Source organism: Gracilimonas mengyeensis (assembly GCF_900182705.1).
Lineage (GTDB): Bacteria > Bacteroidota > Rhodothermia > Balneolales > Balneolaceae > Gracilimonas > Gracilimonas mengyeensis.
The window spans coordinates 115,343-162,485 of sequence record NZ_FXTP01000014.1; the positions used below are offsets into that span (position 1 = coordinate 115,343).

36 protein-coding genes and 1 riboswitch (1 of these 37 only partly in view) are annotated in these 47,143 nt (G+C 43.7%); of the genes, 10 read left to right on the plus strand and 26 right to left on the minus strand.

From position 1 onward, the window contains the following. A protein-coding gene (locus FN815_RS15340) for a VOC family protein (protein WP_142455532.1) crosses the window boundary here: on the plus strand, positions 1–340 show its 3' portion. The gene continues 44 nt to the left of window position 1, outside the view; only the last 340 of its 384 coding nucleotides appear in the window; the start codon falls outside the window, past its left edge; its stop codon occupies positions 338–340. A 63-nt stretch (positions 341–403) separates the two neighbouring features. Beyond that, a complete protein-coding gene (locus FN815_RS15345) occupies positions 404–1,885 on the plus strand; it encodes a phytoene desaturase family protein (protein WP_142455533.1) in 1,482 nt (493 codons plus the stop codon). 48 nt (positions 1,886–1,933) lie between these two features. Here FN815_RS15345 and FN815_RS15350 read toward each other — a convergent pair whose 3' ends face one another. Further along, positions 1,934–2,431 (minus strand): metallophosphoesterase family protein, encoded by a 498-nt coding sequence (locus tag FN815_RS15350; RefSeq protein ID WP_142455534.1) that lies wholly within the window; start codon positions 2,429–2,431, stop codon positions 1,934–1,936. Between the two features lie 104 nt (positions 2,432–2,535). Here FN815_RS15350 and FN815_RS15355 point away from each other — a divergent pair, with 104 nt between their 5' ends. The 3 genes from FN815_RS15355 to FN815_RS15365 all read left to right on the plus strand — a co-directional run bounded on the left by FN815_RS15355 (position 2,536) and on the right by FN815_RS15365 (position 6,128). After that, entirely contained in the window at positions 2,536–3,555 is a 1,020-nt protein-coding gene (locus FN815_RS15355; RefSeq protein WP_142455535.1) for a glycosyltransferase family 2 protein, read from the plus strand. A gap of 313 nt (positions 3,556–3,868) precedes the next feature. Further along, positions 3,869–4,954: a 3-oxoacyl-ACP synthase III family protein gene (locus FN815_RS15360; protein WP_142455536.1), complete on the plus strand. Its 1,086-nt coding sequence runs from the start codon at positions 3,869–3,871 to the stop codon at positions 4,952–4,954. 118 nt (positions 4,955–5,072) lie between these two features. Next, entirely contained in the window at positions 5,073–6,128 is a 1,056-nt protein-coding gene (locus FN815_RS15365) for a glycoside hydrolase family 43 protein (RefSeq protein WP_142455537.1), read from the plus strand. 77 nt (positions 6,129–6,205) lie between these two features. Here the strand turns inward: FN815_RS15365 and FN815_RS15370 are convergent, their stop codons facing one another. The 10 genes from FN815_RS15370 to FN815_RS15415 all read right to left on the minus strand — a co-directional run bounded on the left by FN815_RS15370 (position 6,206) and on the right by FN815_RS15415 (position 18,793). Beyond that, positions 6,206–7,207: a glycoside hydrolase family 43 protein gene (locus tag FN815_RS15370; RefSeq protein WP_142455538.1), complete on the minus strand. Its 1,002-nt coding sequence runs from the start codon at positions 7,205–7,207 to the stop codon at positions 6,206–6,208. Between the two features lie 484 nt (positions 7,208–7,691). Continuing rightward, the gene (locus FN815_RS15375) at positions 7,692–8,789 is read right to left on the minus strand and encodes an AI-2E family transporter (protein WP_142455539.1); all 1,098 of its coding nucleotides are present in this window, start codon (positions 8,787–8,789) and stop codon (positions 7,692–7,694) included. A 110-nt stretch (positions 8,790–8,899) separates the two neighbouring features. Next, positions 8,900–10,072: a PorV/PorQ family protein gene (locus FN815_RS15380; protein ID WP_142455540.1), complete on the minus strand. Its 1,173-nt coding sequence runs from the start codon at positions 10,070–10,072 to the stop codon at positions 8,900–8,902. Positions 10,073–10,232: 160 nt separating this feature from the next. Continuing rightward, the gene (locus tag FN815_RS15385) at positions 10,233–11,333 is read right to left on the minus strand and encodes a PorV/PorQ family protein (RefSeq protein ID WP_185957323.1); all 1,101 of its coding nucleotides are present in this window, start codon (positions 11,331–11,333) and stop codon (positions 10,233–10,235) included. Between the two features lie 177 nt (positions 11,334–11,510). Further along, the gene (locus FN815_RS15390) at positions 11,511–12,680 is read right to left on the minus strand and encodes a PorV/PorQ family protein (protein ID WP_142455542.1); all 1,170 of its coding nucleotides are present in this window, start codon (positions 12,678–12,680) and stop codon (positions 11,511–11,513) included. Between the two features lie 7 nt (positions 12,681–12,687). Continuing rightward, positions 12,688–13,863, minus strand: coding sequence for a PorV/PorQ family protein (locus FN815_RS15395; RefSeq protein WP_142455543.1), 1,176 nt, complete (start codon positions 13,861–13,863; stop codon positions 12,688–12,690). Between the two features lie 175 nt (positions 13,864–14,038). After that, a complete protein-coding gene (locus FN815_RS15400) occupies positions 14,039–15,214 on the minus strand; it encodes a PorV/PorQ family protein (RefSeq protein ID WP_142455544.1) in 1,176 nt (391 codons plus the stop codon). 148 nt (positions 15,215–15,362) lie between these two features. Next, entirely contained in the window at positions 15,363–16,382 is a 1,020-nt protein-coding gene (locus tag FN815_RS15405) for a PorV/PorQ family protein (protein ID WP_142455545.1), read from the minus strand. 399 nt (positions 16,383–16,781) lie between these two features. Further along, a complete protein-coding gene (locus tag FN815_RS15410) occupies positions 16,782–17,537 on the minus strand; it encodes a transposase (RefSeq protein ID WP_142455546.1) in 756 nt (251 codons plus the stop codon). Between the two features lie 62 nt (positions 17,538–17,599). After that, the gene (locus FN815_RS15415) at positions 17,600–18,793 is read right to left on the minus strand and encodes a phosphoglycerate kinase (protein WP_142455547.1); all 1,194 of its coding nucleotides are present in this window, start codon (positions 18,791–18,793) and stop codon (positions 17,600–17,602) included. A 329-nt stretch (positions 18,794–19,122) separates the two neighbouring features. On the opposite strand from FN815_RS15415, the gene FN815_RS15420 reads away from it, so the two are divergent. Together FN815_RS15420 and FN815_RS15425 are read left to right on the plus strand one after the other, a co-directional pair. Further along, positions 19,123–20,004, plus strand: coding sequence for an aldo/keto reductase (locus FN815_RS15420; protein ID WP_142455548.1), 882 nt, complete (start codon positions 19,123–19,125; stop codon positions 20,002–20,004). A gap of 120 nt (positions 20,005–20,124) precedes the next feature. Beyond that, positions 20,125–21,276: a ribonuclease D gene (locus FN815_RS15425; protein ID WP_142455549.1), complete on the plus strand. Its 1,152-nt coding sequence runs from the start codon at positions 20,125–20,127 to the stop codon at positions 21,274–21,276. Positions 21,277–21,599: 323 nt separating this feature from the next. Here FN815_RS15425 and FN815_RS15430 read toward each other — a convergent pair whose 3' ends face one another. The 10 genes from FN815_RS15430 to FN815_RS15475 all read right to left on the minus strand — a co-directional run bounded on the left by FN815_RS15430 (position 21,600) and on the right by FN815_RS15475 (position 31,736). Continuing rightward, positions 21,600–22,586, minus strand: a complete 987-nt coding sequence (locus FN815_RS15430; RefSeq protein ID WP_185957324.1) for a cation diffusion facilitator family transporter — start codon at positions 22,584–22,586, stop codon at positions 21,600–21,602. A gap of 59 nt (positions 22,587–22,645) precedes the next feature. Then, a complete protein-coding gene (locus tag FN815_RS15435; protein ID WP_142455551.1) occupies positions 22,646–23,260 on the minus strand; it encodes an inorganic pyrophosphatase in 615 nt (204 codons plus the stop codon). A 154-nt stretch (positions 23,261–23,414) separates the two neighbouring features. Then, a complete protein-coding gene (locus FN815_RS15440) occupies positions 23,415–24,206 on the minus strand; it encodes an ABC transporter permease (RefSeq protein WP_142455552.1) in 792 nt (263 codons plus the stop codon). Beyond that, the gene (locus FN815_RS15445; protein WP_142455553.1) at positions 24,203–24,913 is read right to left on the minus strand and encodes an ABC transporter ATP-binding protein; all 711 of its coding nucleotides are present in this window, start codon (positions 24,911–24,913) and stop codon (positions 24,203–24,205) included. The genes FN815_RS15440 and FN815_RS15445 overlap by 4 nt, the downstream gene beginning before the upstream one ends. Beyond that, positions 24,910–26,151, minus strand: a complete 1,242-nt coding sequence (locus tag FN815_RS15450) for a nitrous oxide reductase family maturation protein NosD (protein WP_142455554.1) — start codon at positions 26,149–26,151, stop codon at positions 24,910–24,912. Before FN815_RS15450 ends, FN815_RS15445 begins: the two co-directional genes overlap by 4 nt. A gap of 66 nt (positions 26,152–26,217) precedes the next feature. Then, positions 26,218–26,685: a nitrous oxide reductase accessory protein NosL gene (locus FN815_RS15455; RefSeq protein ID WP_142455555.1), complete on the minus strand. Its 468-nt coding sequence runs from the start codon at positions 26,683–26,685 to the stop codon at positions 26,218–26,220. A 48-nt stretch (positions 26,686–26,733) separates the two neighbouring features. Beyond that, a complete protein-coding gene (locus FN815_RS15460; protein ID WP_142455556.1) occupies positions 26,734–27,306 on the minus strand; it encodes a hypothetical protein in 573 nt (190 codons plus the stop codon). A gap of 74 nt (positions 27,307–27,380) precedes the next feature. After that, the gene (nosZ, locus tag FN815_RS15465) at positions 27,381–29,354 is read right to left on the minus strand and encodes a Sec-dependent nitrous-oxide reductase (protein ID WP_142455557.1); all 1,974 of its coding nucleotides are present in this window, start codon (positions 29,352–29,354) and stop codon (positions 27,381–27,383) included. A gap of 45 nt (positions 29,355–29,399) precedes the next feature. Continuing rightward, a complete protein-coding gene (locus tag FN815_RS15470) occupies positions 29,400–29,870 on the minus strand; it encodes a c-type cytochrome (RefSeq protein WP_142455558.1) in 471 nt (156 codons plus the stop codon). Positions 29,871–30,128: 258 nt separating this feature from the next. After that, positions 30,129–31,736, minus strand: a complete 1,608-nt coding sequence (locus tag FN815_RS15475; RefSeq protein ID WP_142455559.1) for a calcineurin-like phosphoesterase C-terminal domain-containing protein — start codon at positions 31,734–31,736, stop codon at positions 30,129–30,131. 449 nt (positions 31,737–32,185) lie between these two features. Between FN815_RS15475 and FN815_RS15480 the strand changes: the two genes are divergently transcribed. Next, entirely contained in the window at positions 32,186–32,578 is a 393-nt protein-coding gene (locus tag FN815_RS15480; RefSeq protein WP_142455560.1) for an endonuclease domain-containing protein, read from the plus strand. Positions 32,579–32,983: 405 nt separating this feature from the next. On the opposite strand, the gene FN815_RS15485 is transcribed toward FN815_RS15480, so the two are convergent. The 5 genes from FN815_RS15485 to FN815_RS15505 all read right to left on the minus strand — a co-directional run bounded on the left by FN815_RS15485 (position 32,984) and on the right by FN815_RS15505 (position 43,208). After that, positions 32,984–36,652: a vitamin B12-dependent ribonucleotide reductase gene (locus FN815_RS15485; protein ID WP_142455561.1), complete on the minus strand. Its 3,669-nt coding sequence runs from the start codon at positions 36,650–36,652 to the stop codon at positions 32,984–32,986. A gap of 626 nt (positions 36,653–37,278) precedes the next feature. Further along, positions 37,279–38,583, minus strand: coding sequence for a DUF5074 domain-containing protein (locus FN815_RS15490; RefSeq protein WP_185957325.1), 1,305 nt, complete (start codon positions 38,581–38,583; stop codon positions 37,279–37,281). Positions 38,584–38,635: 52 nt separating this feature from the next. After that, positions 38,636–40,567: a TonB-dependent receptor plug domain-containing protein gene (locus FN815_RS15495; protein ID WP_142455563.1), complete on the minus strand. Its 1,932-nt coding sequence runs from the start codon at positions 40,565–40,567 to the stop codon at positions 38,636–38,638. A 37-nt stretch (positions 40,568–40,604) separates the two neighbouring features. Beyond that, a riboswitch (cobalamin riboswitch) is annotated at positions 40,605–40,824 on the minus strand. Positions 40,825–41,345: 521 nt separating this feature from the next. Beyond that, positions 41,346–42,503 carry an NAD(P)/FAD-dependent oxidoreductase gene (locus FN815_RS15500; RefSeq protein WP_142455564.1) on the minus strand — a complete coding sequence of 386 codons (1,158 nt, stop codon included), beginning with the start codon at positions 42,501–42,503 and terminating at the stop codon, positions 41,346–41,348. Between the two features lie 39 nt (positions 42,504–42,542). Beyond that, the gene (locus FN815_RS15505) at positions 42,543–43,208 is read right to left on the minus strand and encodes an ArsR/SmtB family transcription factor (RefSeq protein WP_142455565.1); all 666 of its coding nucleotides are present in this window, start codon (positions 43,206–43,208) and stop codon (positions 42,543–42,545) included. Positions 43,209–43,613: 405 nt separating this feature from the next. Between FN815_RS15505 and FN815_RS15510 the strand changes: the two genes are divergently transcribed. Both FN815_RS15510 and FN815_RS15515 read left to right on the plus strand, forming a co-directional pair. Continuing rightward, positions 43,614–44,501 (plus strand): DUF72 domain-containing protein, encoded by an 888-nt coding sequence (locus FN815_RS15510; RefSeq protein ID WP_142455566.1) that lies wholly within the window; start codon positions 43,614–43,616, stop codon positions 44,499–44,501. Positions 44,502–44,633: 132 nt separating this feature from the next. Further along, complete coding sequence (locus FN815_RS15515; RefSeq protein ID WP_142455567.1) at positions 44,634–47,042, plus strand: LamG-like jellyroll fold domain-containing protein; 2,409 nt, start codon at positions 44,634–44,636, stop codon at positions 47,040–47,042. Positions 47,043–47,143 lie beyond the last annotated feature (101 nt).

The window sequence follows — 47,143 nt, forward strand, 5'->3', positions numbered from 1 at the left end:
CCTGGAAGAAAGTGCTGCATTTTATTCCGATATACTGAAACTATCTCCTATTGAGAACAGAACAGAGAAACCACATATTCGGTGGTTCTCGCTGGGCGAAGACAGAGAACTTCATCTGGTGAAAGGCGAGACCGAAGGCATACAAACCAACATTGGCATACACATAGCACTCAGGCTCAAAGATTTTGACGTGTTTTTGGCTCACCTCGAAGAAAATGACATCACCCCGCACAATTCCAAAGCAAAGCCTAATGCCACTACCGTCCGTGCCGATGGCATCAACCAGGTTTATTTTCAGGATCCTGACGGATATTGGATTGAAGTGAATGATGCGGTATAGCTATTTGGTTCAACCTGTTGTAACATTTTAAAATTCTGTCATCCAAAGCATTAGTTTTCATCTATGAAAATCTCCATTATTGGTGCCGGTATCGGGGGATTAGCTTCCGCTTGCCTGCTGGCTGCAAAAGGACATCACGTCGAAGTATTTGAGAAGAACGAAACTGTGGGCGGCAAGATGAACCTTGTGGAAGCAGATGGATTTCGCTTTGATACTGGTCCCAGCCTGCTCACCATGCCCTTTGTGCTCGAGCAACTGTTTGAGGAGTGCGGCTCAAAACTGTCCGATTATCTGGAATTGGTTCCCTTATCTCCCCTTTGTCGTTACTTTTACCAAGATGGAACCGTATTCGACAATTACGATAACCGGGCTGCTACTTTGAAAGAAATAAAAGCTATAGCCCCTGAAGACAGCGTCGCTTACACGGCTTTTCTGGAGTATTCTGAATCGTTGTATCTTAAAACATCCAATGCATTCATCTTCAATCCCTTGTATGAACTGCAAGATTTCAAGGAACTGGATCTGCTCAGTTTTTTCGGGATTGATGCCTTTTCCACCGTCAGCAAACGGGTGGATTCGTATTTTAAATCGCCCTACTTGCGAAAGTTCTTTAAACGCTTCACCACTTACAATGGCTCATCCCCTTTTCAGGCGCCGGCAACCTTAAATGTTATTCCTCATGTGGAACTTAACCAGGGTGGTTATTATGTGAAAGGGGGGCTCTATACTATCGCTGAGAGCCTGTTTGATCTTGCTAAATCACTGGATGTGCAATTTCATTTTGGAGCGGATGTTGAAGAAGTAGTGATTAAAGACCGGCAAGCCGGCGGAGTTCGTTTAGCCAATAATGACGTTTTTAACGCACATTTAGTCATTTCTAACAGTGACGCTACCGAAACCATCGTTCAGCTGCTTCCGGCTTGCTGCACCCCATCGCGTAAAAAAGAAAAGGCAAAAGATATAGAACCCTCCTGCTCAGGTTTTGTATTGATGCTGGGAATTGATAAGAGCTACGAACAACTACGTCATCATAACATCTTTTTTACCGAAGACTACAAGCAGGAATTTCAGCAAATCTTCCGGAAAAAAGTGATGCCGGATGATCCCACTATTTATGTAGCCAATACCTCATTTTCCGATCCTGATCATGCCCCGGATGGCGGTTCAAACCTGTTCATTTTAGTAAACGCTCCTTATCTCTCCGAAAATTACAACTGGTCTGAGAACGATAAAGAATATGGAGACAAGGTGATTCGATGTTTGGAGAAAAGGGGATTAGAAAACTTGAGTGATCATATTCAGTTCAGAAAAAGTATCACACCGGTAGATTTTTACGAAAAATATCGCTCCAACAAAGGCAGTATTTACGGCACATCATCCAATAATAAATTTTCTGCCTTTGTGCGTCCTCGAAATAAATCCCGAGATATAGATGGACTCTATTTTGTAGGAGGCTCTACCCATCCCGGCGGAGGTATCCCTTTAGTGGTTCAATCCGCGTTTAATGCCCTTAAACTCATCGAACGCCATGAAACTGATTTTTAGCTAGAACACTTCAGTGTTTAGTGTTCCTTGTTGAATGTTCGAGGTTCTTCAGTCCATATCCAGGTTAATCACTTCTACATTATGGATACTCCCTTCCACAATTTCGAAACGAACCAGGGTACGGTGTTTATGGAAACCCTGACGACCCGCAGCTCCCGGATTCATATACAACATTTTGTTTAAATCCTGATCCCGGGAAATGCGCAGAATATGAGAATGCCCGCAGATGAACAATTCGGGTGGATTTTCTTCCATTTCGCGCCGTATGGGTATGCAATAACGGCCGGGGATACCCCCAATATGTGTCATCCAAACATCCAGTCCTTCTCGCTCAAAGCGTTGATGCAAAGGATATTCCTTACGAATATCTTCACCGTCTATATTTCCGTATACGCCCACTACAGGTGCAATTTTTTTAAGCTCATCGGCCACCTTCAAGGTGCCAAAATCGCCTGCATGCCATATTTCATCACAGTCTTCGAAATATTCGAACACCTGAGGATCAAGGTAATTATGTGTATCTGAAATCAGCCCTATTTTGATCATACTTTTTGTATCATCTGAAACTCCAAGATTGCCGGGCAAGGTATCATTTTAAACTTGCTTATTCCGGCATATTTTATCAACAACCGTTAAAAAATATTCATTCATTGAAAGGCATAAGCATCATAATAGTTACCTGGAATGCGCTGGAACTCCTGAAAAAGTTTCTGCCTTCCGTAACGGAAACCGATTATTCTGATTTTGAAATTATCATTGCCGATAACGCCTCTGATGATGGATCCAAAGAATGGATCAGGTCAACGTATCCGGAAGTTAAAATTGCTTCCTTTGATCGAAATTACGGCTATTGCGGGGGAAATAACAGAGCTGTGCCCTTTGCCGAGAAAGAAATTTTATTGTTCCTTAATAATGACGTAAAAGTAGAAAAGGACTGGTTACATGGAATTTCTTCTGCTTTTGAAGAGGATCACACGGGAGCCGCTCAGCCAAAGTTGAGAGCGTTCAGAGAGCCGGACTATTTCGAATATGCGGGAGCAGCCGGAGGCTTCATCGATCACTACGGGTATCCCTTTTGCCGCGGGCGCGTGTTTGATCACGTAGAACCGGATGAGTCTCAGTATGACGACCCCACCGATATCTTCTGGGCTACAGGAGCTGCCCTTGCCATTCGGAAAGATTTATTCATACAACATGGAGGATTTGACGAGGACTTTGAGTTTCATATGGAAGAAATCGACCTCTGCTGGCGCCTTCAAAACCAGGGCCATAAAATTCGGTATGTTCCGGATAGTACCGTTTATCATCTTGGGGGCGGTTCGCTGCCTATGGGATCTCCGCGTAAGGTGTATTACAACTTTAGAAACAGTTTATTCATGCTCTGGAAGAATTGTGCAGAGGAAGGTCTTTATAAGAAAATAACTCTTAGACTTATGTTGGATGTTGTAGCCGCCTGGAAAGCCCTGCTATCAGGCAAACCCAAAGAATGGTGGGCCGTTGCCCGGGCTCATGCCTATTTCTTCTCACATCTATCTTCTGTTCACAAAAAAAGAAAACAGCTGCAGCTAAAGCGTATACACCCCAATAACCCGCCAACAATGAAAGCTTTCAACCTGGTTTGGCAACACTTTGTGAAAGGAGTGAAACGCTTCTCTGACCTGCCGGATTAAGCTTGCCATTTCAGAGCTCATTACTGATTGGTTTTTGCCAGCAAAGCCCTTAACAGTATTTTATTCAAAAGGGAATATGGAGATAAGTAAATAAGGAATACTTTTTCAGGAAATTCTGGATAGAACACCAGTATGCTCAAGCAAAAATCTATTCCTGTACCTATATATAATCTTGTCTTAAATTTCCCTATTTCCTTATCTACTATCTCCCTATTGCACAACTATTTATTTGATTTTTCATACGCAATCTTTACGTTCCAAGGGGTCTTTTACAGTATTTAATAAAATTTATAACGGACATTACAGGCTATTAATGAGCACTTCCACTTACAGTGTAATACGCGGAACCGGCAGCTACATTCCAACCCGCCGTATTACCAATGAAGCATTTCTCGATAACGATTTTTTTGATGCTAACGGCAAACCTCTCGCAAAAGAAAATGCCGAAATCATTCAGAAGTTTTTTGAAATCACTGAAATTGAAGAAAGAAGATACGTTACGGATGATCTCGTTGCTTCCGACATAGCCTTTTTTGCCGCTAAAGATGCCATCGATTCATCAGGTATCAACCCCGAAGAACTGGATTACATTATGGTGGCTCATAATTTTGGGGATGTTAAAGCTGGCAGCAATCGTACCGACATGGTACCCAGCCTGGCTGCCCGGGTAAAGCACAAACTGGAAATCAAAAACCCAAACTGTATTGCTTATGATGTTCCTTTTGGATGTCCCGGCTGGCTGCAATCCATGATACAGGCTGATTATTTTATTAAATCAGGCGATGCCAAAAAAATTATGGTGATTGGAGCAGAAACATTATCCCGCGTTTCCGATCCGCATGATCGCGACAGCATGATTTATGCCGACGGCGCCGGAGCCACGATCCTGGAAGCCCGGGAAAGTGACAAACCCACAGGCATCCTTTGCCATAACACCCGCTCTGACACCCTGATCTATTCCAAAATGCTTTTTATGGATAAATCCTATCACCCCGACCTTAAGGATAAAGGCGATATTTATCTAAAAATGCATGGACGTAAGCTCTATCAATATGCCTTAACCAATGTACCTCAAGCTATAAAAGGAGCCATTGAAAAATGCGGTTTAGGCATTGAGGATATCAATCATATTCTTATACATCAGGCCAATGGTAAAATGGATGATGCCATCATTAAACGCCTGTACAAGCTTTATGATAAAGATGAAGTTCCGGAACACATCATGCCTATGACCATATCTTGGTTAGGCAATTCATCGGTGGCCACGGTCCCAACCCTGCTTGATCTGATGCTGAATGATGAACTGAAAGACTATGAAATCAACAAAAAGGGAACGTTGGTTTTCGCTTCAGTAGGTGCAGGTATGAATATCAATGCTATGGTATACCAAATGGAATAATTTCCCCGTTAAGTCACTTCAATACTTTAAAAAAGCCCTTTTAATATTAAGTGTAAAATATACATTTAATAAATAATTTACCTATGTTCCGGTTGTTAACAATAAAGTTGGAGGTCTTATGGAACACACCAAAACAAATATTTCTAAATACTTTTCAATATTCGCCCTGCTGATTTTAATTGGAGTAACGGATATTCTTCAAGCGCAAAGCAAGGAATACACCAATCCCCTTATTTTGCAGCGAGCTGATCCCTGGGTGTATCTTCACAGCGATGGCTATTATTATTTCACAGCTTCAGTCCCCGAATTTGACCGGCTGGAATTACGCAGGGCCAAAACCATTGAAGGCCTGGCTGATGCCGAACCAAAAGTTATCTGGCGCAAGCACGAAACCGGTCCGCAGGGTTCTCACATCTGGGCTCCTGAAATTCATTACATAGATGGCAAGTGGTACATCCATTACGCAGCCGGTGGTGCCGAAGATGTGTGGGCCATCCGCATGTACGTAGTAGAAAATGATTCCGAAAACCCCATGGAAGGCGAATGGGTAGAAAAAGGACAAGTTAAAACCAAGTGGGAAACCTTCTCCCTGGATGCCACCAGCTTTGAGCATGAGGGCACACGATACCTGGTATGGGCACAACACCCGCCAGAGATGGAAGGCAATACTGCCTTATATATCGCAGAGATGGAGAATGCCTGGACCATCAAACAACCGCAGGTGGAGATTACCCGTCCCGAGTTTGACTGGGAAATCCAACTGTACCGTGTAAACGAAGGAGCTGCTGTGATCAAAAGAAACGGCAAGATTTTTATGACCTATTCTGCCAGTGGCACCGATCATAACTATGCGGTTGGCTTGTTAACTGCAGACCAGGATGCCGACCTTTTGGATCCCGATTCCTGGAAAAAGTCAGAAGAGCCGGTATTCAAGACCTCCGAGGAAAACGGCATTTATGGCCCGGGACACAACAGTTTTACCACCACTCCGGATGGTGAAACTGACTTATTCATTTATCATGCACGCAGTTATAAGGAAATTGACGGCGATCCATTGAACGATCCAAATCGTCATACGCGCGTTCAGGTTCTTAAATGGAATGAGGACGGCACTCCAGATTTTGGTGTTCCACGTCCTGATAACGCTCCTACCGATCCTGAAAAACGAGATTAAACATCAGATTATCTTCTACAAAAAAAGCCCCGACAACGGGGCTTTTTTATTATATCTAAATTTTGATGATGTCACTACTACTCGGCAGGATCTACCCCTTCGGTGGTCATAATCACCCGCTTCATGGTTCCGTCTTCGTTGTAGTATAGATAATCAATAGACACGGATCTGCGGAAGCTTCCGCCCTGTGTAGGAATAACACCGGTGTGATAAATGAAGTAATCCTTACCCTTGTACTCGATGATGGCTTGGTGATTGGTGTTGGTGTTACCAGCCACTTCATTCAGGATATCCTGAAAGTAGTAGGGACCTTCAATATCGGTAGCCATAGCGTACGCTGTTTTTTCAGGGAATTTGTAGGCATAACTCAGATAGTAGTATCCATTCTTTTTATGCAACCATGGAGCTTCCGTAAAGTGCGGCAAATCAATGGTTTTAATTTCTCCTTCCAATTCAATCATGTTGTCCTTGAGCTTGGAATAATACAGTGCAGTATTCCCCCAAAACATATAGGCCTGACCGTCATCATCAATAAATACGGTAGGGTCAATATCATCCCAGGAAATATCGGTTGCTTTGGTCATATCGTTGCTAACCAGAGCAGATCCCCGGGCATCTTTGAATGGTCCAGTAGGGCTGTCAGATACGGCCACGCCAATGGCTTTACCTTCAATGATAGCATGGGTCACGGTGGTGTACCAATAAAATTTGCCGTCCTTTTCAATTACTTCAGCGGCCCAGGCATCTCCAGAAGCCCATTCGAAATCCGTGGCTTTTAGCGGCACGTCGTATTCTTTCCAATTCACCATATCGGTAGAAGAATACACCAGCCATTCATTGAGGTTGTAAAAACCATAACCGGGCTCAGCCTCATCATGGCCTACATACAAAAACACCGTATCCTCGTGAACAATAGCAGCGGGATCAGCAGTATATTTGTCGGTTATGATAGGGTTACCGGGTTCAGGAACGGGCTGTGCGCTTAACTCCTTGGTTGATTGCTGTGCCTGACAAGAAGTGCTCAAGAAGCACGCAAAAATAAACAGTGAAGGTTTAAGGTAATTTGATGAAAAAAACATAGGCTTGGTTTTAGGTTAATGGCTGCTTTTGCACACCCCCGCATAATAAGTGTACTTTATACGCTTAATATATTAAATCCCACTCATAATTCAACGATCTTTGTTAAGGCCGTTGTGTATTCTACCTATTGAGTAGAAACAAAAAAATTAGTTGGCAGCAGGATGTGTGCTCCAAAATAAAACTAAATTCCGGGTATTTGTTTACTTAACCTGAATTCGATATGAGAATGACGTAAAAATGGGCTAGTCATCCCGGTCAAGATGGAGCCAAGTGGAATCGCAGAACCGGGATCTCCCGATAAATGGCGAAGTACTCACCATTGTTCCGTTGTTGCCTGGCGTTGCTGGTGGTAAGGAGATCACGGGTCTGGGCACGCGATGACTACCCATGACAGGTTCTGGTAATCTCTTCAAAGGTGTTACCCCGATTTTGGGCAAAATTAGTGGCTCGCAATGATGACTTTTATATCAAACGGTCGTTTACTTAGTTTTTTTCATCCTCGTCCAGCCAGCCAAAGCGGCGCTGCAGAGATTCTATGGTGATGGAATGCCGTTCCGTGCCCCGGGTTCCCAACAAGTAGCCAATGGGTTCCATGCTTTCGATATTCTCACATACAATTTTAAACAAGCCAAGGTATGGAATAATGATAAGCATCCCCGGAAGTCCCCACACCATACCGGCAGCAATCAGCGAAAAGATAATGACCAGCGGATTGATCTGTACATAGGACCCGGTAATGTTGGGTGTGAGAATATTGTTCTCAATAAACTGAACCACAAAAAATTGTGCAATGACCGCAAAAGCAACGGTAGGTCCCTGTATCCCCAATACAAATACCAGTACCGCCCCGTAGCCTAATACGGTGCCAAGGTAAGGGATGAGGTTAAACAGCGCAGCGATAATGCCAAACAGCAAGGGATACTCCACCCCGATGAGATAAAAGCCGAGGGAGTTAAGCCCCATCAACGTAAAACAAACAATAACGAGTCCTTTGAGGTATTTGGGGACCACTTCTTCCGCCTGGTCCAGAATTTTTTGGGCCACTCCTTCCTCACTGTTATCAATCAGCATGGAGATAAAGGAGCGGAATTTATCACGATAAAAAAGCAGCAGAAAGGTGTACACCGGCAACAAGGCGATACTCAAAATGGTATTGGTGGTAGCTGTAAACGCCTGTTTGACGTACTCGCCGGTTTGGCTGGCACTGTCAATCCATCCGTTGATTGAGGATTCTGAGAAACCCGTGAATCCTGCCAAAATTTGCTTGAAGGCATCCAGGTTGGTCTCCACCTGTTCTTTAATTTCCGCAATATTATCCACAAAGCCGGAAAACAGTGCTATTAAGGTGTACACGATACCCGATAGAATGGCGAAAAAACTTAGTATTACGATCAGGTTGGTAGCTATACGTGGGACTTTCTTTTTTTCTAACCATTGGGCATACGGATAAAGCAAATAGGCCAGCATCACACTGAGGCAAAGGGGAACCAACAGCTTGCGGGTGAGTAAAAGGGCGGCAACAATCAAAAATGCAAAAGCCAGTCGTATAGTTGCCCGAAGTAATAGCGGGTATTTTTCCATAGGGTTATTTTTCACAAGTATACAGCATAGTGTAAAATATTTCTTATAAATGTTTATTCCTTAACCGCTTTTTTGTTCCGTATTACTGTTAACAGCAGGAATATCAACAGTTAAAAATTGAATAAATGATGCAGGATGCTATCGGGTTTGTGTCCATCCAGGGGAATACGAGCGGTAAATTGCCAATGGTTTGAATTTCTATTAGGTCCGCTTTCAATATCATGGATATAAGCATAATCAAACTGAAGGTATCCAAGGTTAATACCTCCTCCTATCGAACGGAAAGAATGCCCCTTATCCGGCTGTCCTGCATCCTGGTAGCCGAGACGAATTGCAAAGGTTTCCAGAAAAATTCCTTCGAGTCCTACGTGGCTCCAAATCTGTTCTCCCAAATCAGATTGCTGTGCCTGTCCATTCGACCAATGGTAGGTATCCCAACTTTTGAATAAAGCCTTAAAAGGTTTCATAGGAACATAACTTGAGTCTACGGTGCCATCATTGTTCCTGCTGACTTGAATTTCCCTGCGTACCATTGGTTTCGAAAGGGCCAGGGACAATGTACCCGTAAAGGTGTTCAGCCCCATGGTTCTCTTTGTGGATATTAATTCAATACCGGTTCCCAGTCTTAATTTCATGGGCAGAGGATCTCCGGCAAAATCATCATTGTAGCTTACCGCCTCCCCAAAATCAGTCAAAGAAGCACCCACAGCAGGGATGATATGCCAAGAGCTAGAAAGTGTAGCTTTCTTTTGATATTGAATGCCGAGATCAAAAGAAAAAGTCTTATCAGGTTCAAAATCCGAGGCATAAATACTGCTATAACGCAGGAGCTGACTATAAATGTAATTGACACCTGCTCCCACCCGCAATCCATTTCCAACATTATAACTTGCCGTAAAATTAACCAGGTACTCCTTGTGTTTACTCTCTAATGTGCCAAAAATCTCTTCCTCTTTTATCCTGAAATGTTTTAGAGAAGCAGCCATATCTACTGGTCCTATCGTGTAACCAGCATATACATTTGTAAAGATATTTTCTGAGTATGATCGCCACTTTCTGGTATACCGGGAAAAGGAAACCGTCGGGATTCTATTATGGCTTAGAGATGCCGGGTTAAGATGATGCGCTGCCGAACTTCCTGTAAAAGCTACTGTGGAATTCCCCAATGCATAGCTACGAATGCTCTCCTGTACACTTATAAAAGAAACCCCGGCCGTTCGGTATTGAGCATTAACAGAAAAAGGGATGAACCCCAGAAGCAAACAAAATGATAAAACTCTCATAACCAGTAATTTTTTTAGAATCTAAGTTAATTATCTATATATGAAACTATAAAAACAAGTTTTATAATAATTTAGTGATAGTTAAAACTGATTATAGACCTGAATTTTATAGCATTTTTTATAGCTTTTTGTACAATCACAGATGCCGTTGCCGCTGATATCATTTGAACAAATGATTCAGAATGCTATCGGGTTTGTGTCCATCCAGGGGAATGCGGGCGGTAAGTTGCAGGTGATGGCCCAATTCGTAACTATAATCCTCAGCGGAATAATCATTCACATAATTCAACCAGGCATAGTCGATATTCAGATAATATAAATCGATGCCTGCGCCAAAGGTAATTTTACTTAAAAGATTTTCTCTCTTCGCAGCCTTCTCATATCCCATCCTTAAAGCGAAGGTCTCCAAAACTTTAACCTCAAAGGCTCCCTGAAGCCAAATTTGCTCAGCTAAGATTGCTTTTCCCTTTTGGGAAAAAAAAGCTTCTCGCCAATGGAAAGTGTCCCAGGAATTAAACAAGGCCTTAAAAGGGTTCATCGCCGTCCACACTGTATCTCCTGCACTATTCTCTTTTAATTCCTGACGGGCTATTATTTTTGAAATGCCGGAAAGCAGACTGATCCTAATCAACTTCTGATCGTAAATTTCATTCGTAGTTTCGAAATCCAGACTTGCTCCAAGTCGGAGTGTAGTTGGCAACGGATCGTTTGTTTTATACCTGTTGTAACGTATTCCCTTTCCAAAATCTGTTAATGAAAACCCAAATGAAGGTTTAAGGCGAACACTGTTGTTTTCAAATTCCTCCATCTCAAGTATCAGACCAAAGTCAAAACTCATTCCTTCATGGATTTCTGTTGCTGACCTAAAATACTTTCTTTCATTTCGGATATAGTTTATCCCCAATCCCAAACGAAACTTATCTGTAATAGAATAAGCCACAGCCCCATTTAGGATGGATTCATTCTTTACATAGTAATTTAAGAGTTGCGGTTGACCAAATCCCACATCAACCCTTCCTCCCGTGTCCATTTTCCGAGCCGTTAAAGCAATGGCCAATCTGCCCACATCCGTTGAAAGATTTGCACCGGTCATCCGCCCATTAATTCCAAAAGAACTTAGTATTGGGATAATCTCAACGGTATGAGCCATGCCTATACCAGCAGGGTTGATGTGTACATCCGAAAGTTCTCCTACTGCTGCAACATTGGCATTGGCCAGTGAGGTGGTTTTGATATTGGTGCTCATGGTTAAACTTGGCATAGCTGATTCAAACAGTTGGGCATAAGCTGTCGGTGTCAAGCTAAATGAACTAAGCAGAAAGCATAAGATAAAACGCATAAACTATGTATAAGGGTTTGGGTTGATGATATACTCAACAGTAGCGGTGCTTTCTATAGGTTTTCCCAGATTTAGGTTTTTTATTGATGTTCTTCCTTTTTAGTTAAATAATGCGTTCAGAATAGTATCAGACCGCGTCCCATCCAGTGGGATACGACCGGTTATTTGCCAGTGATGACCTTCCAGCAGATCTTCCTCTTTGTTGTTGAGGTATGTGTAATCAAACACCAGGTAATACAGATCAATCCCTCCGCCCAGAGCCCAGTAGCTTAATGATTTCTCCGCTTCGCCAGCTTTTTGATAGCCCCAACGAATATTTAATGCCTCCAATAGCTTGAGCTCTACTCCCGAATGCCACCAAAGTTGTTCTGACAAATTATGTTTCATCATACCTGACCTGATCCGGTACTTATAGGTACCCCAGGATTTTATTAAGGCTTTAAAGGGATTCATGGCCTCATTTCGATGCCCGTATTCATCGGGCTGATCCTTCATACGTGCCATAATTTTCGATACATTTTGCACGGCCGTTAACTCAATGAGATTTAGCCCATAAACTCTTTTATCGAGCTCAATGTTAGCAGCCCCTCCCATACGTAAAACAGTGGGTAATGGGAACTTTGAATCTTCATATATGTAATGCGCAGGACGTCCAAAATCCGTTAGGGCAAGTCCCATGTGAGGTTCAAATGAGAACATGCCTACCTGAATGTTTTGGAGCTGATATTTTGCCCCTAAATCAATACTAAAACTATGAGTCTTTTTAATTTTTTGGGTTGATATCTGGCTTCGAGGAGCTTCACTACTGTATAAATAATTCAGACCCGCTCCTAATGTCACACCACTTTGAAATGAATACGAATAATTTGAGCGAATATATATTTCATCATTGGGAACTTTATAAAGATAGGGGGCTGAAAAAGCATGTCCGGTAGAAAGACGTACTTTATTCAGATGAATAGATAAACCCACTGTTGAATTTGAAAACCTGTAGTTTGTGCTCAAACCTCTCTGTTTAAATAATAGTCTGTATCTACCTATATACAAATCCCAGATTGGTATGATCTGAAGCACTCCCTCTTGCGCGGCTACTGCAGGATTAATTTCCTCATTTCCAATCCCGTTTAGTGACACCGTGGCATTGCCCAGCGAAAGGCTTTTGATGTTGGTATTTAAATACGAAAAAGGGAAAGCGGCTTTATTTAGCTGAGCCAGCGAAGTAGCACTCAATCCCATCGCCATTAAAAGAAATGTGAAGATAATTCTCATATAAACCTTAATTAGATAAAATGTCTAAAATCGTGTCAGGCCGTTGTCCATCTAAAGGGATACGACCGGTTATTTGCCAATGAGGCTTTAGAAAAACATTGTTATAATTTTTGATGTTGATATGTGTGTAATCTAACACTACATAGTAAAGATCAATGCCTGCTCCCAAAGACCAATAGCTAAGTTGTTCTTCCGCTTTACCGGCTTTTTGATATCCCAATCGTACAGCAATGGACTCCAGAAAGACCAGTTCCATCCCGGAATGCCACCAAAGCTGTTCGGCAAGATCTGCTTTTTTCTCGCTGCCATTTGCAACATATTCATAAGCTCCCCAGGATTTTATCAGGGCCTTAAAGGGATTCATAGCATCAACATGCATTTCATTCTCATGTGGCTTCTGAATTGTACGAGCCATTATCTTCGAAACATTCTGCATGACCGATAACTCAAGCACCTCCCGACCATCTACTTTTTTATTAAAACTGATATTGGTTCCTCCTCCTATCCTCAATGTGGCAGGCATCGGGTTGCTTGAATTCGATTCGACATAACGAGAAGGCATACCAAAATCAGTAAGAGCAATCCCGACATGAGGCTGAAATGTGACTTGGCTAAAACTGATATCTGAGAATTGATAATTTGCCCCTATATCAAGCGTCCAGGCATCAGCGGCTTTCGTTTTCTGGTTTCGAGACGCATACCCATCCCCCTCACTGCTATACATATAGTTCAATCCTGTTCCTACCGTTAATCCACTTTGAAATGAATAGGAATAACGGGTAGCTAAATGTATTTCATCATGGTTATACTTGTAAATAAAGGGAACATAAAACAGGGCCGTACTCTCCTGCTCGTTGGTTGCATAATGATGAAAAGAAAAACCGAAATTTGAGCTACCTGTTCTGTAGTTCATTTTCAGACCTCTTGTCTTCCAGCTCTTTCTTAAGGTCCATGAGTCATTGCGCCAGATTGGAGCAACCTGAATAACTCCTTTTTCACCAGCCACTGCCGGGGTTATTTCATCATGCCCAATCCCGTTTAGTGAGACCGTGGCATTCCCCAGCGAAAGGCTTTTGATGTTGGTATTTAAATACGAAAAGGGGAAAGCTACATTATTGAGCTGAGCCAATGAATCAGCACTCCATCCAAACGCCATCAATAGAAAAACGAAAATAAATCTCATATAAATCTCTTCAACTACTTTTTCCGGGTTATTCCTTTTAGCTAACCTGGTTAATGATCTGTTATAGTGTAGTATCGATCTTCAGCTTATAAATCCTTCTGTGTATTGGGTATTGGTGGTTTTTGTTCTAATCAAAAAGAAGGCCGGGTGTTATCCAGATCCGGCACGGAAAACCTTAATCAAATAGCACGTTCAAAATTGTATCAGGTCGCTTTCCATCCAGAGGAATGCGTCCCGTGATTTGCCAGTGGTGCCCCACCAGTAAATTATCATCTTCATCGTTTTTGATATGGGTGTAATCAAACACCAGGTAATACAGATCAATCCCAACACCCAAAGCGCGGTAGCTTAGCGGTTCTTCTACTTTTGCTGCATTTTGATAGCCCCATCGTAAGGCAATCGCTTCTAAGAGTTTTAACTCTACCCCTGAATGCCACCACAATTGTTCGGATAAATCAGATTTCCCTCTAACATACCCGTCATAGTACTCATAAGTACCCCAAGATCTAATTAACGCCTTAAATGGATTCATTGCATCAGCATATAAGCCATTTTCGTTCGACTTTATTTCTATTCGGGCCAGAATTTTGGACACATTTTGCAGGACTGATACTTCCATGACCTTCCGTCCATATGCTTTTTTATTTAGTATGATATTGGCACCTCCTCCAATCCTCAACGTGGTGGGCATGGGATACTCTGTTTCTGAGCGGATATAATCGGAAGGCGTTCCGAAATCAGTGAGAGAAACCCCAAGATGAGGTCTTAAAGCAAAATCATTAAACCGGGCTTCAGGAAATTGGTAGTTTGCTCCCAGATCTACACTCCAGGAATCGTCTGGTTTTACCATTTCTGCAGAAACCGTAGTGGCTGAAGCTTCACTACTATATAGATAATTCACCCCCACTCCAATTGTTAAGCCATTCTTAAATACATGTGAATAACTTGCACTGAGATCCAAATCATAATTTCCAATTTTATGTATAAATGGAAAACTTAAAGAGGTATGAATGGTTTCTACTTGTTTCCCTGCTGCTATTCTTTGAAATGAAAAGCCAAAGATTGATTGACCTAACCTGTAATTCGTTTTGAGTCCTCTGTGCTTCCATTCCATGTAATCTACATAATTATACCAGCTTGGTGATATTTGCAAAATTCCCTCCTCTCCAATAACCGCCGGATTGATTTCCTCATTTCCAAATGTATTCAAAGATACCGTGGCATTGCCGAGGGATAGACTTTTTACGTTGGTGTTTAAATAAGAAAAGGGAAAGGCAGTCCTGTCAAGCTGTGCCATTGAGCTTCTGCTACATCCAAACACCATCAATAAAAAAACGATAATAATTTTCATATAAATCTCTCTAACTACTTTGACCAGAATATGTCTCAATAAATTCCAGGTTAATGATCCGTTTTAGTGTCGTAGCTGTTTTTCCGTATAGTGCTTTTTTATTTTTTTAAGATTACCAGTCGAAAACCTCGTGCCAGCCTTGAAAACCTTAATCAAATAGCATATTTAAAATGGTATCGGGCCGCGTCCCATCCAGTGGAATGCGTCCCGTGATTTGCCAGTGGTGCCCCACCAGTAAATTATCATCTTCATCGTTTTTGATATGCGTGTAATCAAACACCAGGTAATACAAATCTATCCCAGCTCCCAAGGCCCGGTAGCTCATCTCCTCTTCGGCCTTTCCTGCTTTTTGATAGCCCCAGCGCAAGGCGATCGTTTCTAAAAACTTTAGCTCTACTCCTGAATGCCACCAGAGCTGTTCGGAAAAATTGGATTTTTTTATACGAGGCCCATCATAATATTCATAGGTTCCCCAAGATTTTACTAATGCCTTAAATGGATTCATTGCATTACGATAAAAGCCATTATCATTAGATTTAACCTCAATACGTGCCAAAACTTTGGACACATTTTGCATCACCGATAATTCAACGACCTGCCATCCGTATACTTTTTTGTTCAGTGCGATATTTGCTCCTCCTCCTAACCTGAGTGTGGTAGCTAAAGGATGCTTCGTATCTGGATCGGCATAATGAGAAGGTGCACCAAAATCAGTTAGAGCCATGCCAAGATGAGGGCTTAAAATAAAACCACTGGACTGTATTTTGGGGAATTGATAGTTGGCTCCCAGATCAAGGCTTACAGAAGTATTAGGGGCTACCAATTGTGTAGAAATTCTTGTCCCTGAAGCTTGACTACTGTAAAGATAGTTTATAGCCATTCCAGCTGTTAAGCCGTTCTGGAATGAATGCGAATAACTCGTTTTTACCATCAAATCGTAGTGAACATATTTATAAAGTATGGGTTCCAAGCCACCATATGATGTTACTTGTTCACCTGCTTCAATCCTTTGTAACGAAATACCAAATGTGGATGGACCCCGACGATAATTCGCTTTTACCCCTCTATGGTCCCATCCTAGTCTCAATCGCCAAAAATAGTTCTGCCAACTTGGTGTAACTTGAAGTTTCCCCCTCTTCTCCCACCACCGCCGGACTAATTTCTTCATTCCCAAATCTATCTAATGATACGGTAGCATTGCCGAGGGAAAGACTTTTTACGTTAGTGTTTAAATAAGAGAAGGGAAAGGTGGCCCTGTCAAGTTGGGCAAAGATGAGTGTGCTGCCCCCTAAAACCATCACCAGAAAAGCGGATAAAACTTTCATACGAAAAACCTCTACAACTACTTTTATCGGAAAATCCCTCTTGGAACTCCAGACCAATTATGTGTTCAGTGTAGTAGCGGTTTGTGTCGTATAAGAATTTTTGTGATGAAATTTATTTAAAGCAATGTATTTAATTTTGTTGGGAATGGGAAATTAAAATGTAGGACGGACAGATTTGTCCGTCCATGAGTGATTTGGTAAAATTGCTTGCTTCAAACAATGGACGGGCAAATCTGCCCGTCCTACGGTTGTGAGAATCTCTCTCTAAATTCAGGCTTACAATATGAAAAGGGCCAATCTTCCCATCCATCTATTAGACCAGCTTTCACAGGATTATAGAGGGTATAAAAGATTATTCTTTCCAATTCTTCTGTATCTCTAATTACATGATCATAACTTTCGGATTGCCAAAAGGAGTTTCCTGTCCTTCCTAATACTCTATTCGCTTTTAATGCAGAATACCACTTTAAGCCATGCAAAATTTTTGTGACAGGAAAATCCTCGTTCTCTTCTGGATTAATGCTTTTGGCATTAAGTAGCCTAAAAACCAAATGCACATGATTGGGCATAATGCAATAAGCATATAGCTCATACACTCTGTCATCTCTAAAATAAATGGCTTCTGTAACTACCTTTGCCACTTCTTTTTCTGCAAGCCAGGTAGGGCCTATTACATGATCATCCAGGTAGTCATCGTATTTTTTAAAAATGTATTTGTGAATTTTTAACGGAATATCAGATACTTCTTCTGTGGAGTCCTGATTAGCTACATATTTACCAAATAATTGTTCTTTTTCTGCTTTTAATTTTGTGATTACTTTTTTGGGTATTGAACCTGCTAACCGAAAAGTCACAAAATACTCTGCTCCGTGTGGTTGCCAATGAGGGAGTTTTCTACGGTAAAAATTCATAATACAGCACCCTGATTTGGGTACAAATAACTGAATTGATACCAATACATCAACTAAAACGTAGGACGGACAGATTTGTCCGGCCATGCTTAATTCCAATTATTTGCCTTTAAAAAAATGGTCGGGCAAATCTGCCCGACCTACGATATTTACTTATCCGTCAAAGAAGCCACGCCCGGTAATTCTTTACCTTCCAGGTATTCCAGGCTGGCACCACCGCCGGTAGATACGTGTGATACCTGGTCGCTTAAGCCGGCAACTTTTATAGCTGATGAGGAGTCACCGCCACCAATAATGGTAGTAGCTCCGTTTTGAGTGGCTTCAGCCAGGGCTTTGGCTACCGCAAAGGTACCGTCTGCAAAATTCTCCATCTCAAAAACGCCCATCGGTCCATTCCAAACCACGGTTTGTGCATTTTTGATTTGGTTGCCAAAAGCGATGGATGATTCCGGTCCAATGTCCAGTCCCATCCAGCCGTCTTCGATGCCATCTTCTGGCACCACTTTGTATTCAGCATCGTTCTTGAATTCTTTTGCTGCTACTGAATCGATAGGCAACATGAACTTCACACCGGCTTCCTCAGCTTTTTCCAGCAGCTCTTTGGCCAGATCCACTTTGTCCTCTTCCACCAGCGAATTACCAATCGGCAGACCTTTTGCCTTGTAGAAGGTGTAGGTCATCCCGCCACCCACAATAATGGTATCTACTTTCGAAAGCAGGTTTTCAATCACCCCGATTTTATCGGATACCTTGGCTCCACCCAAAATAGCTACAAAAGGCCGCTCGGGATTGTTTACACTTTCTTCCAGGTACTTAATTTCTTTTTCCAGCAGGTAACCGGAAACGGCGGGTTGCAAATATCGGGTTACACCGGCTACAGATGCATGCGCACGGTGCGAACTTCCAAAGGCATCGTTTACAAACAGGTCGCCATGTGCCGCCAGCTTTTTGCTGAATTCTTCGTCGTTTTGTTTTTCTTCGGGGTGAAAACGCACGTTTTCGAGTACCACTACCTCTCCAAAAGCAGCTGCATTGATTACAGATTCGGCTTTCTCACCGATACAATCTTCAGCAAAGTGTACCTTGGCGTCAATCAGTGTGGCTAGATGATCAGCCGTTGGCTTTAGGGAAAATTCCGGATCGGGAGTACCGGCCGGCCGCCCCAGGTGACTGGTTAAAATCAGCAAGCCTCCGTTGTCAATAACGTGTTTGATGGATGGAAGTGCCTGCACGATGCGGTTGTCGTCTGTGATTTCACCGTCTTTGATGGGCACGTTGAAATCTACGCGCATCAGCACTTTTTTATCTTTTACTTCGATATCGTTAAGAGTGAGCTTAGCCATATTGGTAAATAAATTATTGTGATTGAGTTTCGACCTGAAGGTACCAAGTTTGTTAGATGAAATGAAGTTTTAATGAATGGTTTGTGGGGTTTTGAGTTGTGAGTTGGGAGGTTTTAGTTTTTAGGTGTTAGGTTTTAGTTTCTGATTTCTGATTTCTGATTTCTGATTTCTGATTTCTGATTTCTGATTTCTGATTTCTGATTTCTGAAAAATAAGTTATGTACTATAGATGCAAATTATTCTTGGATTGATGACAAGTAAATTAGGTGACTTAATATGGAACCATTTTTATTTCTTATACTTTCAATAATAAAAAGGAGTTACTGCATATGAAATATCACAAAATTGGAAGATCAGACATTGAAATCAGTGAGATCGGGTTTGGGTGCATGTCGTTGCCTACGGATCCGAATGAATCCGTTCCATTAGTTCGCGATGCCGTCGAGAAAGGCATTAACTTTTTTGATACAGCTGACCTTTATGACAAAGGACTGAATGAAGAGATGGTTGGCAAGGCCCTTAAGCCTCATCGCGATAATGTCATCATTTCGACAAAGGTCGGAAACGTTTGGCGGGAAGACGGCAGCGGCTGGGACTGGAATCCAACCAAAGAACATATCTTGCTTGGTATTGACGAAAGCCTGCGTCGGCTACAAACCGAGTACATCGATTTATATATGCTACACGGCGGTACTATTGAAGATCCCATCGATGAAATCATAGAGACTTTCGAGCGCCTTAAGAAACAAGGTAAAATCCGTGCTTATGGCATCTCTTCCATCCGACCAAATGTAATCCGCGAGTACGTGGAAAAATCCAATATGGATGCCGTGATGATGCAGTATAGTTTGCTGGACAGACGACCGGAAGAAGAATGCCTGGAGCTGTTGGCTGAAAATGACATAAGCGTTCTCACCCGAGGAACTCTTGCCAAAGGCATGTTGATTGATAAGCCCGCTAAAGATTACCTGGGCTATTCCAGCATGGAAGTTGAAAAGATGCAAAAAGCAACTCAAGGAACTCGCAGTTCACTGACTGCTGCCATTCAGTATGTATTGCGACATCCCCCTGTAGCCTCTGCTGTAACCGGCATCCGTACCCAAGAGCAACTGGATGACATCCTCGGAAATTATGAAGAGAACATCACCGCAGAAACCCTGGAAAAAGTGGCGGCTACACTTGAACCGAATGTGTACGAGAAACACCGGTAGCTCTAAATGATTCTGCCTTAAGCCCTAATGCTTTGATTTCTGTATCATTACTTACAATAAAAGCATTGGTGCTTTTTTATTAATACCTTGAGGCAAACTTTCATCCGCTGACTGCTCCCTATGACTATTCATTACATCGATACAGATGTGAGGCTCAGGAAACTGACCGACGCCCTCTCTCACGTCTCTGCATTTGCCATTGACCTGGAATTTGACCGTAACCGGTACCGCTATGGCTTTAATATGTGCCTGATGCAAATATACGACGGACAGGATTGCTATCTCGTCGATCCGCTTAGCGAAGATGTGAATATTGACGTCATCTTTCCCGTGCTGGAAAATCCCGAGGTGCAAAAAGTGGTGTTCGCTTTTGGAGAAGATCTTCGTCTGCTACATTCCATGGGCTGTTTCCCAAAAAATATTTATGATCTGGATGTAGCTACCAGTTTGCTGAATTTCGAGCCCGCTTCTCTCACCAATCTCATCAAGGATGTACTGGAAGTGGAAGTAAACAGCAGCTCGCAGCAGAGCAATTGGTACAAACGCCCCCTATCTGATCAGCAAAAAGAATACGCCGCTGATGACGTGCTGTACCTGCTGGATTTCAAGGACGCCCTGGAATCAAAAATAAGCGGACAAAAAGTTCAGGAATGGGTACAGCAAGAGAACGCCATTTTTGATAAGCTGGATTACAGCGATGAGGACCACAACACCCTTATCAAGGACAAAGACAAAAACGACATGACCATGTTTGAATGGCATGTGTACAAGCACCTGATGAACTTTTTTGACGAGGTGGCGGAAAGTTATAACAAGCCCGTCTACCAATTGGTAAATAAACGTCTGGTAGAATCTCTTGCGCTTAATCCCAAAAAAGTGAATGAATGGCAGCGAATGAAGGGCATTTTTGGTGCGCTAAAGAATGACAGTTTCCAGCAACAGCTGAAACAGGAAATACAGGAGGCGGTGGAAGACGCCAAATCACAGAACCTGTCCACCTCACGGAAAGCCTCCCATACCTTAAACGATCAGGAATACCGGGCTATGCGCCAGGAGCAAAGCCGGATCAGTCACTTAAAAGCCAAACTGATGCGCCCCATCCAAAATAAAATAGCCGACGATTTTGGGAAGCACGCTAAGTCATTTATCCTGCCAAATCGTTTAGCCAAAGAAATCATTGCCGGTGAAACAGAAATGATGCCGGATTACAAAGTACAGTTGTTTCGTCGCTATGCGAAAGATCTGGATATTGACCTGTCGGAATATATTTGAATGACCACCCTGCACTGAATGTGTAGGGGGGCACTGGGGACTGAAAGTCCCGCTCTTCTCCACAAACCCGGTCGTCCAGAGGGTACCCCCGATGGATCTTGCATGTAGCGGAGCTTAATCAACTAATTTCCAGAACTTTGTTTCCAGTGGCTCAAGCGCTGTGGCCAATAGCAAGTTGGTAAGTATTTTCTGGCTAAGGTTCTTCGGGAGTACCCTCAGAATGACTCCATAATTTTAGCATTAGATTTCTTCGCAATACTAAAGTGCTGCACTCAAAGCGTAGGGTTTTAACCCCTCGTTTGGGACCAATTAACAGGGTTTACTTACTTCAGCTTATGCCGCCGATTGGATGCTACATTCTCAACCGTCCAGGTAATCTCTTCTTCAAAAGGATGGCGCCGGACCTTGCAATTTTCAACCTGACACAGGCGACAGGAAAATTCCATGCAGTAGTCCGTGTGTATAAAAATCTCGATGCGATTCCCGAATTTTTCTGTGATAAGCGCTTCTATTTTGTCGAGTTCAGCATGGGCTTCTTTCACCGTTAGATACCATGGAAGTGTAAGGTGGCAATCTACATGCAGAATGCGTCCGTATTTTATGATCCGGAGGTTGTGAAGATCAATCCATTTTGGATCGCGGTTTGCCTGCAGAAAAGCGATGAGTTCTTCCAACAGATCTTCATCGGTCTCATCCATAATACCCGCTACCGCCACACGGAGAATACGGAATCCCATTCGCATGATGATAAGGGCAAACAGAATGGCTACGGCCCCATCCAGCCACAGAATATTGGTAAGGCGAATTAATATCAGTCCCCCGATGATACCAAGTGTGGTATAAGTATCGGTTTGCAGGTGCTTTCCGCTGGCTTGCAGTGCCAGGGAATCATTTTCTTTCCCCGTTTTATAGGCCCACCATCCAAAAGTATAATTGACTACCGCCGAAAGAGCGATCAGAACAATCCCCAAATCCAGCTTTTGCAGTGGTTCCGGGTAAATGAAACTTTGTATGGCTTCATATATGATGAAAAGGCCGGCAATAGCAATCAGTGTGCCTTCGATTCCTGCAGAGATAAACTCCACTTTGCCATGTCCGTAGGGGTGATTGGCATCTTTGGGTTTGGCAGAAAGGCTAAGGCTGTATAAACCAATAAAGCCCGAAATTACATTTACGATGCTTTCCAGGCCATCGGTTAATACGGCCACCGAACCGGTAAAATACCAAGCCGCCATTTTGATGACAAAAAGCACAACCGCCACAGCAACTATAAACTTTTGCACGCGGACATTTTTTTGGCCTTTTGTCATCAAATAATGCGGTCTTTACGTTATAAAAAAGGAAGCCCCTTAATTGGAGCAAATGACGGCTATTCGCCAAACATCATTTCATAATCCCGCATAGAAGCTTCAATGATTTTATAGGCATGATCGGTATCAAAAATACCTTCTACATACACATCATTGGTGTCTTTGCCCGGGATAAGTTTGTAAGTACCAAAATAGTGGCGCAGACGCTCTATTAAAACAGGCGGTAAATCGTTAATGCTTTCAATATCGCTGTAATAGGTGTCGTTATCGAGAACAGAAATAATCTTGTCATCGGCTTCGTCATGATCTACCATGTGTAAGCCGCCAATAACACGGGCGCTCAGGATTACCTCATTACGGTCAATGGGACGTTCACTAAGTACGCAAATATCCAAAGGGTCACCATCCCCTTTTACCTCTTGATTTGACAGGGCACCAACTTCATCACCGCAATAGGTACGCGGGATAAATCCATACAGTGATGGAGGCAGTGAAGAACTTCGCTGTGGACGATCAACCCGCATGTACCCGGTTTTTTTATCCACCTCATACTTGATGGTATCAAAAGGGGTCAGTTCAATAAAGGCATTTACTTTTTGGGGATGATCTTCACCTACCTCAAGTCCATGCCAAGGGTGAGGTCGCCAGCGAAAAAATGGATTCGGAAAGTTCATTTACTATGATTGAGAGTGAGAATTTTAAAAATCAATCAAAGTTAAAGGGTTTGGCGGAGAATTGCTTCCCCTAACCGTTAAGTAATTTTATTAATTTAGGATGAAAACCGAGCTTCATCCTCTCTTTAGGTTTTGTCCCGTACTCAGTGAATACTTAGAAATCCATTTCCCTGAATTTACGGGTACTGCCCCACAACGGAATTACCAGCCAGAGCATCAAACTTAAACCGGCGGTTATGATGCCCCAAAAACTCCCAAAGAAACGGTTGAATATAGCCCCGGTGTAACCCATCAGGGCAGAAATATCAAATTCAAGAAGTACGATGATGCGAGCCAGGTCTATAGGGTTTAACATTGTTAAGGCCAGCATCGGCTTTTCGATGGGGTAATCTCCCAGCATAAAAATAATGAGCAGTACCAATCCATCATACAACACCGCCAGAAATAACCAACCCACTAAAGCAAAACCCAACCCTTTTATCCGGTCCTCGAAATACGACAATCCTAACCAAAACCCGATACCGGTGAATAACAAGGTGAGTATAATTCCCAGCGCCAGCAGCATCAAAATGGATACGATTTGTTCACCGTTTAACATACCACTATACAGCATTGGGATCAGCACCCCCAGGGTGTACGCAGATGAGAGCGGTATAGCTAAGCCACCGTATAATCCCCAGAAAAGCGTCTTACGGTTCAGAGGCTGTGCTAACAGAAGCTCGGTAAACTCTTTTGACTGGTACAGGTACAGTGCTCCGTAAATCATGCTAACCAAGGGAACCAGCAGCAACATGACATTGGATATACTCAGCAATGCTTTAGGACCTGATCCCCCAAAACGTATAAGCGCATCAGAGATTAGCAAATAGATCAGGGCATATCCGAAAATCCATTTTCCCCGCACCAGATCTTTCCATTGATAGTTGAGTATGGTTAGTGATTTCATGCTGCAGCCTCCTCCATCATTTTTGCCACGGCTCCTTCAAGGCGCTGAGATTTGTGTGCATCCAGCAACTGCTGCATGGGCCCGTGATATTTTATCTTCCCTTCCACGATAAAAATCAGGTAATCGGCCAGCTCTTCAATTTCGCTCATAATATGTGTGGTAAGCAGAATGGTTTTCCCTTCGGATTTGAGCTCGCGGACTTTGTTTTTAAACTGTACGCTTGATCGAGGATCGAGCCCTGCCGTAGGTTCATCGAAGATGAGCAGGTCCGGGTTAAACATCATCGAGAGTACCGCGCCCACTTTCTGGCAGTTACCGCCCGAGAGTGTCCGCATAGCCTTGTCGAGCTCCGGTTCCAACCCGAAATAGCTAATCAATTCATCCTCGTGCGAGGGTTCTCCGTTTCGAATCTTCTTGATAAAGCGAAACAATTCGGCCACGGTCATATTTTCCGGGTAGCGGGCCACTTGGGGCATATAGCCTATTCCATCCCTATACTGCCAATTTTCGCTAACCGTTTCTTCATTCACATAAATGTTTCCCTCAGTAGGTTTTACCAGCCCAAGCAAGCTTTTAATAGCCGTAGTTTTGCCCGAACCATTAGGCCCTACAATGCCAGTCGCCTGCCCGTCAGGAATCTCCAGGTTGATGCCATCCAGCACGGTAAGTTTGCCGAATTTTTTGGTGATATTTTTGAACTCTATCATGGCAAGGGTTTCATTTGTGGTTGGTCGTCTATCAATGTTTCCGGGGTAAGGGAGGGCATCACCTTTTCGGCAGCATCCAGGATGTCGATCAGCAGGCTGCGAAGCAACAGCAGTGATTGCGGCTGTTTTTCCACCAAAATGGTAAACAACCGCACCGGATGATGTGGCACATCCCCCACCCCGTCCCGATCCAGATCGTAGCCTTCATACCGGCTCCAGTAGTTACCTGAAAACGTATTAAAATTTCGCCGGCTATTGGTCGCTACTTCAAAGGAATTGGCGATGAAATTGTTGGCCTTGAATTCATTATCCGTAGAGTTGGCCATCAGTTTTATGGCCCATCCATTTTGATGAAATGTATTTCCCGTCACCATATTTCTGCTGGTAGCCTCTATGTAAAGCCCCACCGAATTGTTTTCAAAGTGATTTTCTTCTATACGACTCCGGTTGATTTCTTTTAGCAGCATCCCATACGCCGAGGAACCCCAGTTATCTTTAAATGTATTACCGATTATTTCCACGTTCGAAGTGTACATCACTGCCACCCCGCCACCGTTATCGCGGAACGTATTCGCCACATACCTGCAGTTATCCGAATACATAAAATGAATTCCATAGCGAATATTTTCTTCGCTCAAATTGTCTTTAATATTGGCCCCGTCCACAAACTCGAAATATAAGCCGTCGCGATGTCCCTTTACGTAATTCCCTTCAATACGGGTATCTTTGCTGTACCACAAATGAATGCCATTACCGGATGATGTTTCCCGCTCTCCGGAAGCCGAGAGGTAATTATTGCGTATCACAGCCTTATTGGTTTCAGCCAGGTAAATACCAAAGAAATTGTCAATCAAGCGTACATCTTCTATTAGCGTGTTATTTGTTTTTTCTACGAGGATACCCGCATAATCTTCCATGAAACTGGTGCTGGCATGGCGAACCTCCAGTCCCTTTACGGTAACGTCATCCGCTTTAATAACCAGTATAAAACCCTGCCTCTCACCATCTATAACCGGCCGGTCTTTTCCCAGGATGGTGAGCGGTTTATCTACTACTAAATTGTATTCCCGGTATGTTCCACCTTCGATGATAAGCGTATCTCCGGGTTGAGCCCGTTCCAGCGCTTCGGCAATGGTTGGGATCTCCCCTTCCTGCGAGACCCTCAAAGGCTGGGCATCCGCAGAGCCAAGAAGCCCTCCCCATATCAGAATAAATACTATGCGTATAACAACCTTCATATATCTATGTTCTAATCAGTACCAAGTCTCGCACAGCTATGGCGTAAGCTCATGCTTTTCGGTTCGTCAATGTTGCATTCCATTGTGCATTTTTACCTGAGAAACTGCCTGCCATTGCAGTAATTGCCCGGGTTTTTTGGCTATATGTTCTTTTGCTGTGGCTTCATCGGGCAAGGCCAGAAGTGAGGCGCCCATCGGGCTATTAATAACTTCACTTTGTACATACTGAGCCTGCCGGGCATTTAACCAGTTACCTGGGTGGCTGTAATCATTGACCCATAATCGGGCGCCACTAAATTCCTGTTGATGTTCACGATGATATACGGCAAGGCATTCAATAGCGTCAAAGGTATAGGCTTTCCCTTTTTCAGTTACCATCTGCGCGGCAAACTGAGGATCGGTAATCATCATCTTGCAATGGGCACACTCATCACTACCATAGTGTACTTCAACCGGCTCCTGACTGCATCCCGCTATCAACAACTGTATCATAAAAAATCCGGCCATACAGATTCCAAATTTTAGGGCGTTCATACACTATCCTCTATTTTGATTATTTGTTCATGCCTTAGTTTAATTACACTACTCTTCATCTCCGCTTTTCCACCAGGTAAAACCTGCTATCCCCATAGATATCAAAGCAATATAAAACCCGATATGCGGAAGAGAAGTAGCATTGATATTCAGCAATTGTTTACTGCCTAAAAGCGGGGGCTGGTAAGTCATGCCGGGGACTTTTATGGGTGCATCGGGATTTAAGTTATGCCCGTAATCATAGCCCCAAATATAAAAATCGACCAGACCGGCAATGGCTACTATCACAAAAAAGCCCAGCCAATACAAAATCCAGGTTCTCTTTCCTGTGGCAGCAATCACCAACCCGGATAAAATTAAGAATCCAAAAATATAGGGCATAATGGTTAGCTCGGGAATGGACTCCGGTTCAATGGGTTTCATGCCGATATAATGGTTAAGCCCATTAATGTTTTTAAGATCGTTTTCGGACTTCCCCTCAATGTTATTAACCGTGATGTTCATGCCAATGCCTTCCGGGTACTGAGGAGCTTCCATACTGATACTCCAAATGGGTACGAAATAAACGCCTATAAGCATTAGAGCAGCTAAGGCCATCCAGACTCGGTGAGATATTTTCATAAGTACCTCTTTGTTAAATAAAAATGAAAAGGCAGGGAAGGAATCAGCTTCCCTGCCAAGAATAAGTCAAACTGTTATTTACCGGTTCCGTAACTCAGTGGAACATCAGCATTCTTAGGAGAAACGCGGACGTATCCCTGCATCTCCTGGTGAAGAGCCGAACAGAAATCGGTGCAGTAGAATGGGAATACCCCTGCTTCTTTAGGCTCCCAGGTCAGGGTTAGCGTTTCGCCCGGCATAATGAGCAACTCAGCGTTGTTGGCGCCTTTCATCGCAAAGCCGTGCGGTACATCCCAATCCTGCTCCAGGTTGGTGACATGGAAGTACACTTTATCTCCCACTTTTATGCCCTCAATGTTATCAGGGCTAAAGTGGCTTCGGATGGTTGTCATATATACATGTACTTCATTGCCATCGCGCTCAACGCGGGTTTGTGCCTCGCTGGTGGCGCGCTGCGGATGGGTGTTTTCTTCCAGCTTATAAAAACGTTTTTGACGTTTCATAACTTTTTCTGCAAGAATACCCTGTGCATAATGTGGTTCCCCTTCGGTTGGGAAATCAAGCAAGAGCTGCATTTTGTCCCCGGAGATATCAATTAGTTGAGCTGAATGGAACATTTCAGGTCCGGTAGGCAAGTAGCGGTCTTTGGTGATTTTGTTTAGTGCCACCAGATATTTGCCATCCGGTTTCTGGCTGTCGCCGCCTGGAATCATCAGGTGACCGGGAGAATAGTAAGTGTCAATACGGTCAACCACTTGCGTATTTTCCACATCCCACTTTACAATTTCTGATGAGATAAAGGCGGTGGTGTAGGCAAAGCCTTTGTCATCAAACTCGGTATGAAGAGGACCCAAGCCGGGATTTTCTACCTCACCATGTAAGATGGAATCGTATTTTAATACAGGAATCCCCATCACTTCGCCTTCATAATCTTCGCTTTCAATAGCTGAGCTCATTTTTGCAAAGGAGTGAACCGGAATTACAGTAGAAAGTTTTCCGCCGGCTATTATATATTTACCGGAAGGATCGATATCAACCCCGTGAGGTGACTTAGGGGTTGGCAGAAAGTAAACGATCCCCTCCAATTCACGAGGATCCAATACCCTTACTTCCTCAATGGTTTCTGATTTAGCTATTCCGCCCTCTTCATGATCGATGTAATTGCGAACATGTTTTCCAGGCATCATCTTGCCTTTGCCTTCTTTCACATACTCAGCTGCTTTTTTCCAGTTGACGGCAGCGATAAAGTCCTTGTCATTTTTAGAGGCATTAATTTCCAACAAAGTATGCGCTTGCTCACTGTTGTAGCTTGTGAAGAAGGCCCATCCATCTGAAGGTCCCTTACCGGCATGGGACAAGTCGTAATCAAAGCCCGGCATCAGGATTTGGAAATCAATGTTCATCTTGCCCTCATCAGATACCTTGATAAAAGAAATGGTACCTTTAAAGGTATCCTCGTAGGAATCTATAGCTACATCCATATTGCTCATATCCTCGTCTATGGGGATACTAAAGCGGGTAGCCGCAGATACATACTCTGTATTTGGTGTTACAAAAGAGGAAGCATGATTCCCGGCAGAATTTGGAATCTCAATGATTTCCTGAGTCTTAAATTCATCCAGGCCAATACGAGCTATACGCGGCGTATTATTTTCGTTGATGAATATCCAACGCCCGTCTGTTTCGCCATTGGTTTGTGAAAGTTCCGGATGGTGAGCATCGCCCCAGGGTACAAATCCATGAGAAGTGTTCAACATCGCTTTGGTTTCCTCGCTATATCCATACCCGTTAACTGCTGCTTGCGAAAATACCGGAATGGTAAAAATGTGTCGCCCCGAAGGCAGTCCGTACACACCCAGCTGCCCGTTATAACCGCCAGACATGAATCCATAAAATTCATCCAGCTCGCCGGGAGCTACATATACTTTTTGTGCGGCATCGGAACTGGAACTTAAATTACCGTTTCCATTGCACCCGAAAAGCATCAAGCTAAATAGCGCTATGGCCGGCATTATCCATAACCGATGACTAAATTTTTGTTTTGTCATAGTAGTCCTGTTTTTGGTTGGTAGGTTGTTGAAATTGACTGCGTCTTATTCCAAATCAGAAGCAAAATATTCCACAATGGCCCGTGCCTCTTCTTTTGACAGTCCCTGATTGGGCATGGGGCTCAAATACTCCTGCATAAGCTTCTTGGCTTCCGGATGCTCCTTTACCATCCCATCCGGGTTTAAAATCATATTCATCACGTAGGTAGGAGAACGTCTGTCTAATACATCGCCTAAGGCCGGCCCTATATACCGCTCATTCAATTTGTGACATGCCGAACATTTTAGCTCAAAGGTTTCCTTTCCTTTCTGCGCCATCTCCATGTCTACCCCATTCAAACTTACCTTTTCGGTAACAGGACCAATGCCATGCTTTTGCTCAAAACTGGTTAGGCCATTTTCTTTTTGTTGATCTGCTTGCTGGTTTTGGGATGAGCCTGAACCATCTCCCCCACATCCACTCATAAATAATGCGACTAATAGTGCCACTGCAGTGATGACTGTTGAACCCTTCATAACTGTTTATTTCTTTAATTTATATTTAAGATAAAAATGTCTTTTATCTTTTTATTAAAGGTCTCGGTCATTTATGAATTTCATGTGAAGTTTTACCGGAAACTGCTCCCGGGCAAGTATTTAGAGGAGGATCAAATAGAAATTAGGACTAATTTTGGAGATTTTTTTATTATCATACACTTGTTACTATGCTGAATTAGCGTCAACTAATACACCGTGATGATAATATCTATCGAACCCGTCTGGTTGGTTTAAATTTTATCGCTGGTAACCGGGTTCTGCCACCTTGTAGCTAAATGATTCATTAAACGTTCTTCCAAACATATCCGTCACCTTTATTTCGATAACCTGCTCGCCCAAAGGCAGATTATTAGGCACTCGCATTTTCCAAAGGTGATCTGATTCTACAGGATTTGAGGGTCTTCTACCATCTTCAGGCAAGCTTTCCAACAGGTCCCATTTCTGGCGGAGTTTGGCCACATGGGGATCGTGTTCTGCCACCTTTGCCATATCCCGCCATTCTTCATCCTGATCAGCAATCCGGTATTCGACTGAAGTAAACTCATTCCCCAGAAAATAATTTACGTACAATTCGGCCCCGTGCCAGGTATTTTGAGCCACCACTTTGGGACCCCACATATTCATGACATAATCCGCTGGCTCATTGGCCACTTTGTAATCTATGGTGAACTCATTTCCATCTATATTCAAAATCGCGTAACCATTGGGAGTGCCGTCGCGCATCAAGGTTTCGGGTACATCGCGGTCGTTTGGCACACCTGACCACCAGTCTCCATTGGTGGTACCTACGTTATAGTGGATATGAGGACTCAACCGTTGCCAACCTTCTTCCTCATCAAAAAAGTGAAATTTTTGAATATGAGTGTGGGCAGAAAGAGATAAGGTTTGTGGGTAATCTTTTAGCAAATCAAAGAGACGGTTACGGTCGCTGATGCGGAATGTTTTACCTCCCTCGGGTAAAAATATGGGAATGTGAAAAGCCAACACAATTAAGTGATCTTTGGGCACGTGTTTTAAGTCATTTTCAATGAACTCCAACTGTGTTTCTGTAAACCCACCAATATAGCCTGATTCGCCATCTGTTCTTGGGTAAATCACATCATCCAGGATGATGAAATGTGCCTTGCCTTCATTGAAGGAATAAGTTGCAGGACCAAAAGTCACCTCGAAGGTCTCATCGGCATACTGATCCGTTTCCGCATCAAAGTTCATATCGTGATTGCCGTACACATTAAACCAGGGCAAACCTATACGCAATATTGATTGATTATAGGGTTGATACAAATCCAGGTCATCCCCCACAATATCCCCGAGGGTAATTCCAAACTCATAACCGCTGGCTCCCACCAACTCAGAAACAATATCCCGGTCGAAATAGTCTACCTCTTGCTCACTATAAGGCTGGGGATCTCCAAATAATAAAACCTTAAAGGAATCTCCTGACTCATCTTTTAATAAAGGAAAGTTGATGGCATCCGGTAGCACTCCGGTCGGCTTAACCCCCTCATATTCCAATTCCGGGGAGCCATTCGGTTTATGGATATAGAAAAACTGCGGCTGATTCAAGTCGTTTACCGGCAGCGCATATCCCGCAGGTTTGATCACAAAGACCGTAGCGTCATTTTCATTGATGGAAATCGAATACTCTCCCTTTGAATCGGTAAGTACCACCTCTTTTCCATTGGAAACCGCAACTTCAGAAATACCGATTTCGCCCGCGTCCATCACTCCATTTTGATTGGCATCTTCAAACACAGTGCCCTTCGCCTCTATTTGGGCGATAACAGTTTGATGTACGGTTATTGAGAGAGAGAAAGTAACGAGCAGTAAAAGGCGCAATCTCATGGTAGCGGATGATTTAATTCCAATTTGAAAACAAACATAAATAATTGCCCAAGGAATTGCTTACACAGCGGGTTAATGTATTGTTATGAAATCAGAAGAGGTTGAGTTTATTTCGGTTTAAAGAACCTAAGCCTTGGCTCGAACACCCTCCGTGAAGGAATATCGAACACTGAACAAGGAACATTGAATTTCGAAGTGTTCGGGGTGGATTTAAATACTTTGCTCCCCATTAGCACATAAAACTGAAGTTAATTTAGGAAAGTAAAAGTCTCTCCTCTGCCTCTCCCGTACCGATAGGTCGGGGAGGAGAGATCAAACAAAACAGCTGTTCTCCCGAGCATTCGAGATGAGAGGTGTTTGGTGCCAAGGGCAAAAAAAGTTCAACCACACCAAAGTTTTCTGTAAGGAATCCCGCTCCCACCGCTCTTACTTCAGAAAGGAGTTTCTCTATGAACCGAAATACCATCATTCCATACAAAACCAGAATGCGGGAAGTAGCTCGTCAGCTCAGGAAAGAAATGCCCCTTTCGGAAGTCCTGCTCTGGCAGCAACTCAGAAACCGGAAACTTGGCGTACAATTTCACCGACAGGTGCCGATGGAAGTTTTCGTGGTTGATTTCTATTGCCATGAGCTAATGCTGGCTATTGAAGTAGACGGATGCTCTCATGAGAATCCCCAACAGGCTGCGTCCGATGACGAGCGGCAGAGACGCCTGAAAGCCTATGGAGTAGAATTTATCAGAATTGATGATGTGGATGTTAAGCAGAATCTGGATGGGGTGGTTCGCTATATTGCTGGCAAGGTGGATAAAATGAAAGCGAAGCAAGAGTGTGCTGGGTAACTAAGACAATTTGCGCTTTGGCCACAAACACCCTCCGTCTTGCTCCGCTACCGCTACGCAATCCACCTCCCTCAAGGGAGGACTTACCGATATTGAATTCAACTTCCCAAATCTAATCCACCACCAAAACCTTTATCCGCCACAAATAAGTCTCTCCTTGAGGAGAGATCAACCAATGCGGTTGCTCCCACATTGGTTGTGAGAGGTGTTGATGCCAGAGGCAAATAGCAGCACTTCAAGCTCATATTATTTATTGGACCAGCAGCTGGTAACAATAATAGATCAGTATAATCAAAAAACCCCAACCAGCTCTTCACCAATCGGGGTTTTTCTGAATTTTAGTATTGCTTTTATTGATTAACAATGGCCTAACCCACCATTAACCAATCAACAAATAACCATTAGCTACGAGCACCCCGTAGTAGAACCACAGGTGATGCACTTCATGCAGGTGCCGTTGCGGACCATCGTCATGCTGCCGCATTCGGGGCAGGCTTCGCCGGTGTAGCCCATTTGTTTGGCTTTGTCATAGTCACTTTCGTAGCTGTCAGACTTCACCACTTTTTCCTGGGCGGCTTTACCTTCAGCGGCAGTTTGTGAGGGATCAGACATCGCAGGTGCGGGCTCCGGCTTTGTATCTTGCTGGGGAGCGCGTGCTGTGGTGCTTCGGGCATCCGTTTCAAACTCAGCGCTGTCCACATCGGGATTAGCTTCTGCCGTAGGACGTAAGTTACGCGTCTCAATCTGATCAGCCGGCACGTGTGCCAGGTCTTCTCTGCCGAGGTAGGTAACCGCCAGCTCGCGGAAGATGTAATCAATAACGGAAGTACTCATCTTCACGTGTGGGTTGCCGTTTACCATGCCACTGGGCTCAAACTTGGTGAATACAAAGGCATCCACAAATTCTTCCAGCGGAACTCCGTGTTGCAGTCCAAGCGAGATGGAAATGGCAAAGCAGTTCAGCAGGCTTCGGAAAGCGGCGCCTTCGCGGTGCATATCAATAAAGATTTCACCAAGTTGACCATTTTCATATTCGCCGGTGCGCAGGTATACGCTTTGTCCGCCAATCTTCACTTTTTGGGTGTATCCTTCGCGGCGGAAAGGCAGTCGCTGGCGACGTGCCACATATTTATGGATGATACGCTCGGCCACTTCCAGCACTTTATCCTGTGCCTGTGAAGTTGCAGCGTCTACTGTTTCTTCAGACTCTTCTTCGTCAATTTCTTCAAGTACATCCGCCATACTGTTCAGCGGCTGACTCAACTTGGAGCCGTCGCGGTACAGCGCATTGGCTTTCAGCATCATCTCCCAAGAATCCATGTAGGCATCTTTCATGTCCTCGATGGTAGCTTCGTTGGGCAGGTTGATGGTTTTGGAAATAGCGCCGGACAGGAATGGTTGGGCGGCAGCCATCATGCGAATGTGACCTTTGGCTGAAATAAATCGCGTTCCGATACGGCCACAACGATTGGCGCAGTCAAATACAGGGTAATCTTCTTCTTTCAGATGCGGTGCACCTTCCACCGTCATCGTTCCACACACATAATCGTTGGCTTCCTGAACCTGCTCGCTGCTGAATCCGAGATGCTTCAGCATATCAAAATTAGGATTGCTGAGCTGCTCTTCAGAAATATCCAGCACATCGGTACAGAAGTCTTCGCCTAATGTCCACTGGTTGAAGGCAAACTTGATGTCGAAGCTTCCGGGCAGTGCCTGGTTTATCGCTTCAATTTTATCTTTGGTGAAGCCCTGCTCCATCAAGGTTTCCGGGTTGATATGAGGACAGCCTTCCAGCGATCCGGTTCCTTTCGCGTAGTCAATGATGTCCTGAGATTCCTTCTTAGAATAACCCAGGTTCTTCAATGCTTTAGGCACGGCTTGGTTGATAATCTTGAAATATCCGCCACCCGCCAGTTTCTTGAATTTCACCAGTGCAAAGTCAGGCTCGATACCCGTAGTATCACAATCCATAACTAACCCGATGGTTCCGGTCGGCGCCAGTACGGTTACCTGTGCGTTGCGGTAACCGTGCTTCTCACCCAGCTTCAGTGCTTTGTCGGATGCTTTCTTGGCCGCTTTAACCAGGTAATCGGGGCAGATGGAAGCATCAATACCCATGGGCTTCACAGTGAGACCTTCGTATTCCTCAGGATCTGCATTATAAGCAGCCCGGCGGTGATTACGGATCACACGAAGCATATGCTCTTTGTTGCGCTCATATCCTTCAAAAGGATCCAGCTCTTTCGCCATTTCGGCTGAAGTTGCGTAAGACGTCATGTGCATGGTAGCTGTAAGAGCCCCGGCCACAGACGCGCCTTCTTCACTATCATAAGGCAGACCTTGTACCATCAGGGCGGCACCGATATTGGCATAGCCTAATCCCAAGGTGCGGAATTTATAAGACAAGTCGGCAATTTCTTTGGATGGGAATTGAGCCATCAGTACAGAAATCTCAAGCACTACCGTCCAGATTCGGGAGGCGTATTCCAGCGATTCAATATCAAATTCTTTGTACTCACCATCGCCTTTGAAATATTTCATCAGGTTCAGGGAAGCCAGGTTACAAGCCGTGTTGTCGAGGAACATGTACTCGGAGCACGGGTTACTGGCGTTGATTGGCCCATCTTCGGGGCAAGTATGCCACTCATTGATGGTATCATGATACTGGGTACCGGGATCGGCACAAGACCAAGCAGCATACGCAATATCATCCCAGAGTTCGCGGGCTTTCAAAGTCTTCATCGGCTTGGGGTCGCGACCTTCTTCTGCAGCATCGCGTTTCTCAACACGACCGTAGAGGTGCCATTCGCTATCTTCTTTTACCGCTTTCATGAACGAATTGGGCACACGAACGGAATTGTTAGAGTTTTGCCCGCTTATCGTTGAATAAGCTTCGGAGTTCCAGTCGGTATCGTACGTATCAAATTCCAGGTCGGTGAAGCCCTGAGCTGCCAGCTGAATCACGCGTTCGATATAATTCAGGGGAACCTGGTTTCGTTTCGCTTTGCGGATTTCATCCGCCAGTTTTTTGTTTTTGAGAGGATCACGGCTCATAGCACCGTTGAAAGTTCGTCCCTCAATCTCTACCGGTGTGTGGCAAAGTTTGATAATATTCTTCAGATGTTTCTGTACGGTTTTTGAACCGGCTACAAGTGCGGCCACTTTCTGCTCTTCCCGCACTTTCCAATTGATATATTCTTCGATATCGGGATGATCCAGATCCAACGTCACCATTTTAGCAGCGCGACGTGTGGTACCACCTGATTTGATGGCACCCGCGGCACGGTCACCAATCTTCAGGAAACTCATTAGTCCGGAGCTTCTTCCTCCTCCACTCAGAGGCTCATCGGCACCACGGATTTTAGAGAAGTTACTTCCGGTACCTGATCCATATTTAAAGAGACGTGCTTCACGCGTCCAAAGGTCCATGATACCGCCTTCGTTCACCAAGTCATCATCCACGCTTTGGATGAAACAGGCATGCGGCTGGGGATGGGTATAGGCATCTTCGGATTTCTTCAATTTGCCGCTTTTGCCATCTACATAATAGTGGCCTTGGGCCGGACCATTAATTCCATACGCCCAATGCAAACCGGTATTAAACCACTGTGGACTGTTAGGAGCAGCCATTTGAGTGGCCAGCATGTACGCCAGCTCACTATAAAAAATCTTAGCATCGTCCTCGCTGTCAAAATAATCGTGTTTCCAACCCCAATATGTCCAACATCCGGCCAAACGGTGAAATACTTGCTTGCTATCAATTTCATGCGTGTAGCGTTCTTCTTCCGGGATGTCTTTCATCGCTTTTTCATCCGGTTCAGATCGTTGCAACCATTTAGGCACACCCTTTTCCTTCACCTTTTTGACCTTTACAGGTACTCCGGCTTTCCGGAAATACTTTTGGGCAATTACATCAGTAGAAACCTGACTCCAGTCTTCGGGTACCACAACCCCCTCCATATGGAAAACCTGAGATCCATCAGGGTTTTTTATTTCTGAGGTTCGGGTAGCAAATTCAATGTCGTCAAATGGAGTCTTCCAGTCAGACTGAGTGTAGAAGCGAGTAAATTTCATGGGCGTACTAACTTTACGTTGGTGTTGTAATTTTCGTTGGCTCATCTATTTGCAGATGATAATCTCTTATCCCCTTCCGGCGTGTTATTTCCTAAAGAAGTACGAATTAATATAGACGAGAAGCGCTGTTTCAGCAAGAAAAAAAATCAATACTTTTCCACAAAATTCAGGACTTATCCACATCGGTTGTGAGAAAATCTTAATCAATCATTGATAAGAGTTTAATATTATATAAAATATTATAAATTATAATATATAAAATGTAGACACATAAAATACCTGTTCGTAAAATAGCTAATTATTATCTTTAAAAGCAGATATACATACTAAAAAGAACTTTTACTGCTTCGGAAAGTTATCCACATTTAAATCCAACCCCGCCTTCTTCAAACACTGAAGTGTATAAAATATTTAAACTTTATTATATAATTTAACAACTATGATTTTTTGAAAATAAAATTCATCATCAATAGCTATAAATCTGCTGTAAAATAGTGTGTTAGGCATAGGTAAGGATCAATGTTAAGAACAGCCTGTGTGGATACTTAAATCCGGTAAAAATACCTTCAAATAGCAAAGGCTCCACCACAGGGAGCCTTTGCTATTTGGGCTAAATGATCTGACACTTATTTAATCAGCATCATCTTCTTGGCAAGAGTACCTTGGGCTGTTTGCAACCGGTAAATATACATTCCGGAAGACAAGCCGCTGGCATCAAACTGGACAGATTTTACACCGGCCGATTGTCTGCCATTTACAAGCTCTGCCACTCTCTGACCAGCCATCGTAAATACTTCCAGACGAACTTCACCTGGCATATTAATTGTGTATTCTATTTGTGTAGTCGGGTTGAAGGGATTGGGATAATTTTGTGCAAGTTCAAATCCAGACACTTGCTGCTGGGGTTCCGATGAGGTGTTCAGCATTTCATCATACACAAAAAGAAAACTGCCGGGCACAATACCTGCCTGGAAAGTATCAGCCTCGGCGGTGGAATTGTTATATACAATGATGTCTCCTTCGGAAGAATAGTCCTTGGCATCGGCCAGATAAAAATCGTTATTCACCTCATCATAACCCATGGCATAGAAACTTCCTTTTACCAGGGTATCAGCAAGGAATGCATTGGCGTTGATATCATAAGCACGCACACCGCCACTATTTACAAATATCATTCCATCATTTTCATCCAGGGCCAAATCGGAGTCAGCTGAAGATAGCCCGGCAAAAGCCACTTCCTCTCCGGTAGATAAATCAATTCCGTGTACTCCACCCGGTTTTGATGTTCCAGGAATCAGGTTCCAGTTTTCATCATAATCTCCGGCATAACCCGTAGCTACCACCCATAAGGTCCCCTCGGAATCTACCGCCATACCAGAAGGCCCGCGGCTAACTTCCAAAGTATCTACTACCGCATCGCTGGAGATATCAATTTTAAAAATAGTACTATCAGCCCCAAAGCCACTGTTGGCCACATACGCATAACTTCCATAAGCTAAAATTCGATCAGCATTGGTGCCTGCAGGTATGGTGGCTTCCTCCACGCTGTTATCATTCAAATCTACTACATACACCGCACTGGCATACAAATCGGTAACATAGGCTTTGCCTTCAGCAACCTTGACAATTTCCCGGGGACTTGAACCATCCGGAAAAGAAATCTGACCGGTTTGGGCAAAGGTCTCCGGATCAAGAATCACAATTTTTTGCGAATTGTTGATTACCGCATACACACGATTATTGATCCACGCAAGGCTTTGTACCACATCTCCAATTCCTGCCCCGTTGGCGTCAAGAAAAACTCCATCGGTGGCTGAATGGGCTTCGACATCGAAATTGGTGATTGTTGCATTACCTGCATTAAAGTTGCCTTCATTTCCAACAATGACCTGGACCAGGTTTTTCTGCTGGGCGAACAGCGTAGTGCTCATAAATAATGTTACTAATAAAAAAATGTATCGGGTTTTACGCATCGTATTGAATCTATTTGAGTTTATATTGGATGGTGAGTGTAATTTGATAAGAACGGCCCGGCATGGGATAATCGCGGACTACCGCATACTCTTCGTCAAAAAGGTTTTGCATGGTAAGTTGGGGAATGAACCGGAAACGGCGCCATTCCTGATTCCAGGAAGTGGTCCAGTTGGCAATTTTAAAGGCTTGTATAGGATCAAAGGGACTGCTGTGGTCGGCCGTGGAAAAACGCTCGTCGGTAAAATTGTAAGTAAAGAGAGTTTGAAGGTTTTTCCAGCCCAAAGCGGCTGAGGTTTTCACCTGCCATTTCGGGGTGTAGCGCAACTGTTTACCGACGGCCCGGTCGCCCTTAAAACGTGCCTTCGAAATCTCTGCCAGGGAATGAAGTAACATTCCTCTCAAGCGGATGCTAAATTCATTCACCTGCACACTTACTGATTCTTTGAGCTCAAAACCCCAAAGCTCTAACTCCTCCAGGTTCACTGGACGTGATTGCCCGCCCTCGCCCGGCAGCCAACGGATGCCATCATATACACGGCCGGCGTACAAGGTCATTTCCGTTTCGTTCCGTAGCTTTTCCCAGTTCTTTTGCACCATCAGACCGGTTTCAGCCTTCAGGTTGGTTTCGGGATCCAGATTGGGATCGCCCAGTTCGGGCCAGTATAAATCATTAAAAGTGGGAGCAATAAAATTCCGCGATACCTGCCCTTTCCAAAACAGCAGGTTCTCCAGCAATTCCACATTGATTCCAATATTTCCAGCATAGGCGCTGCCAAAGTCAGAATAATAATCCACCCTGAAGCCGCCATATAAATGCACCGGGTTAAAAATGTGCCAGACCGGATTTACCTGTGCCGTAAACTGGGACCGACTGGGAGAACCCGAATATTCACTGGCTTTAACCCAGTTCTTACTTAGTTGCAGCGCTGAGACCAGCTGCAGCCGCCGGTGTAGAGAACTCTTCATTTCAACATCGCCAATAACGGAAGAACTGGTGCTTTTGCTGTTGAGGTCCGTAGACGGATTGAAGTAATCCAGTTGCTGGCGGTTCAGGTATAATTTTGAGGTAATGCGATGACCCCTAATCTTTGTTGAATAGCTGCTCATCCAACGCAGGAATGCGTCATCCTGCCGGGCCCGGGGACTTAACCCGTTGATGCCTCCCGGTATTTCGTTCGACATATCATGCAGCCAAAGCACCGATTGAAAGCGACGGTTTTTTTCGTTCCAGCCTACGGATATAATGCCGGTCTGAGACTGCAACCGGTTGTTTTTGCGTTTTTTCTCTACCTCAACAAATCCACCGGCTTCGTTGCTAAATTCCCGGGTGGTATAGCTGAAATCATTTTCGGAGTCTTCATTTCCTGCAACTATCCCAACTGACCAATTTCCGGCTTGCACACCGGCATACGCTTCAGATATCATCTGCCCAAAGGAACCGGCAGTATGCGAGATACCAAGCTGATTGCCTGGCTTTCGGATATCCAGTGCTACTGTTCCGCCTCCTTTATCCCCGAAAGAAGTATTACCACTGCCTGAAGCCACACTGATTTGATCCACAGCAAAAGACGGAATCAGTGATAAATCGGTAAGGCCCAACATGGCATGGTTTAGTTGAAAACCATTCCAAAGTACCTGTGTTTGAGAAGGCGAATATCCCCGCTGAGAAAAAGTAGCCAGCCCTCCCGGACCATTCGTTCGAACATGCACCGGTGCAAAACTTTCAAGTGCTGCCGAAAGATTACCTGTAGAAAACATTCGTATTTGGGAAGAATCTAAACGGGATATGGTAACGGGCTGATATTGCTCCTCCACATAAATCCGGGAAGCCTGTACTTTTACTTCCCCTAACTGAAGAGTATCTGCAATAATTTGAGCCTGCGCCGGGATATAGCTATACAACCCGTACAGAAAAATTGATATAAAAAAGAGAAAACGCATTGCTTCGCTGTTAGCAACTTCTTTTACCCGAAGAATTTGCTACGGTTCAATGAAGGCAGGTCTCCTGGCTTTCCGTTGGCAGCGCCTTCCCGTTCATCCGCAGTGCGGAGAACAGTGGCAAAGGTGAGGCTGCAAGTTATTTGCGCGGGGCAAATTCGGATTACAGTTGCGGGAACAGCTCTCGTTTTGCACGAGATTCCCTTTTAACTCAAAGCGGCTTATGAAGCTCGCCTGAGACCATCATTAATTCGGCCTAAAAGTAAACACTTTGGTAAGGTTTTCAAATTAATTTTGGGGTGATTTTTGTTTGAGTACCAAAGAGCTGCTAAGAAATGAGGTCAAACAAATTAGTAGATCGTCTCCATGTTTCGTAAAGATAACCACCTCTATTCTTCTGCTTATAAACTTTTTTACTTATCCCCTTAAACCATTGACCCTGAAATATACTTTCCTGTACTGAAAGTGCAAGAGATTGACTTGGGACTGAGGATCCCCTGTATCCTATCCACGCGGTCATCCAGAGCCTACTGGCGATGGACCTTGCATTTTGCAGAGCTTATTCAACTAATTTCCTGAACTTTATTTCCAGTGGCCCAAGCGTTGTTGCCAATGGTAGGTTGGTAATCATTTTCTAGCTAAGATTCTTCGCATTCCTGTTAGGAATGAGTGCATGTAAACTTTGTTCTAACTGTCTCAAAAAAAACGCAGACTCCGTATAGCCTTTTGCCAGAAACGGAGCCTACATAACCTGAGTCATCAGGCAATGGTTGTACCGACCTCAAAAGTATTTTATAAACCAGGATTTCTCAGTGAGTATTTTTTCCCAGTGCCGTATCACACCCGGGTTGTCCATTTTGACCTCAGAAGAATAAAAATCACCACTGACACGACCGGCCTCATCCTCGCCCAAATCCAGAATGTAACTGCCCTCCCCTTCAAATTTCTTGTCAGGTAGTTTGCCATAAACTTCTTTAGCGATGTTATGTGCTACTACTTCGGCTTCATGCCGGGCAAACACACCTGCTTTAGGTAGCAGTTCACCGGAATTCAGTTTAATCCGTGTAATATCTCCGATGGCAAAAACCTTTGGGTACTTGGTTTCCAGTGTTTCCCTGTTTACCTCTACCCAACCGGATTCACCAACTAGTCCCGCATCTGTAACAACCTTCGGACATTGATGGTGGGGCGTGTAAGCAAGCAGATCAAATGCAGCTTTCTTTTGCTCTCCGTGGTGGTCTTCGAAGATCATTTCGCTGCTTGATATGTCTTTTAAGTTATATCCTGTAACATAACGGACATAACGTTCCGCCATCAGCTTCATCACATTATCGGAAATATCAGACCCGGCAAATCCCATGGGTTCTTTTTCGGGGGTGTATATAGTAATCTCGGTTTTGTCTCGGAGGCCCTTCTCTCTGACATATTCCTCAACCAGCATGGCTGCCTCATAAGGTGCTACCGGCGATTTAAAAGGTAATGAAGGCACAGTGATAGCTATCTTTCCTCCCTCAAAAGCCTGCAGGTCTTTATAAAAACCGGAGGCGCCTTCCATAGTATAAAAGTTATGCCCGGCCTGACTTAAGGCTTCATCTGCGGCTTGCTGAACGCCCAGCGACACAATCATATAATCGCCTTTGTACGCCTCACCTTTTACGGTAACGGTCAATTCATCCGGGTCTATTTTTTCGATATCTCCCAGGATAACCTCAATACCTCCGCCTTCAATATTCTTTGTTTCCCGGTACAGCTGCTCTTCTTTTCTTTTGCCAACCATAAGCCAGGTTAAAGAAGGTTGAAATACGTTTTGCTCTTCCCGCTCAAACACCAAAATATTGGCTAAGGTGATGCCTTCTTCGTTTCCTATTTTTTTACTGAGTTCCTTGGCTGCCTGCACGCCGCCAAGCCCGCCTCCTAATACCAAAATCTGCTTTTTCATGATCTTAACCTCCAATGTGATTCGTTTTTTTACAACTCTTTAGGCCGACTCTTCCACCGGCAGCCCGTTTGCTTTCCATTCCGGATATCCCAACTCAAGTCTTTTTGCATTAAAACCCTGCCGTCTCAACAGAGAAACCACATCATCTGCCATCGCACATAATGGTCCCCGACAATAGGCTATAATATCTTTATTCTTGGGTAGATTCTTTATGTGTTGACGTATTTCATCCCGTGGAAAAGAAGTGGCTGATAAAATGTGGCCGGCTTCATATTCGTGGCGAGGGCGTACATCCACCAAAAAGACCTCATCCTTATCAACTCTTTTAACCAGTTCTTCCACACTTACCATCTCCAGGGTTTCATGCTCATTCCTGTAATCATCCATCAAGCGTGATATTTCGGCATTTTGCGAGAGCCCCAGTTCACGCAAGGCACTCCAGGCTTCAAATACCCGTGGTCCGGCAAGACGGTAAATGCTGTATTTACCTTCCTTTTCAGAACTTACCAGGCGTGCATTTTTTAGGGTCTGTAAATGCTGAGATGCATTTGCCACACTTAATCCCGTTTGCTCGGCAATGTATTCTACTGTGGAAGCGCCTTGTGCAAGTAGCTCGATAATCCTTAATCGGTTCGGATTCGCTATAGCTTTGGTAGTTACAGCCAGTTCGTTGTAGATTTTCTTCTTGAATTCTCGGGCTTTCATACGTGTATCTATTTTTTGATTCTTCGTAATGATACACCTTTTGAAAAAAACATTCAATAAAATTATTGAATGTTGTATAATCTATTCCAAAATCTTGTTTATTTAACGCGTTTACTGGTTAGCAATGTTACCTATACTACCGCAAGCGTCTCGCTTGTGGTTTGGTGGAATATGACAACTTAGGTAGAATATACAAAGTGGTACAAGCGAGATCCCGAACAATTCGGGACACCAGTCGATGGGTAAAACGCTTTAAAGACTTCCTATTACCTGTGTTCTTTTAACGGGTAAACACGTTTATTTAGATAAAAAAGCATTTTACATCAGCCAAATATTTTCGTTGATAAGCATTGCCCTTACTTCTACCTTTGGTTTCCTTCACTCCTATACAAACCCAGGATTGCTATGAAATTTGGAAGCGTTGACCATCCCGAAAATGTTGATTTTACCCTCCCAGAGGATCATCCCGATACCTTAAAAGTGCTGGGAGGCCAACCAGCTAAAGAATTTGATGCCTATGTGGGGTGCGCCAAATGGAATAAAAAAGACCTGAAAGGATTTTATCCCCGGGGCACCAAGGATGAATTACATTACTACTCGCGGCAATTTAATTCCATTGAGCTAAACGCCACCCATTATAAAACGTATGGTCCGGATCAGGCAGAAACATGGAAAGAGAAAACGCCGAATGATTTTAAATTCTTTCCAAAAGTGGTAAATAGCATCAGTCATTTTAAGCGTTTGAAAAATATTGAAGCAGCGCTGGAAGAATACCTGCACGGCATGCGTGGATTTGGAGATCAGCTGGAGATGATATTTTTGCAACTACGCGATGATTTTAAACCCAAAGATTTTGACCGGGTACAACGACTGGTTGAAATTTGGCCTGAAGATATTCCACTGGCCATTGAACTTCGACATGAGGATTGGTTTGCAGATGCAGCGGTTGCCAGCCAATTGTACCAGCTTTTTGAGGAATATAAGGTAGCCAACGTCATAACGGACACAGCCGGACGACGTGATCTCCTACATATGCGACTTACCACGCCGGTGGCCTTTATCCGGTATGTAGGCGCTAATCATCCAAGCGATTACGACCGGCTGGATGAATGGGTAGAACGCCTGAAATTCTGGAAAGCCCGGGGACTGGAGAAACTGTACTTTTTCGTACATCAAAACATTGAAAAAGAATCCCCGCTGCTATCCGCTCATTTCATCCGAGGAATTAATAAAGAGCTGGGCACGGATTTGAATATTCCCGGAAAAGAAGAACAGGGAGATTTAGGGCTATAATTAGCCCCAGTGTATAGCTTAGTCCAATCTATCGAGTAACCGTTTTGTGCGTACTGAAGGGTAGCTTGCCTTTTATTTAGCTTTCAAAAACTTGCTGATTATATTAGTTTATAAGCAAAACAATCAGTTGCTATGAATGAAATGTCAAGAGTTTCTACTTCAATTTATTTACCCATTTTAATTACTGCTTTTCTGAGTGCTTCACTTTATGCACAAGAAGATTCTCTAGTTGGTTACTATCCTTTCAATGGAGATGCTCAAGACCTGAGCGGAGAGCAACATCATGGAATAATTTATGGGGCTACTTTAGATAAGGATAGGTTTGGAAATTCTGAGAGCGCCTTCTTTTTTGACGGAGATGACTTTATTGACTTGGGCGTAGTGAAAGATTATGAATTTGGAACCGGTGATTTTAGTATTTCTGTATGGTTTAAAGCGGAATATTTAGATAAGCGACAATACCAGATCATCCGTAAAGGGCCGGATAATCCTCATCTGGGAGAAGGCCGATGGGTGTTGTCCCTGGATAGGGAAGGCAGGGCAAGAATGGTATTAGAAGATGCAGAACAGAGCAACGCTGTATTAGTTTCGTTGGGACAAAATAGTTTCCTCGACAATACCTGGCATCATATGGTAGCGGTATTTGATCGCGATTCCGCATTGACGGTTTATGTAGATAATGAACTAGAGATTATGGACCGTGATATTGTCAATTACCAAGGAAATATCACCAGTGAATCAGGAACTCATTCCTATATAGGACGTACTCATAATCTGAATGAAGATAATAACTTCATTGGTACTATTGATGATATTCGGATTTACAATAAAGTTCTTCAACCGGATGAAATTGCAAACTTGTACTTCAGGTCTGGCTGGGATGGCAATATCCATGAAATTGAAGAGGATACTTTAGTCGCTCATTACCCTTTTAATGGAAGTGCAGCTGAAGAAAGCGGATTCACTAATGACGGACAGGTCGAAGGGGCTACACTCACGGAAGACCGGTTTGGAAACCCGAATAGTGCCTATCAATTTGATGGTAATGATTATATCAATATTTCTCATCATCCTGTACTGAATTCACCGGCAAAGACCATTCAATTCTGGTTTCAGAAGACCAATGATGAAATAAGGAACTGGGGTCTGAATGATTCGGAAGGCATGTTATGGAAAGCACGTGATACGAGTTTGAACCGCGCATTTTCATTTTCACTATCAGGAAAAGATTCTCCTTTCGGCTTTTACTTGAACATGGGCAATGGGTCAAACGGTCTACATCATGTCGGCACGTTTGTACAAATAGCCCCCCGGAGATGGTATCATGTGGTTGCGGTTATAGAACCAGGTAAAACCTCAGTATATGTAAATGGCACTCTTGTTAATTCCAGAGTGAATGAAGGGGAAGTAATTAATAATACCTCACCAATTACCATTGGAAGGGCTTCGTTAGAATCTTTAGGTAGCAGATATTTTGTCGGGAAGATCGATGATATTCGTTTCTATAACTATGCGCTGGAACCTTCAGCAATCCGAAACTTATACCATGAAGGTGGATGGCCTTTAACAGAGGATACGGCACTTGTGATATCAGAAGATTTAGTTAGCTATTATCCTTTCTCTGGAAATGCCTGGGATGTTTCTTACAATAATGGTCTTGGAAATATTTTTGGTGCCAATTTAACAACCGACCGTTTTGGTGAAATGAATCAAGCCTATGAGTTTGACGGGCTAAATGATCATATCATACTTCAGGTCCCGATACCTTATTTCAGTCAAAACGATTTCACCATCACTTTTTGGGGACAAGGTGCATCCCCTGATCAACACTTTAAAGGACTGCTCACCTCACCAAATAATACTCCTTTTGGTATTCACCTTGACGACGGAGACCGCTTACGGCTTAGTGCTCAGCATAATCAAAAAACCGTAAACCTTACTGCTGAGAATCTTGATACCTATCCCGGAGATTGGTACCGTTATGCCGTGACATTCAAACGGGGAGAATATCTTAGGCTCTACAGAAACGGAGAAGTAGTGGCTTCTCTCAATGAATCAGTTCCAGAAATGCTTGACCTGAACTTGAATGCCCCTGGTATATATTTAGCAACCTTACAGAAGGATACATTAGATGAAGATGAGGATTATTTCTTCCCGGGAAGTATAGATGATATTAGAATATTCAACTATGCCCTCGACTCTGCTGAAATCTGGGAAAGTTATCAGCAGGAAAAAGGAAGTGTAGTTAGTAATGAAGAGCCCGAACTTGAAATTCCATACCAAAGCAAACTGTATCAAAATTATCCGAATCCTTTTAACCCTTCTACTATTATAAAGTTTGAAATACCCCGAACAGCTCAGGTTTCCTTGACTGTTTATGACCTTACCGGACGTGTAGTTGCCACGCTAACAGACGGGCCCAAAAAAGCTGGTCTACATGAAGTGATATTTGATGCATCTGATCTGGCATCAGGTGTATACCTATATGAGCTTAAAACACCTGAATTCTCAGAATTCAAAAAATTAACTCTGATTAAGTAAGTGGATTGAGTTCTGAGTTCTGAGTTCTGAGTTCTGAGTTCTGAGTTCTGAGTTCTGAGTTCTGAGTTCTGAGTTCTGAGTTCTGAGTTCTGAGTTCTGAG

Excerpts from the sequence above, each read along its gene's own strand:
- FN815_RS15455 (WP_142455555.1), bottom strand. The coding sequence starts at position 26,685 with ATGAACGCCCTAAAATTTGGAATCTGTATGGCCGGATTTTTTATGATA.
- FN815_RS15425 (WP_142455549.1), top strand. The coding sequence starts at position 20,125 with ATGACTATTCATTACATCGATACAGATGTGAGGCTCAGGAAACTGACC.
- FN815_RS15515 (WP_142455567.1), top strand. The coding sequence starts at position 44,634 with ATGAATGAAATGTCAAGAGTTTCTACTTCAATTTATTTACCCATTTTA.
- FN815_RS15475 (WP_142455559.1), bottom strand. The coding sequence starts at position 31,736 with ATGAGATTGCGCCTTTTACTGCTCGTTACTTTCTCTCTCTCAATAACC.
- FN815_RS15365 (WP_142455537.1), top strand. The coding sequence starts at position 5,073 with ATGGAACACACCAAAACAAATATTTCTAAATACTTTTCAATATTCGCC.
- FN815_RS15405 (WP_142455545.1), bottom strand. The coding sequence starts at position 16,382 with ATGAAGAAATTAGTCCGGCGGTGGTGGGAGAAGAGGGGGAAACTTCAA.
- FN815_RS15485 (WP_142455561.1), bottom strand. The coding sequence starts at position 36,652 with ATGAAATTTACTCGCTTCTACACTCAGTCTGACTGGAAGACTCCATTT.
- FN815_RS15460 (WP_142455556.1), bottom strand. The coding sequence starts at position 27,306 with ATGAAAATATCTCACCGAGTCTGGATGGCCTTAGCTGCTCTAATGCTT.
- FN815_RS15385 (WP_185957323.1), bottom strand. The coding sequence starts at position 11,333 with ATGCCAAGTTTAACCATGAGCACCAATATCAAAACCACCTCACTGGCC.
- FN815_RS15505 (WP_142455565.1), bottom strand. The coding sequence starts at position 43,208 with ATGAAAGCCCGAGAATTCAAGAAGAAAATCTACAACGAACTGGCTGTA.
- FN815_RS15410 (WP_142455546.1), bottom strand. The coding sequence starts at position 17,537 with ATGGCCGGACAAATCTGTCCGTCCTACGTTTTAGTTGATGTATTGGTA.
- FN815_RS15435 (WP_142455551.1), bottom strand. The coding sequence starts at position 23,260 with ATGAACTTTCCGAATCCATTTTTTCGCTGGCGACCTCACCCTTGGCAT.
- FN815_RS15445 (WP_142455553.1), bottom strand. The coding sequence starts at position 24,913 with ATGATAGAGTTCAAAAATATCACCAAAAAATTCGGCAAACTTACCGTG.
- FN815_RS15360 (WP_142455536.1), top strand. The coding sequence starts at position 3,869 with ATGAGCACTTCCACTTACAGTGTAATACGCGGAACCGGCAGCTACATT.
- FN815_RS15430 (WP_185957324.1), bottom strand. The coding sequence starts at position 22,586 with ATGACAAAAGGCCAAAAAAATGTCCGCGTGCAAAAGTTTATAGTTGCT.
- FN815_RS15510 (WP_142455566.1), top strand. The coding sequence starts at position 43,614 with ATGAAATTTGGAAGCGTTGACCATCCCGAAAATGTTGATTTTACCCTC.
- FN815_RS15345 (WP_142455533.1), top strand. The coding sequence starts at position 404 with ATGAAAATCTCCATTATTGGTGCCGGTATCGGGGGATTAGCTTCCGCT.
- FN815_RS15440 (WP_142455552.1), bottom strand. The coding sequence starts at position 24,206 with ATGAAATCACTAACCATACTCAACTATCAATGGAAAGATCTGGTGCGG.
- FN815_RS15500 (WP_142455564.1), bottom strand. The coding sequence starts at position 42,503 with ATGAAAAAGCAGATTTTGGTATTAGGAGGCGGGCTTGGCGGCGTGCAG.
- FN815_RS15480 (WP_142455560.1), top strand. The coding sequence starts at position 32,186 with ATGAACCGAAATACCATCATTCCATACAAAACCAGAATGCGGGAAGTA.
- FN815_RS15380 (WP_142455540.1), bottom strand. The coding sequence starts at position 10,072 with ATGAGAGTTTTATCATTTTGTTTGCTTCTGGGGTTCATCCCTTTTTCT.
- FN815_RS15420 (WP_142455548.1), top strand. The coding sequence starts at position 19,123 with ATGAAATATCACAAAATTGGAAGATCAGACATTGAAATCAGTGAGATC.
- FN815_RS15415 (WP_142455547.1), bottom strand. The coding sequence starts at position 18,793 with ATGGCTAAGCTCACTCTTAACGATATCGAAGTAAAAGATAAAAAAGTG.
- FN815_RS15450 (WP_142455554.1), bottom strand. The coding sequence starts at position 26,151 with ATGAAGGTTGTTATACGCATAGTATTTATTCTGATATGGGGAGGGCTT.
- nosZ (WP_142455557.1), bottom strand. The coding sequence starts at position 29,354 with ATGACAAAACAAAAATTTAGTCATCGGTTATGGATAATGCCGGCCATA.
- FN815_RS15395 (WP_142455543.1), bottom strand. The coding sequence starts at position 13,863 with ATGAGATTTATTTTCGTTTTTCTATTGATGGCGTTTGGATGGAGTGCT.
- FN815_RS15495 (WP_142455563.1), bottom strand. The coding sequence starts at position 40,567 with ATGCGTTTTCTCTTTTTTATATCAATTTTTCTGTACGGGTTGTATAGC.
- FN815_RS15375 (WP_142455539.1), bottom strand. The coding sequence starts at position 8,789 with ATGGAAAAATACCCGCTATTACTTCGGGCAACTATACGACTGGCTTTT.
- FN815_RS15400 (WP_142455544.1), bottom strand. The coding sequence starts at position 15,214 with ATGAAAATTATTATCGTTTTTTTATTGATGGTGTTTGGATGTAGCAGA.
- FN815_RS15390 (WP_142455542.1), bottom strand. The coding sequence starts at position 12,680 with ATGAGAATTATCTTCACATTTCTTTTAATGGCGATGGGATTGAGTGCT.
- FN815_RS15490 (WP_185957325.1), bottom strand. The coding sequence starts at position 38,583 with ATGAGCACTACGCTGTTCGCCCAGCAGAAAAACCTGGTCCAGGTCATT.
- FN815_RS15370 (WP_142455538.1), bottom strand. The coding sequence starts at position 7,207 with ATGTTTTTTTCATCAAATTACCTTAAACCTTCACTGTTTATTTTTGCG.
- FN815_RS15350 (WP_142455534.1), bottom strand. The coding sequence starts at position 2,431 with ATGATCAAAATAGGGCTGATTTCAGATACACATAATTACCTTGATCCT.
- FN815_RS15470 (WP_142455558.1), bottom strand. The coding sequence starts at position 29,870 with ATGAAGGGTTCAACAGTCATCACTGCAGTGGCACTATTAGTCGCATTA.